A 56,227-nucleotide genomic window follows, 5' to 3' on the forward strand; every position below is an offset into this window, starting at 1 on the left:
CGCCCCCCCCCCAACCCCCCCCCCGCCAGGGCCTGTGGGCTTCGTCAGTCTGTTTATGGATCTATCCTCCGAACTGGTACACAGTTTACTGCCTGTGTTTTTAGTCACCACATTGGGCGCGAGCGCATTGACTGTCGGAGTGATCGAGGGGGTTGCCGAGTCTACCGCCATGCTCGTCAAGATATTTTCAGGCGCCATCAGCGACTTTATAGGCCGGCGCAAAGGCCTCCTGTTGCTTGGGTATGGTTTGGCTGCCTTGACCAAACCGTTTTTTCCTCTGGCTCAATCCGTTGAAGTAGTCTTCACAGCGCGCTTGCTGGATCGTATTTTCCAAGAGCGAGCCGTATCTGAAGCAACCGTCGACAGCAATGCTGGCTCCATTCCCGATAATGACAGTCCCGCGCTGGAACTCTTGGCTAACCTCATCCCAGTTGTGAATCTCGAACGGCATTTTCCCCCTCCTTGGCTTCGGCTTACCTGTGCCTCACGCCGCCTATGCATAAAGAAGTGCAGGTACATAGCACATAGGAGAAAGCATGTGAATCTTCTCCGGACTATGGGTGCTCAGTGCAATTAGCACATGATTTCGAAAACCTGGCGATTTTTTTGTGTCGTTTTGAGAGTGACAGTTAACATCTCGACGCGAGGTTTGGAGTCAAGCACTTCTTGAGATAGGTTGTCGAATCAAGAGGCATCGTCAAGCTATCGCCTAGAAATCTAGACATTAGGTCGGATTTTCGTACTTAGTGTCTAGAATCCTAGGCGTTGGGTGTAGCGCAGTAGAGTCGTCACATTTCATGTTCATCCGACAAGGATAGGAAACAATCAATATTTGCATCGTTACCCGTAACTGCCTCCGGTCGTTTAGTGTCTAGTATGAGCACGGGAATCGATTCTACAGTCCGTGTGCGGTCGATTGCCGCTGAGTGCATGGCGTCAAAAAAACTGAACATCTGCGCTGCAAATTCTCCTATGGCTGGTCGTGAATAGTTTATTTGTAAAGTCCGTTCAGTGTTCCCAAGTTTTTCTGCGGTCAACTGAAAGTCACCGCCGCTAAGACCAATGTATTGGTAACTAACGTTCTTTCGCCATTGACGAGGTGCGATCCATTTAGTACCCGGCTGCATTTTTAGTAGACGGTTTTGGAACATCCTAAGGTTACTTTGACCAATGAACGAAACTGAATTGCCGTTTTTGGGGGCAACTATGAAGACAAGATCACTTTTTCTGCCGTTTAGAACCCATTCGCGCAGTTCAAGAATTTTCTTAAATATAGGGGAAAACTGCGCGCCAAATTCTGGAAAAACAGTTTTACCATTCGCTCTCGCCTTAGTACCGGAAAATCGCTGCCCTTGAGTACTTGGTACGATTTGTGGAGTCAATATGGCTACATTTGGACTGTCATCGAAAATCATCAGGGTCGGCAAATGCGCCAACGCCCGTGCGACGTTGCCCAACCCGGCCTTGAAGCCGTCGATGCGTGCCTGCTCCAATGCGTAACGCTCGCGCCTTTGGGGGGACAGCGCAGGCGGCTGCGGAGCGATCAAGGTCCAGGGCAGCGGTGACCAGACCAGCAGGTACATGGCCATGACTTCGGCAAAGGTCACCAGATGATTGTCGGCACTGCTGCTGGTGAAAATCGGCTTACGCGCGCCGCCGAAAAATCGCTCGCGCAGGGTTTCGTTGCTCTCAAGCGCCGGTAACAAATCCGCACGGTGGTAGTAACTGGCCGGATGCTCGTAGAGTTTGGCGCTGTCGCTGACCACGGCACCTTCCAGGTGCTCGCCGAACAACCCCAGGCGCTCGATCAAGGCATGAATCGCTCGCAACGTCGGCCCGGCCACGTCGTCGGCGTAGACCTGATCGCCGCTCATCATCAGCAACGCCGGACGATCACAGGGCTCGTGTTCTTGCGCCAGCAGGGCATCGACACACAGCAACCCGTCCGCCGCCGGGTGATGAGGTTTGCGACAGGAACCGTGCAGCAATTGATCGATACGTGAGCGCAGAACGAAGTTCGGCATGCGAGCATCGCCGTACAGCAGATGCGGCGCCCAGTCGGCGATGCCGGTCCCGTCAGCGATCAGCAGGTCATACTCGATCAACTCATCGCAGGGCAGGGCGGTATCCAGCGCCACATCGATCAGGTGCACAAACGCATGATCGCCCACCGCAATGACCGTGCATTGCCCGGTATCCAGGCGAATGTCGCCCATGCCCTGCAATCGCAGGGTCAATTCCAGCGGCCGGGAACCCACCAGCCACAGCACCAGGCACGTGGGTTCCAGACGCCGTAACAGCGGGCCGGCCAGCACAGGGGGCAATACTCGATGATCGTCGGGCAATGACAGTGTTACGGACATCCGGGTTCAAGCTCTTGGGGCGCAGAGGTGGGCGATGATAGCGCAGCTTGCTCAAGTAAATAGTTGACGACATGAGTTGGAATCATGCACATGACTGCCATTATCTAACATCGTGCGTTTCCAGCAGATGTTGATCCTGTCAGCAGTAATCGAAGAATTCTTCAACGGAGTCAGCTAGATTCCGAACAGTTTTCTTGGAAATCCTGTTTCATCGGGCAAGCCAAGTGCTGCAAATGAACAGCCAGGCGCCACAGGTTTGGAATCGATGACATCCGCTACTTGGTAAATCCATTGCGAATTCGCGCCGATGGTTTTGACGAGAAACCAAAGCACGGCAATCAGCCCGTAAAGGCGGGTGGTTGCATTCGAATCAAGGGCAAGGTTTTGAAAGTAGGGAGTGTCATGAGCGATGGGTAGCGGGTTCGTTGAGACTTGATTCCAGATCCGGCTGTGGTGCGCGCAGCGGTTACGTAGCGTGTTGATTTCCTGAAGCCATTCTTTGAGGGTTTTTGCGTTAACGAGGCCAAACCGTCGACTGATTCTGTTGCGGTGGGCATCTTTCAGTATCTCGAAATACTTCGATGCGGTTCCAAAATCCCACGCCTCCACGACTACCCAAAAGGGCATGGCTTTATGCTGCTGGCGATGCCATTCGATGCTGTCTTCTCGGCTACGTTCGATTTGCTCGTTCTGACGTTTGAGCCATTCAGACCAAATGTTACGTTGGCGGCCCCGCTTGGTATTGAAAGTCTTCGTCTGTGATGGATTGATGAAGCTGATGTCTTGATAGGCCATGGGGTCGTGGTAACCCACTTCATGCGCAATCACTGAGCGCACATGCACCTCAACGCGTTCAATGGCATCAAGCATGAGCTGTCGCAGTTTTTTATCGAATAAATAGATTTCGAACGCGGAGTCGAACTCAGTACCCGGCACAAATTCATTCCGACGAAGCGGTTTTTTGCTGACCGCGCACATGACTACGTTATTGTTCATATCGCGAAGAAATTCACGGCACGGGTACCAGAATCCACTCAATCGGTAGTAGCCGACTTGGCTGAGCTTGCGTTCGGCACGCGCTACATCGGCGATTTGCATGCCTCGGCTGGCGAGCAGTGCGGACAGGTCGCTATAGGATCGAAATGGCTTCGGCGGGGCTAATTGCTGCAACAGTCCATGTCCCAGAAAAAAGAAGGCCCAAACATAATGCCGGACTGAGCCAGCACCAGAGGTTCGGGCGCGATTGCGGTGATTGTCTGTGATGGGTACAGCCGAGTCAACACGACCGACGCTATGTACACCTGCGTGAATACTCCGATTATGTAACCGCGCTTCTATTCCCCTTTTTCCGACATCAAGACAGCGACCGACTGCCGGATTTCATGACGACAGCCTCTCCATTGGCCATCAACCAGCGAAGCAAATCACTCACCGACACCGTGTGATTGTGCTCGATCCACTCCTGCGCCGCCGGGCCGTAGTGCTCGGTATAGCTGCTGAGCACCAGTTGGCGACAGTCTTCTGACAGTCGCAGGGTAGTTTCCTGGCAGTGCAGATTGGTTGCGTCGTCCCGGCTCACCCATTGCTGCAAAATCAAGCCATCAGAAGCCATCGGTCGGCGTTCCTGTGCATTGAGGGTTGGACTTCTGCGTCGAGCCTTGCTTGCCATCGGCCACGTAAGCGGCGCGGCGCGCGGCGACTACATCGCGCAACGCGCTGTAATAATCCGGCAGTTGTTGCAGGCTGTCGGTCAGCGGCAAGGCTTGCGCGCGACCATCGACAACGCCGCCGACGGTATTGACGGTGGACAGTGTGTCCACGGTATCGCTGTTGTCGCCGAACGGATCGACCATGAAGCTCAGCACGCGACCGGTGGCGTCTCGGCTGTTGGACGTGCCGAGCAATGGCAGCTCGACAGTCGGGCCGTTGCCAATGCCCCACACGCCAAAGGTCTGACCGAAGTCCGCGCTATGACGGGGGACCCCGGCCTTGCCGGAAACGTCGATCAGGCCCGCCACGCCGAGCGTGGTGTTGAGCAGGAAACGCCCCATTGTATTGGCCGAGCGTCCCGGATTGCCCTGCAGCAGGTCATTGATAAAGACCTTGGGTTCGCCGAAGTTCGCCACGAAGTTATGCACACCGTCCTGGAAAAAATCCGGGGTGTAGCGATAACCGCGAGCGACCGGCGCCAGGGCGTAGTCATCGACCACCCGGTTAAAGGCGAAGACGCCACGGTTGAACGGTTCCGCCGGGTCGTACACCGAATAGTCGGTGTCGGCGCAGGTCAGGGTCGTAGCGGACGGGGGCTGGCTGCTGCAACCCGCGAGCCCAACGGCCAGCATGGCAATCGAGGTACGACGGGCCAGCCAGGGGGCACACTTCAAAGGCAACATGGACGCAAGTCTCGGGAGGAATTCGGCGTGATGCTGAGCCCCGCGCCTTGCGCAAAGATGTCTGGTTTATTGCGGCGCTGACGCTTTATTGCAGGATTGAAATAAATGACGCGCTGGCGCGAATGGTTTTAGATAACGGTTCCATTCGCCCCCTAAGTGACCTTCGGTGAACAGCCTTTTAATAGTCGACGACGACCTTGAAGTCCTCGATCTCCTGAAAAAATTCTTCGTGCAGCACGGCTACAGCGTCGAGGTCGCCACCGACGGTGCGTCGCTGTGGGCGGCCATCGAGCGCCACACACCTGACCTGATCATTCTCGACGTGATGTTGCCTGGCGACAGCGGCCTGATCCTCTGTCAGCAACTGCGGATTCGTTACACCATCCCGGTGATCATGCTCACGGCCATGGGTGAACTCAGCGACCGGGTGGTCGGCCTCGAACTGGGCGCCGACGATTACCTGACCAAACCCTTCGACGCCCGCGAGCTGCTGGCCCGGGTGCGCGCCGTGCTGCGCCGCGTGGACGAACGCCGTCCGCTGGCGCAGGAACGGCCACGACCGCTGATCGACTTCGCCGACTGGCACCTGGACGTCACCCGCCGTGAACTGCGCTCGCCGGACAATGTGATGATCCCGCTCTCGGCCGGCGAATTCGACCTGCTGCTGGTCTTCGTCGAACATCCGCAACGCGTCCTTACCCGTGAACAGTTACTGGACCTGGCGCGTGGGCATTGCCATGACGCTTTCGATCGCAGCATCGACGTGCAGGTCAGCCGCCTGCGGCGCAAACTCGAGTCCGACACCAAGCGCCCGGCGATGATTCGCACCGTGCGCAATGGTGGCTACCTGTTCACCCCCAACGTGACCCGGCGATGAGCTGGCTGACGCGGTTTCGCCGCGATACGGTGGGGCGCTGGATTGCGCTGACGATCATCCTGGCGATGCTCATTTCACTGGCGCTCAACGGCCTGTTTATCCAGCTGGCCGGCGTCTGGGCGCGCCCGCCGCTGACCGAAACCGGTCTGCTGGAAAAAGCCGCCGCCATCACCCGCGTCATCGAAGCCGCCCCGGTGCCGTTGCGCAACCAACTGGCGCAAGCCGCCGGCGAGAATGGCTTCATCGTCAGCTGGCACCCCGACCGGCGGGATCTCGACTTGCCGGCGGTGGACGATGCCAAGTCGGAAATCGGCTCATCCATCCTGCAACCCATGCTCAAAGCCCCTGGCCGGCGCATCGAGGCTTATGAACCGGCCGACTGGACCGAGCACAAGGCAGACGCCCATTACGCGCTATTGATCGAGCTGGCCGACGGCTCATGGGTGATGTTCTCCGCGCCCTCGCGCAGCTGGGGGCTCGACGAGGCACCGCGCTACCTGATCGTCATCCTGCTGGTGCTGATCTCCACCGCCCTGGTCGCCCTGATCGCCACCCGCCGCCTCGCCACGCCGCTGCAACGCTTCACCGAAGGCGCCCGCCGCTTCGGCACGGACTTCCGGGCACCGCCCATAGAACCCCTCGGCCCCCAGGAAATCCGCCAGGCCATCCTCGCCTTCAACGCCATGCAGGCCCAGTTGCAACACTTCATCCGTGATCGCACGCAAATGCTCGCCGCCATCTCCCACGACCTGCGCGCGCCCCTGACGCGGATGCGTCTGCGTGGTGAGTTCATCGACGATGCCCAACAGCAGCAACGCCTGTTCCGTGACGTGGATGAAATGCAGGCAATGATCAACTCGGCGCTGGAATTCTTCCGTGACGACGCCCGGCTGGAACCAGCGACCCAGTTTGACCTGGCGGAACTGCTGCACACCTTGCTGGATGATTACCGGGATCAGGGTGTCGAGATGGCTTACAGCGGGCCGCTGCGGCTGGTGTATTTCGGGCGGCCATTGGGACTCAAGCGAGTAATGACCAACTTGCTGGAGAACGCGATCAAGTACGGTACTGAGCCGGCGGTGGAGCTGATGGCCGATGCCGGGCAGGTGCGGATCAGGATGCTGGACCGTGGGCCGGGCATTCCCGAGTCCAGCCTGGAGCAAGTGTTCACGCCGTTCTTCCGTCTGGAAGGTTCGCGCAACAAAAGCACGGGCGGGGTTGGCCTGGGATTGTCAGCGGCGCGGGCGATTGTGCTGGAACACGGAGGCGAATTGACGCTGCGCAATCGGGCCAGGGGCGGGCTGGAAGCGTTGGTGGTGTTGCCGGTGCATTCGAGTACAGGATTCGGTCCACAGTAAGTGATTCATGCACCTTGCGGGCACTGGGCAAGGTCATTGCATCCTGGGACGCGGCATCGTCGAGGGCATGCGTTGTTGGTCGGGGATAATCCTGCCACTGCCTTCGGTGTTTAGTGGTTTTGCCTGGTCCGTCTTCATATTCCAGAACTTGTGCCAAGCTGATGGGGCGCCAATTCGCCGGTCGTTCAGGAAGCCATGACATGAAGCACGCCCATCCGTCGCACATCCGTCGAGAGTTCTACAAATCCGTCGGCTTCTACCTTCGACTGGCCTGGCCGATCTTTTCCGCGATGCTGATAATCATCGTTACGGTTGGCTTGATCATCAGTTATCTGGAGGGCTGGGATCCGTTTGACGGCATCTACTTTGGCTTCGTGACCGGCTTGACCATTGGCTATGGCGAACTCGTGCCGAAACGGCCGCTTTCGCGGATATTGGCGATATTGCTTGGATTTAATGGCGTGTTGCTGACGGCGATCTTTGCGGCGATCAGCGTGCGGGCGATCGAGACGGCTGTGCGGGTGACAGAGGGAGATAAATAAGGCGGGCAAACACTACACACAACCCCTGTAGGAGTGAGCCTGCTCGCGATAGGGGCAGTTCAGCCAACATCAATGCTGAATGAACTGCCCTCATCGCGAGCAGGCTCACTCCTACAGGTTTTTTCAGCCAACAGGTAATAACCTAAGCCTCCCACCCCGCGCCACTGACCGCCGCCTGCGCCAGCGGATGCAAGTCCGCCGGATGCTCCGTCTGCCAGGCCAGCAATTCCTTGCGCATGCCGGGCGTCCAGTACAGCTGCAGATGGTTACGCACACCGAGCACGGCCTGTTGCTGGTCCGGCTCGCTGGCGAAGTACTGGGCGATCTGGTTGGCCATTTTGATCAGATTGGCAGTGCTCATCGGCGCACCTCCGCTTTGGCAGCTTGACGGCGTTCCTTGAGCAAACGGTGCTGTTCTTCAGTGAACTCCTGGAAGCGTTTTTGCCACTCCGAAGGGTGGTAGACGCGGCTGACTTCCACGGCGGTGACCTTGTATTCCGGACAGTTGGTGGCCCAGTCAGAGTTATCCGTGGTGATCACGTTGGCCCCCGATTCCGGGAAGTGGAAGGTGGTGTACACCACACCCGGTGCGACCCGTTCGGTGACCCGCGCGCGCAGTACGGTCTGGCCGGCGCGGCTGCCGATGCCGACCCAATCGCCTTCGTTGATTCCACGGCTCTCGGCGTCGGTCGGGTGGATTTCCAGGCGGTCTTCATCGTGCCAGGCGACGTTGTCGGTACGCCGGGTCTGGGCGCCGACGTTGTACTGGCTGAGGATGCGCCCGGTGGTCAGCAGCAGCGGATAGCGGTTGTTGACCTTCTCCTCGGTGGGGACATAACCGGTGAGCATGAAGCGCCCCTTGCCACGCACGAACTGCTCGATGTGCATGGTCGGCGTGCCGTCCGGTGCGGCGGCGTTGCACGGCCATTGCAGGCTGCCATGGCGATCCAGTTCGGCGTAGCTGACGTTGGTGAAGGTCGGCGTCAGGCTGGCGATTTCATCCATGATTTCCGATGGATGTTTGTAGTTCATCGGGTAGCCCAAGGCATTGGCCAAAGCCACCGTGCCTTCCCAGTCGGCCTTGCCGCCCAGCGGCTCCATGACCTTGCGTACCCGCGAGATACGCCGCTCGGCGTTGGTGAAGGTGCCGTCCTTCTCCAGGAATGAAGCGCCCGGCAGGAACACGTGGGCGAACTTCGCTGTTTCGTTGAGGAAAATGTCCTGCACCACCACGCATTCCATGGCCGACAGCGCTGCCGTGACGTGTTGGGTATTCGGGTCGCTCTGGGCGATGTCCTCGCCCTGGCAGTACAGACCCTTGAAGGTGCCGGCCAGCGCCGACTCGAACATGTTGGGAATGCGCAGGCCCGGATCGGGTTGCAGGGTGACGTTCCACGCCTGTTCGAACTCGGTCCGCACCGCCACGTTGGAGATGTGGCGATAGCCGGGCAACTCATGGGGGAAGGAGCCCATATCACAGGAGCCCTGAACGTTGTTCTGCCCCCGCAACGGGTTCACACCCACGCCTTCGCGGCCGATGTTGCCGGTGGCCATGGCGAGGTTGGCGATACCCATCACCGAAGTGCTGCCCTGGCTGTGTTCGGTGACGCCCAGGCCGTAGTAGATCGCTGCGTTGCCGCCAGTGGCGTACAGGCGCGCGGCGGCACGGATATCGGCAGCGGGTACGCCGCAGATCGGGCCAATGACTTCCGGCGAGTTGTCCGCACGGCTGACGAATTCGCTCCAGCGGGCGAAATCGTTGCCCTCGCAACGGGCGTCGATAAAGGCCTGGTCTTGCAGGTTTTCGGTGATGATGGTGTGGGCCAGTGCATTGAGCATGGCGACGTTGGTGCCCGGGCGCAGGGCCAAGTGATAGTCGGCGCGGGCGTGCACCGAGTCCACCAGATCAATGCGCCGCGGGTCGATTACGATCAGCCGCGCGCCCTCACGCAGACGGCGTTTTAGCTGGGAAGCGAATACCGGGTGGGCGTCGCTGGGGTTGGCGCCCATCACCAGGATCACGTCGGCCTGCATCACCGAGTCGAAACTCTGGGTGCCAGCGGACTCGCCCAGGGTTTGCTTCAGGCCATAACCGGTCGGCGAGTGGCAGACCCGCGCACAGGTGTCGACGTTGTTATTGCCGAAGGCCGCACGCACCAGTTTCTGCACCAGATAGGTTTCTTCGTTGGTGCAGCGGCTGGAGGTGATGCCGCCGATGGAGTCGCGGCCATATTTCTGCTGCAAACGACGGAATTCGCTGGCGGCGTAGGTCACCGCTTCATCCCAGCTGACCTCTTGCCACGGGTCGCTGATGTTTTTGCGGATCATCGGCTTGGTGATGCGATCCGGGTGGGTGGCGTAGCCCCAGGCAAAGCGACCCTTGACGCAGGAATGGCCGTGGTTGGCCTGGCCGTTCTTGTCCGGAACCATGCGCACCAGCTGGTTGCCTTTCATCTCGGCGCGGAACGAGCAACCTACGCCGCAATAGGCGCACGTGGTGATCACGCTGCGTTCCGGCTGACCCATTTCGACCACGTTTTTTTCCATCAGGGTCGCGGTGGGGCAGGCCTGCACGCAGGCGCCGCAGGACACGCATTCCGAATCGAGGAAGTTCTCACCGCCAGCAGCGGCCACCCGGGATTCAAAACCACGCCCGGTAATGGTCAGGGCAAAGGTGCCCTGGGTTTCTTCGCAGGCACGTACGCAGCGGTTGCAAACGATGCACTTGCTCGGGTCGTAGTCGAAGTAGGGGTTGGAGGTGTCCTTCACGTCGGCCAGATGGTTCTCGCCTTCATAGCCGTAACGCACCTCCCGCAGGCCAACCTGACCGGCCACAGTTTGCAGCTCGCAGTTGCCGTTGGCCGAGCAGGTCAGGCAGTCCAGCGGGTGATCGGAGATGTACAACTCCATGACATTGCGGCGCAGGGTCGCGAGCTTCGGCGTCTGGGTGTGCACGGTCATGCCTTCAGTGACCGGCGTAGTGCAGGACGCCGGATAGCCGCGCATGCCGTCGATCTCCACCAGGCACATGCGGCAGGAGCCGAAGGCTTCCAGGCTGTCAGTGGCACAGAGTTTCGGAATGGTGGTGCCCATCAATGCAGCGGCGCGCATCACCGAGGTGCCTTCAGGCACGGTGATGCTGCGGCCGTCGATGTTCAGGGTGACTTGCACATCGCTTTCGCGGGCCGGCGTGCCCAGATCCATATCGGTTTTCGGATCGAATACAGTGATCATTGCTCGGCCTCCGAGGCTTGCAGACCGAAGTCGGCGGGGAAGTACTTGAGAGCACTGGCGACCGGATAGGAGGTCATGCCGCCCAACGCGCACAGCGAACCGTATTGCAGCGTGTCGCACAGGTCCTTGAGGATGATCACCTGCTCATCACGACCGGCCTGATCCGGCGCGGCCAGCAAGCGGTCGATCACCTCCACGCCACGGGTCGAGCCGATGCGGCAGGGCGTGCATTTGCCACAGGATTCCTCGGCGCAGAACTGCATGGCAAAACGGGCCATGTGGGCCATGTCCAATGTGTCATCAGCCACCACCACACCACCGTGACCGAGCATCGCGCCGATGGCGGCGAAGGCCTCGTAATCCAGCGGCGTATCGAATTGCGAAGGTGGCACCCAGGCGCCGAGCGGGCCGCCGACCTGTGCGGCCTTCAGCGGCCGGCCACTGGCGGTGCCACCGCCGTAGTCTTCCACCAGCTCCCGCAAGGTCAGGCCAAAGGCCCGTTCCACCAGACCGCCGTGACGGATATTGCCTGCCAATTGGAAGGGCATGGTGCCCAGCGAACGTCCCATGCCGTAATCGCGATAGAACTGCGCGCCCTTGGCCAGAATCAGCGGCACCGAGGCCAGGGTCAGCACGTTGTGCACCAGCGTCGGCAAGCCGAACAGGCCTTGCAAGGCTGGGATCGGCGGCTTGGCGCGGACGATCCCGCGTTTGCCTTCCAGAGAATCCAGCAGGGCGGTTTCTTCACCGCAGATGTAGGCGCCGGCGCCGACGCGCACTTCCATGTCGAAAGCCTGGCCGCTGCCGCCGACATTGGCGCCCAGATATCCGGCCTCACGGGCGATGTTCAGCGCTGCGCGCAGAGTGGCCACAGCGTCGGGGTATTCGGAGCGAACATAAATGTAGCCGAAGGTGGCGCCGACGGTAATGCCGGCAATGGCCATGCCTTCGATCAGCAGGAAGGGGTCGCCTTCCATCAACATGCGGTCGGCGAAAGTGCCGGAGTCGCCTTCGTCGGCGTTGCACACGATGTACTTTTGCGCCGCTTGGGTGCCCCGCACCGTGCGCCATTTGATCCCGGCGGGGAAGGCCGCACCGCCACGGCCACGCAGGCCTGAATCGAATACTGCGGTTGCGGTTTGCTCGCCGCCAATGGCGATGGCCCTTTTCAGACCCTCGAAACCGCCGTGGGCTTGGTAATCGTCCAGTGACAATGGTCGGGTAATGCCGGCGCGGGCGAACAGCAGGCGTTGTTGGGATTTGAGATAAGGCAGCTCTTCCACCAAGCCCAGGGCCAGGGGATGGCTGGATTCTTTTTGTAGCGCATCGAGCACGGACGGCACATCGTCTGCGGTCAACGGACCGAAGCCGATTCGACCTTGCGGAGTGTCCACTTCCAGCATCGGCTCCAGCCAATACAGACCGCGTGAGCTGGTGCGCTGCAACTCCAGCGGCAGATTAAGTGCCTTCGCCTGAGTGATCAGGGCCACGGCTACCTCATCGGCACCCACGGCACGGGCAATAGAATCACAGGGCAGATAGAGAGTCGGCATCACGCGTCCTCCCGGCAAGCATCAAGCAAGGCATCCAGACGCTCAGCGCTCAACCGCGCATGCACCCGACCATCCAGCTCCAGCGCAGGCGAACAGGCACAGGCACCAAGGCAATAAACGGGGCGCAAACTGATGCTGCCATCGGCACTGCTGCCGTGATCATCCAGTTGCAGTCGCTCACGCAACTGCGCAGCCAATTGCTCGGCACCACGGCTCTGGCACGACTCGGCGCGGCACAAACGCAGAATATGGCGGGCAGGCGGCGCGGTACGGAAGTCATGGTAAAAACTGATCACCCCGCGAACCTCCGCCTGACTCAGGTTCAACGCATGGGCGATCTCGGGGACGGTGACATCGGGGACGTAACCGATGCGCTCCTGAATATCATGAAGAATGGGCAACAGCGCGCCGGGAGTACCCTTATGGCGCTCCAGCAGAGTGTTGACCACAGACAGGTGCAAACTCTCATCAGGCATTCAGCAATCCTCACGGTCATGGACACACCAGGTGGTTGTCGGTTGTCCGAAAGTGTCGGCTGCGGCATTCACACCACGTCACGGTATCGTGGCATTTTCAGGCCGGTGGCCAGGGCACCCTGAATGGGCATCTTGTTGTGCCCGGCGCGGTCTTTGCCGCACCTCTACTGGGCATAAAGGGCAGCTTGCCACGCGGCCATTGATCGAACTGCACCAAAGCGACGTGCTCGGTTCTGCCTACGACTATCCATTAAGTCTAGTTGAGCGGGGCGCGGGGGCCTCGGTCAGTGGCTTAATGCCTCTATGGGCTTGTCGTGGCGGATGTATAGCAAGCATTGCAGGCGGGCAGAAGCATCAGAACCCTGGGTAATTCTACGGAGCAGATGCAGGGGGGCTGACTCTGCAATCTCGATCGAGTATGAAGTCAGGTTCAAGCCGTTCATTTGAAAAACAGGGAAAGACAGATGATTGATTTCAACAACAAAGGATTCTTCAAACTCAAGCAAAACGACGAATACGCCGAACGCGTTTCCGCCCTGTTGATCGACGGCGAACACGTCATCGACTCATACAAATCCATGCGCGACGGCGTGGTGTTTACCAACAAACGCATCATCTCGGTCAACGTCCAAGGCATCACCGGCAGCAAAAAAGACTTCACCTCGTTGCCGTACAAAAACATCGTGGCGTACTCGGTAGAAACCTCAGGGACGTTCGACCTGGATCCGAACTGGAAATTTACTTCTCATCGTTGGGGAGGGTGAAATTCGAATTCACCGGCAAGACGTCGATGGTGGAAATTTCGAAACTGATTTCTCAGCATTTGCTTTGACCTGACGGGCCGCCGCATCACCGACCACCCAATAAAAAGCCCCGAAACCCCGGGGCTAATCCAAATACCAAACAACACACAAAACCCCCTGTGGGAGCGAGCCTGCTCGCGAAAAACGCAAGGCAATCAACATCTGCTGTTGAATGAGCACCGTCATACTGCAAACAGCCTGAGAGGGATAATCCCCGCTCCCACGCTATGCATGGAAGCGGGGAAAACCCTTAACCAAGCTCACCACAGAAAATATCGGGATTCCCATCGGCCGGGCTTGTCCGAATCACCAGCGCGTATCCGCCGGACCGCAGCGAGTCATAAGCCATAGGCACGCTCTTCCAGAGCTGGATGCCCGCCTGCTCGTTGAAGTTGTCAGTCACGATGCGATTGAGTGAATAGGCCGGCTTGGGCTCGTGCCTGGTGCAGCTTCCCGAGTAGATATAGGTATACAAGTGCGCCGGAATGGCAGTGCCATTGGGTACACCGCCGACGAACAACGAGAGCGCCGTCTCACGACTGCTCAAGGGGGTCAGTATGGCCTGAGCGATATGCCCGGCATTGTAAGTAGTTGCATTCAAGGGAACGGCAACGATTTGCTTCGGGGCTGCACCCACCACGCAGATCCATCCTGCCGCTACCAGCAACGCCAGCGAAGTTACGACCTTCATCGTAAAACCTCCCGCCTTGTAAGGGCTCGTTGAAGAGATCCCCCACTGAATTTTAGTCAGCGGTCGGTCCAATAGCCATTGGGTTGTAGCAAACCCACTGTAGGAGCGAGCCCGCTCGCGAAAAACCCAAGACATCCACATATCCCGCTGAATACCCCGGCCACCGCAACCCAGCCCGTTCCCACAAGCGTCATGCCTGACTTCTGAAATCTGAAGCTATTTCAGTGTTTCAATCACTACCTCAGCCTTTACCCCCGCTTGCCTGGAGGCCGGCGTGCAAGTCCGACTCAGCACCTTCACCGCATCATCCACCAACGCCTTACTCATCGACGTCAAATAACGCGCAGCCCAGGCGTGGCGGTCGCTATCTGTGGCGTAGGCAGCAACTTCGGTGAGAAGGGAAAAGGGGACGGATTTATTTTCACGCACTCGAGCCAAGTGATGCTTGTCGGATCACCACAATCCCAATGGGGCGAGCCTGTTCGCCAAAGCCGTCAGGCCGCTTCCCCAATACACCACCACTGCACTGCAACCTCATCATCAGCTTGAGTCACATCATGCCCATGCTCAATGAAATGCTCTGGTATGCGCAATGCAAGCACATCACTGATCCGCTCTGGCTTGAGCGTGTTGGTCTCACCGAGAAAGCCAAGATAGTAGTCCCGGTCATAGAAAATGGTGATCTCGCTCTGGTGAACCCATGGCCACACTAGCAGGCAAGCGACGCGGTAGTAGCCCTGTGAGCGTTCAGCCGCGTTGGACAGGTGGTTGGCGGCTTCGAGCAGCTGCTGAATACAGAAGGCCTGGTTTTCGATTCTGGCGTGAGGGCCTTCGACCAGGGCCTCGTGCACCGGGATCTTCCAGTTTGTATAGCGCTCCATGTGCTCGGTTCGCGGGTGAAATTCGTCGCGAAAAGTGGAGGCCCAGTGTTCCAGAGCGCGGAGGCGGCGGGGAATGCCTCTGAGTGGTTTGTTGCTGAGGGCGATTTGCCGCATTGATACGTCCTTGTGATGCTGAATAGGTCCTTCGTTGCTGTCTGCTGACGCAATGAAAAGTGGGCAGATATACTTCCATATCAGCCAAAACCTTAGCCAGTATCAGTCGGTGTAAAGGGTTACTAAACTTTCCCTAACACGGTCATTCACTGAATATCTTTCAAGTAATCCTTAAGCGCAATGAGCGGAGTATCAAGCTGCTCCAGCGTCTGTGCCGCGCTGAAATTCCCCGACAATCTATTCAGCTCTCGGCCCAGTGGCTTATCAGCCCCACCTATCGCTTCAAGCGCCAGCCCCACGCATTCAGCCACTTTGCCCTTGATAGTCGCGACATCATCTCTGCGCACCAGCAACTCAAACACATCCCGCTGGTAATCCCCCATCACCAAGTCATCCCGCAAAATCGGGCTTGAACCTTCCGACTCATAAGCCAGCTTGAGAGAGAAGAGGGCGACGGTTTCCAGTTGCGATTCCATGGGAAATCCTTGATGAGTGTCTTACTGACCGAGGGTGTGAAGATCAAGAAATTCGCTGGCAAGCCAGCTCCTACAGGTCGGCGGCGTGTCAGTGGCTTTTCTGTGGGCGAAAAAAAAGGCCTTGCTAAGCAAGACCTTTCTTAATTTTGGTGCCCCGAGGGAGACTCGAACTCCCACTCCTTTCGAAAACGGATTTTGAATCCGCCGCGTCTACCAATTCCGCCATCAGGGCAATGGCCGCGGAGTATAAAGATGAGATAACCGTCGGTCAATCAGGTACATGGAGAATTTTTGATATTTCCGCTAGACTTCCCGGCCCTGCTAGACGAACCCCATCATGCGCGTTGCTGACTTTACTTTCGAGCTCCCTGATTCGCTGATCGCCCGCCATCCTTTGGCCGAGCGTCGCGGTAGTCGCCTGTTGACCCTGGATGGGGTCAGCGGCGCCCTGGCACACCGTCAATTCACTGATTTGCTGGAGCATTTGCGCCCTGGCGATTTGATGGTGTTCAACAATACCCGGGTGATTCCGGCGCGGCTGTTTGGCCAGAAGGCTTCCGGCGGCAAGCTGGAAATCCTGGTGGAGCGGGTGCTGGACAGTCATCGCGTGCTGGCCCATGTGCGGTCCAGCAAGTCGCCCAAGCCGGGGTCGAAGATCCTGATTGACGGCGGTGGCGAGGCCGAGATGCTGGCGCGTCATGATGCGTTGTTCGAGCTTGGGTTTGCCGAGGAAGTGCTGCCGCTGCTTGACCGCGTCGGGCACATGCCGTTGCCTCCATATATAGACCGCCCGGATGAAGGCGCGGACCGCGAGCGTTACCAGACTGTCTACGCCGAGCGTTTGGGCGCGGTGGCGGCGCCGACGGCGGGGCTGCATTTCGATCAGGTGCTGATGGAGGCGATTGCCGCCAAGGGCGTCGAGACGGCGTTCGTGACCTTGCACGTCGGTGCGGGTACGTTCCAGCCGGTGCGCGTCGAGAAAATCGAAGATCACCACATGCACAGCGAATGGCTGGAAGTCGGCCAGGATGTGGTGGATGCGGTTGCCGCCTGTCGCGCTCGCGGCGGTCGGGTGGTGGCGGTGGGGACCACCAGCGTGCGTTCCCTGGAAAGCGCTGCCCGCGATGGCGTGCTCAAGCCGTTCAGCGGCGATACCGACATTTTCATCTACCCGGGTCGGCCGTTTCATGTGGTCGATGCCCTGGTCACCAACTTCCATTTGCCCGAATCCACGTTGTTGATGCTGGTCTCGGCCTTCGCCGGTTATCCCGAGACCATGGCCGCCTATAAGGCCGCCGTCGACAACGAATACCGCTTTTTCAGCTACGGTGATGCGATGTTTATCACCCGTAACCCCGCACCACGTGGCCCTGAGGACAAAGAATGAGTCGCCAATGTCGTATGTCGTTTGAGTTACTTGCTACTGACGGCAAGGCTCGTCGTGGTCGTCTGACCTTCCCTCGTGGCACCGTCGAGACCCCGGCCTTCATGCCGGTGGGCACCTACGGCACGGTCAAGGGCATGCTGCCGCGGGATATCGAGGCCACTGGCGCTGAAATCATTCTGGGCAATACCTTCCACCTGTGGCTGCGTCCGGGCACGGAAGTGATCAAGAAGCACGGCGACCTGCACGATTTCATGAAGTGGAAAGGTCCGATCCTGACCGACTCCGGTGGTTTCCAGGTGTTCAGCCTGGGCGCCATGCGCAAGATCAAGGAGGAGGGCGTGACCTTTGCCTCCCCGGTCGATGGCGCCAAAGTGTTCATGGGGCCGGAAGAGTCGATGCAGGTCCAGCGTGACCTGGGCTCGGACATCGTGATGATTTTCGACGAATGCACGCCGTACCCGGCTGACGAAGACGTCGCCCGCGTGTCCATGGAGTTGTCGCTGCGTTGGGCCCAGCGCTCGAAAAACGCCCATGCCGACAACACGGCGGCGCTGTTCGGTATCGTTCAGGGCGGCATGCACCAGGATCTGCGCATGCGCTCCCTGGAAGGCCTGGACAAGATCGGTTTTGACGGCTTGGCCATCGGTGGTCTGTCGGTGGGCGAGCCCAAGCATGAAATGATCAAGGTGCTGGATTATCTGCCGGGCCAGATGCCGGCTGACAAACCTCGTTACCTTATGGGCGTTGGCAAACCGGAAGATCTGGTGGAGGGTGTGCGCCGCGGTGTGGACATGTTCGATTGCGTGATGCCAACCCGTAATGCCCGCAATGGGCATCTGTTCATTGATACTGGCGTGATCAAGATCCGTAACGCGTTCCATCGCCATGATGATTCGCCGCTGGATCCGACCTGCGATTGCTATACCTGCCAGAACTTCTCCCGCGCTTATCTGCATCACCTGGACAAGTGCGGCGAAATGCTCGGGAGCATGCTCAATACCATCCATAACTTGCGCCATTATCAAGTGCTTATGGCTGGTTTGCGCGAGGCTATTCAACAGGGTACATTGGCCGCCTTTGTCGATGCCTTCTACGCCAAACGCGGGCTTCCCGTTCCGCCTTTGGACTGAGTTTTCTGACCCCAAGATTCAACATTTGCAACTGGAGTGCTAAATGAGCTTTTTTATCTCTAATGCCATGGCTGACGCCGCTGCACCGGCAGCTGCTGGCCCTATGGGTGGCGGCTTCGAGTGGATTTTCCTGGTCGGCTTCCTGGTCATCTTCTACCTGATGATCTGGCGTCCACAGGCCAAACGCGCCAAAGAGCAGAAGAACCTGCTGAGCAGCCTGCAAAAAGGCGACGAAGTTGTGACCACCGGCGGCATCGCTGGCAAGATCACCAAAGTGGCTGACGATTTCGTTGTTCTGGAAGTTTCCGACACCGTCGAAATGAAGTTCCAGAAAGGCGCTATCGCCGCCACGCTGCCAAAGGGCACGCTGAAAGCGATCTAAGTTTCAACTTCTACTCAATCGACGGGGCGCGCAAGGCGCCCCGCGTCATAAGCGGGCGGCGTGATGCTGAACAAATACCCTCTGTGGAAATACATTCTGATCCTGGCGGTGCTGGCGATCGGTCTGATTTATTCCGCTCCCAATCTTTATCCTGATGACCCGGCCATTCAGGTCAGCGGTGCAAGCACTGCGCTGCAGGTCAATCAGGCTGATCTGGACCGTGTGAGCGCTGCGCTCAAGGAATCCGGGATCGACGTCAAGGCCGCCACCCTGGCTGCTGGCGGCAAGGGCGGTCTGATTCGCCTGGTCAAGGCTGAAGATCAGTTGCCTGCCAAGGACGTCGTGCGCAAGACCCTGGGTGATGACTACGTCGTTGCCTTGAACCTGGCACAAACCACCCCGCAATGGCTGCGCAGCGTTGCCGCGCACCCGATGAAGCTGGGTCTGGACTTGTCCGGTGGTGTGCACTTCCTGCTTGAAGTGGACATGGAAAAAGCCCTCGATGCGCGCCTGAAAGTCTACGAAGGCGACGTCAAGAGCCTGTTGCGTAAAGAGAAACTGCGCTATCGCAGCCTGCCGCAACTGGGCGGTGCCATTCAGTTGGGCTTCTCCGATGAAGCGTCCCGCGAACAGGCCCGTACGATCATCCGCAAGAACTTCAACGATTTCGACATTGTTCCGGCCGACCTCAATGGCCAACCGGTGCTGCGTCTGGCGATGACCCCGGCCAAGCTGGCGGAAATCCGCGAATACTCCATCAAGCAGAACTTGACCACGGTACGTAACCGCGTCAACGAGCTGGGTGTTGCCGAACCGATTGTCCAGCGTCAGGGTGCCAACCGTATCGTGGTTGAGCTGCCGGGCGTGCAGGACACCGCGGAAGCCAAGCGTATCCTCGGCAAGACGGCCAACCTCGAGTTCCGTCTGGCGGCTGAGCCTGGTGCTTCGAAAGCCACTTCCGAAACCTTCGAGTTCCGTGAAGGCAAGCGTCCGCCGGCACAAATCGAGCGTGGCCTGATCATCACCGGCGACCAGGTGACTGACGCCAAGGCTGGCTTCGGCGAGCACGGCACGCCGGAAGTGAACATTCGTCTGGACGGTCACGGCGGCGAGCTGATGAGCCGTGCGACCCGTTCGAACGTGGGTCGCAGCATGGCGGTGATCTTCATCGAGCAGCGTCCGGTCACCACTTACACCAAGCAAGTGGTCGATGGCGTCGAGAAAGAAGTGGCGGTGCAGTCGTTCAAGGAAGAGAAGAAGATCATCAGCCTGGCGACCATTCAGTCGCCGCTGGGCGCGCAGTTCCGCATTACCGGCCTGAACGGCCAGGGCGAATCGTCCGAACTGGCGCTGCTGTTGCGTGCCGGTGGTCTGGCGGCACCGATGTACTTCGCTGAAGAGCGCACCATCGGCCCAAGCCTGGGTGCCGACAACATCACCAAAGGTATCGATGCATCGCTGTGGGGCATGTTGTTCGTCTCGCTGTTCATCATTGCCATCTACCGCTTCTTCGGCATCATCGCCACCGTCGCGCTGGCGGTGAACATGGTGTTGCTGCTGGCCGTGATGTCGCTGCTGGGCGCCACGCTGACCCTGCCGGGTATCGCCGGTATCGTGTTGACCATGGGTATGGCGGTCGACGCCAACGTACTGATCTTCTCGCGGATTCGTGAAGAGATTGCGGCAGGCATGAGCGTGCAACGGGCAATCAACGAAGGTTTCGGTCGCGCATTCACCGCGATTCTCGACGCCAACCTGACCACCTTGCTGGTGGGCGGGATCCTGTTTGCCATGGGTACAGGTCCGGTCAAGGGCTTCGCAGTGACCATGTCCCTCGGGGTATTGACCTCGATGTTCACGGCCATCATGGTCACCCGCGCGATGGTCAACCTGATCTTCGGCGGTCGTGACTTCAAGAAGTTGTGGATTTAAGGGGCTGCCATGTTACGTACAATCAACTTCATGGGCGTTCGCAACTTCGCGTTCGGCGTCACATTGTTCCTTACCGCACTGGCCATTTTCAGTGTCTTCCACAAGGGTATGAACTGGGGCCTGGACTTCACCGGCGGTACGCTCATCGAGCTGACCTACGAGCGTCCGGCCGACGTGACCAAGGTGCGTGAGCAGCTGGTTTCGGCCGGTTATCACGAAGCCGTGGTGCAGAACTTCGGCGCCACCACCGATCTGCTGGTGCGCATGCCTGGGGAAGACCCGCAACTGGGTCACCAGGTGGCTGGCGCGCTGCAGAAGGTCGGCGGCGACAACCCGGCGACGGTCAAGCGTGTCGAGTTCGTCGGCCCGCAGGTGGGTGAAGAACTGCGCGACCAGGGCGGCCTCGGCATGCTGATGGCGCTGGGCGGCATCCTGATCTACCTGGCGTTCCGCTTTCAGTGGAAGTTCGCGGTCGGTGCGATCGTATCCTTGATCCACGACGTGATCGTGACCATCGGTATCCTGTCGTTCTTCCAGATCACCTTCGACCTGACGGTGCTGGCGGCGGTACTGGCGATCATCGGTTACTCGCTCAACGACACCATCGTGGTATTTGACCGGGTTCGCGAGAACTTCCGTGTGCTGCGCAAGGCCAGCCTGATCGAGAACATCAACATCTCGACCACGCAAACCCTGCTGCGGACGATCGCGACTTCGGTCTCCACCTTGCTGGCGATCGCGGCACTGCTGTTCTTCGGCGGCGACAACCTGCACGGCTTCTCCCTGGCGCTGCTGGTGGGGGTTCTGGCGGGTACTTATTCGTCGATCTACATCGCCAACGTGGTGCTGATCTGGCTGAACCTGAGCTCCGAAGACCTGATTCCTACGGTGAGTGCCGAGAAGGAAGTCGACGACCGTCCTTGAGGGAAGTTTCTCTGAACGGTGTAGTCCAAAAAAGGCGCGAGTTGAACTCGCGCCTTTTTTTGTGCTCCAAGGCTGGGAGAAGCGCGGGTTTATCCCGCATGTGATGGTCAGGAGGTTCATGTGAACAAGTCGATGCTGGTTGGTGCTGTACTGGGTGCTGTCGGTGTGACTGCCGGGGGTGCTTTGGCCACCTACAGCCTGGTTAAGAAAAGCGGCCCTGAGTATGCGCAAGTACTCGCCGTTGAGCCGGTCAAGACGCAAATCAAGACTCCACGTGAAGTGTGCAAGGATGTCGCGGTAACCCGGCAAGCGCCGGTGAAAGATCAACATCAGATCGCCGGTACGGTGGTCGGTGCAGTGGCGGGAGGTTTACTGGGCAACATGGTTGGCGGTGGTAATGGCAAGAAGCTGGCCACTGTCGCGGGTGCGGTTGGCGGCGGTTACGCCGGCAACAAGGTGCAGGAAGGCATGCAGGAGCGTGACACCTACACTACGACCCAAACCCGTTGTAATACGGTGAACGACATCAGTGACAAGGTCGTGGGTTACGACGTGCGGTATTCGCTGGACGGCAAGGAAGGCAAAGTGCGCATGGATCGTGATCCGGGGAATCAGATTCCTGTGGATAAAGAGGGCAAGTTGATCTTGTCGGAGAATCAGCAGGCTCATTGATCCGCTGAAGGCAGATTCAAAAAGAAGCACCCTGCGGGGTGCTTTTTTGTGCCCGGGATCTCTGCGCCACCGCAGATCCTCTGTAGGAGCGAGCCTGCTCGCGATGAACCTCAGAGCACCGCGGGGTGCCAGGCTTCCCGCGTTATCGTTGAGGACCATCGCGAGCAGGCTCGCTCCTACAGGGTTTTTCGGTGTTTTGGGGGACAAATTCCAAGCATAAAAAAAGCACCCCGAAGGGTGCTTTTCTCTGTCGCTGGAAGCTTAACGCTTCAGCGAGGCCGGCAGGTGCGGCTGGATCGCCGTCAGGACTGCCTTGAAGCATTTGGTGTTGCCAGCAACGACGTGGCCTTTTTCAAGGAAGTCGTGACCGCCGGTGAAATCGCTCACCAGGCCGCCTGCTTCCTGAATCAGCAGGGCGCCTGCGGCCATGTCCCACTCGGACAGGCCCGATTCCCAGAACGCATCGAAACGACCGGCGGCCACGTAGGCCAGGTCCAGGCTTGCCGAGCCGGCGCGGCGGATACCGGCGGTCTGGCCAACCAGGGCGCGGAACATGCCCAGGTAGTTGTCGAGGTTGTCCATCTGGTCGTCACGGAACGGGAAGCCGGTACCCAGCAGGGCGCCGTCCAGGCTGGTGCGGCCGCTGACGCGCAGGCGACGACCGTTCAGTTGGGCGCCGCGACCACGGCTGGCGGTGAATTCTTCCTGGCGAACCGGATCCAGAACAACGGCGTGTTCCAGGCGACCACGGTATTTGCAGGCGATGCTGACAGCGAAGTGAGGAATGCCGCGCAGGAAGTTGGTGGTACCGTCCAGTGGATCGATGATCCACAGGTACTCTTCGCCTTCGATGCCGGTGCCGGCGTGCATGCCGGTTTCTTCACCCATGATCGAGTGATTGGGGTAAGCCTTGCGCAGCGCGTCGATGATTTTCTGTTCGGCGGCGCGGTCCACCTCGGATACGTAATCCTTGGCGTCTTTTTCGTCGACCTTGATGGTATCCAGGCGCTCGATGGAGCGGAAGATCAATTCACTGGCGCTGCGGGCGGCGCGCAGCGCGATATTCAGCATGGGCTGCATGGATGTGTCACCTAAGGTTGTTAAAGAAAGCCGGGCATTCTATCAGAAAGTTTCTACAGGAGAAGGACGACGTTCGCTTTCATGGCTTAACGGTAGTTTGAGCTGTAAGATTCTGCTCCCCCTATATATGTTCGAGAGCGCCTCCCTTGCTGCAAAACATTCGTGTCGTCCTGGTCAATACCAGCCATCCGGGCAATATCGGCGGGACCGCGCGCGCCATGAAAAACATGGGGCTGTCGCGGCTGGTGCTGGTCGAGCCACGCTTGTTCCCGCACCACGAGGCCGATGCCCGAGCCTCCGGCGCCGGTGACATCCTTGAAAAAGCGCAAGTCGTCGCCACTTTGGAAGATGCCTTGGTCGGTTGCAATCTGGTGCTCGGCACCAGCGCCCGCGACCGGCGGATTCCCTGGCCGCTGCTCGATCCCCGCGAATGTGGCGCGAAAGTGGTCGAGGAAGCGGCGCAGGGCGCCGAAATCGCCCTGGTGTTCGGTCGCGAAGATTCCGGCCTGACCAATGAAGAGCTGCAGCGATGTCATTATCACGTGCACATTCCCTCAGACCCTGAGTTCAGCTCGCTGAACCTTGGGGCGGCGGTGCAGGTGTTGAGTTATGAAGTGCGCATGTCCTGGCTGGCTGCACAGGGCCAGCCGACGAAGGTCGAGAAAGAAGAAGTGGCATCGGTCAAAAGCGCTGAGCTGGCGACCATGGATGAACTCGAACGATTCTACGAGCACCTGGAGCAAACCCTGGTGGCGATTGAATTTCTCGATCCGGAAAAGCCACGGCACTTGATGGCGCGCCTGCGCCGGTTGTACGGACGCAGCTCGGTCAGCCGGGCGGAAATGAATATATTGCGTGGCATCCTCACGGAAACCCAAAAAGCGGCCCGTGGCGAGCTTCTAAAGCGGAAGGATTAAAGATGTTTGAGCGTTTGCGTGAAGATATCCAGAGCGTATTCCATCGAGACCCGGCGGCGCGTAACGCTTTTGAAGTCCTGACTTGCTACCCGGGCATGCACGCCATCTGGATTCACCGTTTGTCGGCGGCCCTGTGGCGCGCAGACCTGAAATGGCTGGCGCGCCTGGTGTCGAACTTCGGTCGCTGGTTGACCGGGATCGAAATTCATCCGGGCGCCAAGGTCGGTCGCCGCTTCTTTATTGACCATGGCATGGGCATTGTCATCGGCGAAACCGCAGAGATCGGCAATGACGTCACTCTCTATCAGGGTGTGACCCTGGGTGGCACCAGCTGGAACAAGGGCAAGCGTCACCCGACCCTTGAGGATGGCGTAGTAGTTGGGGCGGGCGCGAAGGTGCTGGGCCCGTTCACCGTCGGTGCCGGGGCCAAGGTCGGTTCCAATGCAGTGGTCACCAAGGCGGTTCCGGCGGGTGCGACGGTTGTCGGTATCCCGGGGCGGATCATTGTCAAATCCGACGAAGAGCAGGACGCCAAACGCAAGGCCATGGCCGAGAAAATCGGTTTTGATGCCTATGGTGTCAGCGAAGACATGCCTGACCCGGTGGCGCGCGCCATCAATCAACTGCTCGATCATCTGCAGGCGGTCGATGGTCGCCTGGAGGGCATGTGCGGGGCGTTGAAGGATCTGGGCAGTAATTACTGTGCCAAGGATCTGCCTGAGCTGCGCGAAGAAGATTTCGCCTGCGTAAAGGACAAAGACCAATCCAAGGCCAGTTGATGCCTTTGTCACGTCGTATTCAGGCAATGGCACAGCGCTAAGCGGTGTGCCATTAAGCCGCAGACCCTGATATCATGCGCCCGCTCTTTGCGGGTAAACCCGACTAAAGCACTAGGTCTTATAGTTGACTTAAATACTCGGGAATTGCATACTCGCCTCATTCCGAACTCCGTGGTAATTGTCCATGCGACTGACTACAAAAGGCCGATACGCCGTGACCGCCATGCTCGATCTGGCGTTGCACGCGCAGCACGGGCCCGTGTCCCTGGCCGATATCTCCGAGCGCCAAGGCATCTCCCTGTCCTACCTCGAGCAGCTTTTCGCCAAGCTGCGCCGCAGCAATCTGGTGTCCAGCGTTCGTGGTCCAGGTGGCGGCTACCAGCTGTCTCGCGACATGCAGGGTATCCAGGTCGCCCAGGTGATCGATGCGGTGAACGAATCGGTCGACGCTACCAAATGCCAGGGGCAGGGTGATTGCCATTCGGGCGACACCTGTCTGACCCACCACTTATGGTGCGACCTGAGCCTGCAGATACACGAATTTCTGAGCGGTATCAGCTTGGCTGACCTTGTGACTCGCCGTGAGGTACAAGAAGTAGCCCAGCGTCAGGATCAACGCCGTTGCAACAGCAAGGCGCCACGCCTGGACAAGATTGAAGCGTCCGCCGTCGAATGACAGCCATAGAGCTAACGGCGCGCCAGCCAGCCTGATTTAGGAGATAGTCCATGAAATTGCCGATTTACCTTGATTACTCTGCGACGACCCCGGTTGATCCGCGTGTTGCGCAAAAAATGAGTGAATGCCTGCTGGTCGACGGAAACTTCGGTAACCCGGCGTCCCGTTCCCACGTGTTCGGCTGGAAAGCTGAAGAGTCCGTCGAAAACGCCCGTCGTCAGGTGGCCGACCTGGTCAACGCCGACCCGCGTGAAATCGTCTGGACCTCCGGTGCCACCGAATCTGATAACCTGGCAATCAAGGGTGCGGCACATTTCTACGCCACCAAAGGCAAGCACCTGATCACCACCAAGATCGAGCACAAGGCTGTCCTGGACACCATGCGCCAGCTGGAGCGTGAAGGTTTCGAAGTCACCTACATCGAGCCTCGTACCGATGGCCTGGTCACTCCGGAAATGGTCGAAGCCGAACTGCGCGACGACACCATCCTGGTTTCGGTCATGCACGTGAACAACGAAATCGGTACCGTGAACGACATCGCCGCCATCGGCGAGCTGACGCGTTCCCGGGGCATCCTGTTCCACGTTGACGCCGCTCAGTCCACCGGCAAGGTCGAAATCGACCTGCAGAAGCTGAAAGTCGACCTGATGTCGTTCTCCGCTCACAAAACCTATGGCCCTAAAGGCATCGGCGCCCTGTACGTGAGCCGCAAGCCGCGTGTTCGCATCGAAGCGACCATGCACGGCGGCGGTCACGAGCGCGGCATGCGCTCCGGTACCCTGGCGACCCACCAGATCGTCGGCATGGGTGAAGCCTTCCGCGTGGCCAAGGAAGACATGGCTGCCGAGAACGTGCGCATCAAGGCCCTGAGCGATCGCTTCTACAAGCAGGTCGAGCACCTGGAAGAGCTGTACGTCAACGGCAGCCTGACTGCTCGCGTTCCGCACAACCTGAACCTGAGCTTCAACTACGTTGAAGGCGAGTCGCTGATCATGGCGCTCAAGGATCTGGCGGTGTCGTCCGGTTCGGCCTGCACCTCGGCTTCGCTTGAGCCTTCGTACGTGCTGCGCGCCCTGGGCCGCAACGACGAACTGGCACACAGCTCGATCCGTTTCACCTTCGGCCGTTTCACCACCGAAGAAGAAATCGACTACGCCGCGCAGAAAGTCTGCGAGGCCGTTACCAAGCTGCGCGCTCTGTCGCCGCTGTGGGACATGTACAAAGACGGTGTCGACATTTCGAAAATCGAGTGGGCGGCACACTGATTTCAAGTCGCCGCGAACCGGCCCCGTGGACTCAGGTTCCGGGGCTCAAAGAGCGACTCTCTGATGAGTGAGGATTAAGCATCATGGCTTACAGCGAAAAGGTCATCGACCACTACGAAAACCCGCGCAACGTCGGCAAGATGGACGCGGAAGATCCTGATGTCGGCACCGGCATGGTCGGCGCTCCGGCGTGCGGCGACGTGATGCGCCTGCAGATCAAGGTCAACGACGCCGGCATCATCGAAGATGCCAAGTTCAAGACTTACGGCTGCGGTTCGGCTATCGCTTCCAGCTCCCTCGCTACCGAGTGGATGAAGGGCAAGACCCTGGACGAAGCAGAAACCATCAAGAACACTCAGCTGGCCGAAGAACTGGCCCTGCCGCCAGTGAAAATTCACTGCTCCGTGCTCGCTGAAGACGCCATCAAGGCCGCCGTTCGCGATTACAAGCAGAAGAAAGGCTTGATCTGACTTTCAGGATTTGGCGACGAGTAAGGAGTCACCGATGGCTATCAGCATGACAGAAGCGGCTGCTCGACACGTGCGACGCTCCCTCGACGGGCGCGGCAAAGGTGAGGGGATTCGCCTGGGTGTTCGCACCACGGGCTGCTCCGGCCTTGCCTACGTGCTGGAGTTTGTCGACGAGGTGGTTGCAGAGGATCAGGTGTTCGAAAGTCACGGCGAGAAAGTGATCATCGACCCGAAAAGCCTGGCTTACCTGGACGGCACCGAACTCGATTTCGTCAAGGAAGGGTTGAACGAAGGCTTCAAGTTCAACAACCCCAACGTACGCGGTGAATGTGGCTGCGGCGAAAGCTTCAACATCTGAGGCTGCTCGTGGGTACTCCTTGTCATTTCGCTTTATTTGAGCTGCAACCGAGTTTCAATCTGGATCTCGATCAGCTGGCTTCGCGCTACCGCGAGCTGGCGCGCAGCGTTCATCCGGACCGCTTCGCTGACGCCTCCGAGCGTGAGCAGCGGCTGGCGCTAGAGCAATCCGCGAGCCTCAACGAGGCCTACCAGACGCTCAAGAGTCCCCCCAAGCGCGCGCGTTACCTGCTCGCCTTGAGTGGTGGCGAGCTGCCGCTGGAGGTCACGGTGCATGATCCGGAATTTCTTCTGCAACAGATGGAGTTGCGCGAAGAGCTCGAGGACCTGCAGGACAGCGCCGACTTGTCGGGTGTTGCTGCGTTCAAGCGCCGCCTCAAGTCTGCCCAGGATGAACTGAATCAAAGCTTCGCAGCTTGCTGGAACGATGCCGCGCAACGTGAACGGGCCGAACGCCTGATGCGGCGCATGCAGTTCCTCGACAAGCTCACCTACGAAGTGCGCCAGTTAGAAGAGCGCCTCGACGATTAACCCAGTGCCGCTCCGGTCGCACGCCTGATATACAGATAAGTCCTGATAACGATGGCCCTACTGCAGATCGCCGAACCCGGCCAAAGTCCTCAACCGCACCAGCGTCGTCTGGCTGTGGGGATCGACTTGGGCACTACCAATTCGCTGGTCGCTGCATTGCGCAGTGGACTTTCCGAGCCTCTGGCTGACGCAGAAGGGCGGGTCATCCTGCCGTCTGCCGTGCGCTACCACGCCGATCGCGTCGAGGTCGGCGAATCCGCCAAGCTGGCTGCCGCCACCGATCCTTTGAACACCGTGCTGTCGGTCAAGCGCTTGATGGGTCGTGGTCTGTCCGACGTCAAGCAATTGGGCGACCAGTTGCCCTACCGTTTTGTCGGTGGCGAATCGCACATGCCGTTCATCGACACGATCCAGGGCCCGAAAAGCCCGGTCGAAGTCTCTGCCGATATTCTCAAGGTCCTGCGCCAGCGCGCGGAAGCGACCCTGGGCGGTGAACTGGTTGGTGCGGTCATCACCGTTCCGGCCTATTTCGACGACGCTCAGCGTCAAGCCACCAAGGATGCGGCCAAGCTGGCCGGCCTCAACGTGCTGCGTTTGCTCAATGAGCCGACAGCGGCAGCGGTGGCTTACGGTCTGGATCAGCACGCTGAAGGTCTGGTGGCGATTTATGACCTGGGCGGCGGCACCTTCGATATTTCGATTCTGCGCCTGACCGGCGGTGTCTTCGAAGTGCTGGCCACTGGCGGCGACAGTGCATTGGGCGGCGATGACTTCGATCACGCGATCGCTGGCTGGATCATCGAGAGCGCCGGTTTGTCTGCCGACCTCGATCCGGGTGCGCAACGCAACTTGCTGCAAACCGCGTGCGCGGCCAAGGAAGCCCTGACCAACGCTGCGTCGGTTGAAGTCGCTTATGGCGACTGGAAAGCCGAACTCACCCGCGAAACTTTCAATGCGCTGATCGAGCCGATGGTTGCTCGCAGCCTGAAGGCCTGCCGCCGCGCCGTTCGCGACTCCGGTGTCGAGCTGGAAGAAGTGCATGCCGTAGTGATGGTCGGTGGTTCGACTCGCGTTCCTCGCGTTCGCGAAGCCGTCGCCGAAGCCTTCGGTCGCGAGCCGCTGACCGAAATCGATCCGGATCAAGTGGTGGCCATTGGTGCTGCGATCCAGGCCGATACCCTGGCTGGCAACAAGCGTGACGGAAGCGAACTGCTGTTGCTTGACGTGATTCCGCTGTCTCTGGGTCTGGAGACCATGGGCGGCCTGATGGAGAAGGTGATTCCGCGCAACACCACCATCCCCGTCGCCCGCGCCCAGGACTTCACTACCTATAAAGACGGCCAGTCGGCCATGGCCATTCACGTATTGCAGGGCGAGCGCGAGCTGATCAGCGACTGTCGCTCCCTGGCGCGCTTCGAATTGCGCGGTATCCCGGCGATGGTGGCGGGTGCGGCGAAGATTCGTGTGACCTTCCAGGTCGATGCCGACGGTCTGTTGAGCGTCTCCGCTCGTGAGCTGGGTTCGGGCGTCGAAGCCAGCATCCAGGTCAAGCCATCCTATGGCCTGACCGATGGCGAAATCGCCAAAATGCTCAAGGATTCGTTCCAGCACGCCAATGACGACAAGGTGGCCCGCGTATTGCGCGAGCAGCAGGTCGATGCCCAGCGCCTGATCGAAGCGGTGCAGGCTGCCCTGGAAGCCGACGGCGAGCGCCTGCTCGATGCCGATGAGCGCATGGTCATCGACATGCAGGTGCAGGAACTGGCCGAACTGATGAAAGGTACCGATGGTTACGCCATCGAGCAGCAGACCAAGCGTCTGTCGCAAGTGACCGATGCCTTTGCTGCCCGCCGCCTGGATTCGACGGTGAAAGCCGCGCTGGCGGGGCGCAACCTGAATGAGATTGAGGAATAACGATGCCGCAGGTCATTTTTCTGCCACACGAAAAGTTTTGCCCGGAAGGCATGGTCGTGGAGGCTGAGACCGGTACGTCCATCCTCGAACTGGCTCATGAGCACCATATCGAGATGGAAAGTGCCTGTGGCGGCGTCTGCGCCTGCACCACCTGCCACTGCATCATCCGCGAGGGTTTTGACTCGCTGGAAGAGGCCGATGAGCTGGAAGAAGACTATCTTGACAAGGCTTGGGGGCTGGAAGCTCAGTCGCGCCTGGGCTGTCAGGCAAAGGTCGGGACTGAAGACCTGACCGTCGAAATTCCGAAGTATTCGCTCAACCACGCAGCCGAAGCACCGCACTGATTCAAGGAATTGTCATGAAACTCAAGTGGACTGATGTGCTGGAGATCGCGATCCAGCTGGCAGAAAGCAAGCCCGACGTGGACCCTATGTCGGTCAATTTCGTCGATCTGCGTAAATGGGTGATGGAATTGCCCGAGTTCGACGACAACCCTGAGCATTGTGGCGAAAAGATCCTGGAGGCCATTCAGGCCCACTGGATCGAAGAACGCGACTGAGCCACGCCGCAGGTTAGGCAATACCCGAGAACCCGCGTATAATTCGCGGGTTTAATTTTTCGTAAATTACCGTTTCTGGAGTTACACCATGGCTGTTCAACGTACTTTCTCCATCATCAAGCCTGACGCCGTTGCTAAAAACGTGATCGGCGAGATCACCACTCGTTTCGAAAAAGCAGGCCTGCGCGTTGTAGCTTCGAAACTGAAGCAACTGTCCAAAGCCGAAGCCGAAGGCTTCTACGCTGAGCACAGCGCTCGTGGTTTCTTCAACGACCTGGTTGCTTTCATGATCTCCGGTCCGGTTGTCGTTCAGGTTCTGGAAGGCGAAAACGCTATCGCTCTGAACCGTGAGCTGATGGGCGCTACCAACCCTAAAGAAGCTGCTGCCGGCACCATCCGTGCTGACTTCGCTGATTCCATCGACGCCAACGCCGTACACGGTTCGGACTCCGAAGCCGCTGCTGCTCGCGAAATCTCGTACTTCTTCGCAGCTACTGAAGTAACCACTCGCTAAGCATTGGCTTAAGAGTGAAGGTGAATCCATGACTACATCGACTGTTAAAACCAACCTGCTGGGTCTCACCCAGTCGGAAATGGAAAAATTCTTCGACTCAATCGGGGAGAAGCGTTTCCGTGCCGGTCAGGTAATGAAATGGATTCACCACTTTGGCGTGGATGATTTCGACGCCATGACGAACGTCAGCAAGGCCTTGCGCGAAAAGCTCAAGGCTGTTGCTGAAGTTCGCGGTCCGGAAGTGGTCAGCGAGGACATCTCCAGCGACGGCACCCGCAAGTGGGTGGTGCGCGTGGCGTCCGGCAGCTGCGTCGAGACCGTGTACATTCCCCAGGGCAAACGCGGCACCTTGTGCGTTTCGTCCCAGGCAGGCTGTGCCCTGGACTGCAGTTTCTGCTCCACCGGCAAGCAAGGCTTCAATAGCAACCTCACCGCCGCCGAAGTTATCGGCCAGGTGTGGATTGCCAACAAATCCTTTGGCAGCGTCCCGGCAACCGTCGACCGTGCCATCACCAACGTGGTGATGATGGGCATGGGTGAGCCGCTGCTGAACTTCGACAACGTCATTGCCGCCATGCATCTGATGATGGATGACCTGGGCTACGGCATTTCCAAGCGCCGCGTAACCCTGTCCACTTCGGGCGTGGTGCCGATGATCGATGAGCTGTCCAAGCACATCGACGTTTCCCTGGCGTTGTCCCTGCACGCACCGAATGACGCATTGCGTAACCAATTGGTGCCGATCAACAAGAAGTATCCGCTTAAGATGCTCCTCGAGTCGTGTCAGCGCTACATGTCGTCCCTGGGCGAAAAGCGCGTGCTGACCATCGAGTACACCTTGCTCAAGGACGTGAACGACAAGGTCGAGCACGCCGTTGAAATGATCGAGCTGCTCAAGAATATCCCGTGCAAGATCAACCTGATTCCATTCAACCCGTTCCCGCACTCCGGGTACGAGCGGCCGAGCAATAACGCCATTCGTCGGTTCCAGGATCAGCTTCATCATGCCGGTTTCAACGTCACTGTCCGCACCACCCGTGGTGAAGACATCGACGCAGCCTGTGGTCAACTGGTAGGGCAGGTGCTGGATCGCACCCGTCGCAGCGAGCGTTATATCGCCGTGCGTGAATTGAACGCCGACAGCGATCTGGCGCAGAACGCCGCGAACAAGTAATCAAGAGAGGATCTCTATGTCCCTGCGCTTTGCGCTGCTTTTGCTATTGGCCAGCCTTTGTGCTGGCTGTGTGCTTTCGGGCGATTACAACCCGATGAAGACCAGCAAGGGCCGCGACGAAGCGCGTGAGGCGTATGTGCAACTGGGCATCGGTTATCTGCAGCAGGGCATGACCGAGCGGGCGAAAGTGCCACTGAAAAAAGCGCTGGAGCTGGATGGTGCGGACCCGGACGCCAACGCTGCGCTGGGGTTGGTGTTCCAGGCCGAGATGGAGCCGGAACTGGCTGACCAGCACTTTCGCAAGGCGCTGTCTTCCCGTCCCGCCGATGCACGGATCCTCAACAACTACGGCAGTTTTCTTTTCGAGCAAAAACGTTACAAGGAAGCCTACGAGCGCTTTGAGCAGGCCGCCGCCGATACCCTGTATCCTGAGCGTTCGCGAGTGTTCGAGAACCTGGGCATGACCGCTTCGATGCTCGGCCAGCGCGACCTGGCCCAGCAGCAACTGGAAAAAGCCCTGCGTTTGAATCGCCAACAACCGCGTGCATTGCTGGAAATGGCTGAGTTGTCTTACGAAGACAGGCATTATGTGCCCGCGCGTGACTACTACGATCGTTTTAGCCTGCTCACCGAGCAAAATGCACGTAGTCTATTGCTCGGCGTTCGGCTGGCAAAAGTGTTTGAAGATCGCGACAAGGCCGCCAGTTATGGCCTGCAATTAAAACGACTCTATCCCGGTACACCGGAATATCAGCAATACCTGTCGGAGCAATGATGAAAGCGGCGCATCCCGAAGTTGTAGCAGCGAATCGCGTTAACCCCGGTGAGACCTTGCGCCAGGCCCGCGAAAGCAATGGCTGGTCGCTGGCCGAAGTGGCCCTCAAGCTCAACCTCACCGTCAGTTCCCTGAGCAATCTGGAGGCCGGCGATTTCGACAAGCTGCCTGGGCACACCTTTGCTCGCGGCTATATTCGTGCCTATGCCAAATTGCTCGGCATGGACCAGGCCGTTCTGGTTCAGCAGTTCGACCAATCCACCGGCACCGACTCCCAGGGTAGCAGCGTGCATAGCCTGGGTCGTATCGAAGAGCCGGTCCGGGTTTCCCACACTATCCTGCGCATTGTCAGCCTGTTGCTGCTGGTGGCGGTGATTGGCGGTGGTTTTGTCTGGTGGCAGGATCAAACCTCGCTGCGCACCAAGGACCAGGTCAGCCTGACCCCTGAACACGTGGAAGTCGAAGGCGCCGACGGCACTACCCAGATTCATCCGCTGGACGAGCCGGAAGATCAGGCTGTCGCGGAAGGTCAGGCTGAAAATTCCACTGCTCTGGCATTGCCACAGGCCGAGACTTCGGCTGAAGCACCGGCTGAAACTCAAGTTTCGGCACCTGCGGCTCCAGTGCCAACAGCACCCGTGCACAGCCCTGCTCCGGTTGTCGCGACGCCTGCGACTCCAGCCCCGGCTGTTCCCGCCGTACCGGCACCGACTGTGACTGCACCGATTGCCCCGAGCATTCCCGCGCAAGCCGCTGCCACACCGGCTCCGGCAGCTGCTCCGGTCGCAGGCCACGGACAGGTTCAATTGCAATTCACCGCCGATTGCTGGACACAAGTGACCGACGGCGGTGGCAAGGTGCTATTTAGTGGTCTCAAGCGTAAAGGCGACAGCCTTTCCGTCAGCGGCAAGCCACCGTTTGCCGTACGCCTGGGCTTCGCCCGTGGCGCGCAGGTCAGCTACAACGGCCAGGCGGTCGATGTAGCTCCGTTCACCAGTGGCGAGACTGCTCGCCTGAAGTTGGGTCAATAACTCATGCACGGCGAATCTCCAATCAAACGTCGCGAGTCCCGCAAGATCTGGGTCGGTAACGTGCCTGTTGGCGGCGATGCACCTATCGCTGTACAGAGCATGACCAACAGTGACACCAATGATGTCGCTGCCACCGTGGCGCAGATCAATCGTCTGGAAGCGGCCGGCGTCGATATCGTGCGGGTATCCGTACCGGACATGGATGCCGCCGAGGCCTTCGGCAAGATCAAGCAACTGGTCAAGGTGCCGTTGGTGGCCGATATCCATTTCGACTACCGCATTGCGTTGCGCGTCGCCGAACTGGGTGTCGACTGCCTGCGAATCAACCCGGGCAACATCGGTCGTGAAGATCGCGTACGCGCCGTGGTCGATGCCGCCCGTGATCGCGGGATTCCGATTCGCATCGGCGTCAACGCAGGTTCCCTGGAAAAAGACCTGCAAAAGAAATACGGCGAGCCGACCCCGGCCGCGCTGGTCGAGTCGGCCCTGCGCCACGTCGAGCACCTTGAACGCCTGAACTTCCAGGACTTCAAGGTCAGCGTGAAAGCCTCCGACGTGTTCATGGCCGTCGAAGCCTATCGCCTGCTGGCCAAGGAAATCGTCCAGCCGTTGCACCTGGGCATCACCGAAGCCGGTGGTTTGCGTTCAGGCACGGTGAAATCCGCCGTGGGCCTCGGTATGCTGCTCGCCGAAGGGATTGGCGATACTATCCGCATCTCGTTGGCGGCTGATCCGGTCGAGGAAGTGAAAGTCGGCTACGACATTCTCAAATCCCTGCACCTGCGCTCCCGTGGCATCAACTTCATCGCCTGCCCGAGCTGCTCGCGGCAGAACTTCGATGTGGTCAAGACCATGAACGAGCTGGAAGGGCGCCTTGAAGACCTGCTGGTGCCGCTGGATGTCGCGGTCATCGGTTGCGTGGTCAACGGGCCGGGTGAAGCCAAGGAAGCCCATATCGGCTTGACCGGCGGCACGCCAAACCTGATTTACATCGACGGCAAGCCGTCGCAGAAACTGACGAATGACAATCTGGTGGATGAGCTTGAACGCTTGATCCGCCAGAAAGCGGCCGAAAAGGTCGAAGCTGACGCTGCCGTCATCGCGCGCGGCTGATCGAACGAATTAAGGAAATTTTGTGAGCAAGTCTCTGCAAGCCATTCGTGGCATGAACGACATCCTGCCCGAACAGACCCCGCTGTGGCGTCATTTCGAAGGCAAAGTTTCGCGCCTGCTGGATAACTACGGTTACAAGCAGATTCGTATGCCGATCGTCGAGTTCACCGAGCTGTTCAAGCGCTCTATCGGTGAAGTGACCGACATCGTCGAAAAAGAGATGTACACCTTCGAAGATCGCAACGGTGATTCGCTGACCCTGCGTCCCGAAGGTACCGCGGCGTGTGTGCGTGCTGTGCTGGAACACGGCATCACCGGCGGCGGCCAGGTGCAGAAGCTTTGGTACATCGGTCCGATGTTTCGCCACGAGCGTCCGCAGAAAGGCCGTTACCGCCAGTTCCACCAGATTGGCGTCGAAGTGTTCAACCTCGACGGTCCGGACATCGATGCCGAGCTGATCGTGCTGACCTGGCGCCTGTGGGGCGAGCTGGGAATCCGCGATGCGGTCAAGCTCGAGCTCAACAGCCTGGGCACCAGCGAATCCCGTGGCCGTTATCGTGAAGCCCTGGTCGAGTTCCTGTCCGGGCATCTGGACAAGCTGGACGAAGACAGCCAGCGTCGCCTGAAAACCAACCCGCTGCGGGTACTGGACACCAAGAACGCCGACACTCAGGCGATCCTGGTCGATGCGCCGAAAATGGCCGACTACCTCGACGAAGAGTCCCGTGTGCACTTCGAGGGCCTCAAGGCTCGTCTGGACGCCGCCGGTATTCCTTACGTGATCAACCCGAAGCTGGTTCGCGGGCTGGATTACTACAGCAAGACCGTTTTTGAATGGGTCACCGACAAACTGGGTGCCCAGGGCACCGTGTGTGCCGGTGGTCGCTACGACGGCCTGGTCGAGCAGATGGGTGGCAAGCCGACCACGGGTGTCGGTTTCGCCATGGGCATCGAGCGCCTCGTCCTGTTGCTGGAAACCCTGGAGCAGATCCCGGAAGAGATCTCCCGTCAGGTGGATGTCTACCTCTGCGCCTTCGGTGAAGAAGCCGAGCTGGCCGGTCTGGCCCTGGCCGAGCGTGTGCGTGACCAATTGCCCAACCTGCGCCTGCAAGTGAATGCCGGCGCGGGCAGCTTCAAAAGCCAGTTCAAAAAAGCCGACAAGAGCGGTGCACTGTATGCACTGATCCTCGGTGACGACGAGATGGCCCAGCAAGTGGTAGGTTTCAAACCCCTGCGTGGCCAGGGCGAACAACAAAGTATTGCCTGGGATGCGCTTGCTGCACACCTGGCCACCTGCGTCGTGCAGGGTTGAAGCTGTCATAAACAGCCGAATTAGCGATTAAGGAGTATTGGGGTGTCGAGTACCGAAGAGGAACAGCTGGCGGATTTGAAGGACTGGTGGTCACGCAACGGCAAGCCCCTGGTCACTGGCGGCCTGTTGGCGCTGGTCATCGTGTTCGGCTGGCAAGCCTTTCACAAGTATCAGAGCAATCAGTCGCAAGGCGCCTCGATGCTCTATCAGCAACTGCTGGAAACCACGCTGACGCCTAGTGGCAAGCCTGATGCGGCCCGTGTTTCGGACCTGGCGGCCAAGCTCAACAGCGAGTTCGGCGGTAGCGCCTATGCGCAATACGGCAGCCTGTTCGTGGCGAAAGTCGCCGTCGACAGCGGCAAGCTCGATGACGCAGCCAGCGAGCTGAAAGCCATCGTTGCCAAGCCGGCCAATCCGGCGCTGGGCGAAATCGCCCGTCAGCGCCTGGCACAAGTATTGGCCGCGCAGAACAAGGCCGACGAAGCCCTGAAACTGCTCGAAGGCGATGCCGACAAGGCCTTCCTGGCGACTCGCGAAGAACTCAAGGGCGACCTGCTGGTGCAGCTGGGTCGTACCGATGAAGCGCACGCGGCGTATCAAAAAGCCAAGGCGGCACTGTCGGATGAAGCGGCGGTCGGTGGCCTACAAATCAAGCTGGACGACCTGGCCAAAGGGGATGCGTGACGTGATTCGTTGGAAACATGCAGCATTGCTGGCTCTGGCCATTCTGGCCGCGGGTTGCAGCAGCAACAGCAAGAAAGAACTGCCACCGGCCGAGTTGACCGATTTCAAGGAAGAAGTGGTTCTGAAGAAACAATGGAGTCGTTCGATCGGTGACGGTCAGGGCGAAACCTACAACATGCTGGTACCGGCCATCGATGGCGATACCATCTATGCCGCCGATGTGACCGGTGTGGTGATGGCGCTGAATCGCAGCAACGGCGACGTCAAGTGGAAGAAAGATCTCGAACTGCCTGTTTCCGGTGCCGTTGGCGTTGGTTACGGTCTGCTGACGATTGGTACGCTCAAGGGTGAAATCGTTGCCCTGGACGCCATCAACGGTGAAGAGAAATGGCGCGCTCGCGTGTCCAGCGAAGTCCTCGCACCACCCGCCAACAACGGTGATGTGGTCGTGGTCCAAACCCAGGACGACCGTCTGATCGGCCTGGATGCCGCCACCGGCAACCAGCGCTGGTTGTACGACAGCACGCCTGCCGTACTGACCCTGCGTGGCACCAGTGCGCCGATCGTCACCAACCGCCTCGCAGTGGCTGGCTTGTCGACCGGTAAAGTGGTCGCTCTCGACATTTCCAACGGCGTGCCGGTGTGGGAACAGCGTGTAGCGATCCCGCAAGGTCGTTCGGAGCTGGAGCGCGTCGTCGACATCGACGGCGGCCTGCTGCTGTCCGGCGACAAGATTTATGTCGCGAGCTATCAGGGTCGGGTTGCGGCACTGGACCTGCAAAGCGGTCGTCAGCTGTGGCAGCGTGATGCTTCCAGCTACGCTGGCGTCGCCCAGGGTTTTGGTAGCGTCTATGTGAGCCTGTCTTCGGGCACCGTTGAAGGCGTCGACGAACGTTCCACCACTGCCCTGTGGAGCAACGATTCGCTGGCCCGCCGTCAACTGTCGGCACCGGAAGTGTTCTCCAGCTACGTTGCAGTCGGTGACCTGGAAGGTTACCTGCACCTGCTGAGTCAGGTGGACGGTCGTTTCGTCGGCCGCGAACGCATCGACAGCGACGGCCTGCGTGCCCGTCCGCTGGTGGTGGGTGACACGATTTATGTATATGGCAACAGCGGCAAACTGGAAGCCCTGACCATTAAGTAACGACTATGCTTGGGTTTTAACCCCAAGCGGCTTCACTGGTTGTAGGACTGTAGGAGCGAGCTTGCTCGCGATGGACGCCAACGATGAAGTTGGCGTCCTGAATAAACGCGGTGACTTTGCGTTTTTCGCGAGCAAGCTCGCTCCTACAAGAAAACACACGGTGATTGCCCCGAGCACCAGCCGCTGCCTCGCAGCGGCTTTTGTATTTTCTGAAATAACGAAGTGGAGAGCCGCATGGTTCCCGTAATCGCCCTGGTGGGCCGACCGAACGTCGGCAAGTCCACCTTGTTCAACCGCCTGACCAGGACTCGCGACGCCATTGTCGGCGACTTGTCCGGTCTGACCCGTGATCGCCAGTACGGTGAGGCCAAGTGGCAAGGGCGTTCCTACATTCTGATCGACACCGGCGGTATCTCCGGTGACGAACACGGTATGGACGAAAAAATGGCCGAGCAGTCGCTGCTGGCCATTGAAGAAGCGGATGTTGTTCTGTTCCTGGTAGATGCCAAGGCCGGTTTCACCGCCGCCGACCAGATGATTGCCGAGCACTTGCGCAAACGTAACAAGCGTTCCCATGTAGTCGCCAACAAGGTTGACAACATCGACCCTGAAATGGCCCGCGCCGAATTCGCCCCGTTGGGCATGGGCCACGCGATCCCGATCGCCGGTGCCCACGGTCGCGGCATCACCCAGTTGCTGGAAGCGGCACTGAGTGAGTTCCCGAAAGACGAAGACGAGCTGGAAGAAGGCGAGGAAGAGGACGTTGCCGAAGGCGAAGAAGCCAAGCGCATTCCTGGTCCGAGCGAAAAAGACGGGATCAAGATCGCCATCATCGGCCGGCCGAACGTAGGCAAGTCGACTCTGGTCAACCGCATGCTCGGTGAAGACCGGGTGATCGTGTATGACCAGCCTGGCACCACCCGCGACAGTATCTACATCCCGTTCGAGCGTAACGACGAGAAGTACACGCTGATCGACACCGCCGGTGTGCGCAAGCGCGGCAAGATCCACGAAGAAGTCGAAAAATTCTCCGTGGTCAAAACCCTGCAGGCCATCAAAGACGCCAACGTGGTGATCTTCGTGATGGACGCTCGCGAAGGCGTGGTGGACCACGACCTCAACCTGCTGGGCTTTGCCATTGAGTCGGGTCGTGCGCTGGTCATCGCGATCAACAAGTGGGACGGCATGACGCCGAGCGAGCGTGACTTCGTGAAGGTCGAGCTGCAACGTCGACTGTTCTTCGTTGACTACGCCGACATCCACTTCATCTCGGCACTGCACGGCACGGGCGTGGGCAACCTCTACGCTTCGGTGCAGAACTCGTTCAAGTCCGCGGTCACCCGCTGGCCGACCAACCGCCTGACCCAGATTCTGGAAGATGCGGTCGGTGAGCACGCGCCGCCGATGGTCAACAATCGTCGGATCAAACTGCGTTATGCCCACTTGGGTGGCGCGAATCCGCCGATCATCGTGATTCACGGTAACCAGATCGAGAAGGTGCCGAAGTCTTACGTTCGCTACCTTGAAAACACCTATCGCCGTGTCCTGAAGCTGGTCGGTACGCCGATCCGCATCGAATTCAAGGGTGGCGAGAACCCGTACGAAGGCAACAAGAACTCGCTCACCGACCGTCAGGTCAACAAGAAGCGTCGCTTGATGTCGCACCACAAGAAGGCCGACAAGAAGCGTCGCGACAAACGCTGATTCACGCCTTGCCTGCTTTCTGTGGGAGCAAGGCTTGCCCGCGATGAACGATAACGCGGTGTGTCAGAACAACCGCGGTGCGGCAATCGCGGGCGAGCCTTGCTCCCCCAGGGGCAGGGTGAAAAAAGGGTGCCTCTGGCGCCCTTTTTTTATGGGCGCCGGATGGGCTATCCTCGGGCTCTCCCGCGCCGCCGTAGAGCCGGGTGTAGAGCAGGGAACCACCGATGATCACCAGTAAGCTGCCGAATGTCGGCATCACTATCTTCACTCAGATGTCTCAGCTCGCGGCTCAGACCGGCGCGCTCAATCTGTCCCAGGGCTTTCCTGATTTCGCTGCCCCGCAGGCCCTGTGCGATGCGGTCGGCCGACATATCGCCAATGGCCATAACCAGTACTCGCCAATGACAGGGCTGCCGGTGTTGCGTCAGCAGATCGCGGCGAAGATCGCCCGCAGTTATGGCGCGCAGGTGGATGTGGATACTGAAGTGACGGTTACCCCCGGCGCGACCGAGGCGATTTTCTGTGCCATTCAGGCGGTTATCCACAGCGGTGATGAAGTCATTGTGTTTGACCCGGCGTACGACAGCTACGAGCCCTCGGTAGAGCTGGCCGGTGGTCGTTGCGTGCACGTGCAACTGGGCCTGAACGATTTCAGTATCGACTTCGAGAAGCTTGCCCAGGCACTGAGCCCGCGCACGCGAATGATCATTCTCAACACCCCGCACAACCCTAGTGGTGCGCTGATCAGTCGTGCCGAACTCGATCAGTTGGCAGCGTTGATCCGCGATCGCGATATCTATGTGATCAGCGACGAAGTCTACGAGCACCTGGTGTATGACGGCGTGCCCCACGTCAGCGTGCTGGCTCATGAAGAGCTGTATCAGCGTGCATTCGTCGTCAGTTCGTTCGGCAAGACCTACCACGTCACAGGCTGGAAAACTGGCTATGTGGTCGCACCACCGGCCCTTACGGCGGAATTGCGCAAGGTGCACCAGTACGTGAATTTTTGTGGCGTGACGCCGCTCCAATATGCCTTGGCCGATTTTATGGCAGAGCACCCTGAGCACGTCGAAGAGTTGCCGGGCTTCTATCAGGCCAAGCGCGATTTGTTCTGCGATCTGCTGGCGCCGTCGCGCTTCAGCTTCACCCGAGTGACAGGCACGTACTTCCAGTTGGTGGATTACTCGCAGATCCGCCCGGACCTCAATGACGTGGAGATGGCGCTGTGGATGACCCGCGAACACGGCGTCGCGAGCATTCCGATCTCTGTGTTCTATCAGAAGCCGCCTGAAGGCCAGCGCCTGATACGGCTGTGTTTTGCCAAGCGTGAGGAGACCCTGCGTGAAGCGGCGGAAAAACTATGCGTGATTTGAGTGCGTTGCCGAAGCTGACCGTTGCGTTGGTCCAGACTTCCCTGGCCTGGCATGACCGCCAGGCCAACCTGGAGCATTTCGAGCCGTTGCTGGAACAGGCCCGTGGCGCCGATCTGATCATTTTGCCGGAAATGTTCACCACCGGTTTCTCCATGGAGTCGGAAACGCTGGCCGAGGCGGAAAACGGCCCCACCAGCAAATGGCTGCGGGCTCAGGCCTTGAGTCTCGATGCGGTGATCACCGGTAGCGTTATCGTTCAGGCTGCGGATGGCAGCCATCGCAATCGCCTGTTGTGGGCGCGGCCGGACAGCGAAGTGCTGCACTACGATAAGCGGCATTTGTTTCGCATGGCTGGCGAGCACCACCACTACACCCCCGGCGAGCGTCAGGTGCAGTTCGAACTCAAGGGCTGGCGGGTGCGACCGCTGATTTGCTACGACCTGCGCTTCCCGGTGTGGAGCCGCGACGCACAGGACACGGACCTTCTGCTGTACACCGCCAACTGGCCCGGTGCGCGGCGCCAGCACTGGAATCGTTTGTTGCCGGCCCGGGCGATCGAGAACCTGTGTTATGTGGCGGCGGTGAACCGTATTGGCACTGACGGCAAAGGCTTTGCGTATACCGGTGACAGCCAGGTACTGGATTTCCAGGGCGAGACATTGCTCAGTGCAGGGGAGGCGGACGGGGTGTTCAAGGTGGTGCTGGATGCGGCGGAACTGGGGGCGTATCGCACACGGTTTCCGGCGAATCTGGATGCCGATACCTTCGAACTCACCTGAGATTTTTGCTGCCTGAACCGGCCCCATCGCGGGCAAGCCCGCTCCCACAGTGATCTGTATGTACTCAAGTTTTTTGTACACCAGAGAACCTGTGGGAGCGGGCTTGCCCGCGATGGGGCCGTGACAGGCATCACATAATTTACAGGCAAACAAAAAGGCCCCGAGGTTCGCACCCCGGGGCCTTTTGCATGACAGCGAAGGCTTACGCCGCTTTCGCTTCCGGCTGGCTCAGCGAGCGGTTCAGCGCGCTGAACAGGGCCTTGAAGCTGGCGGTGGTGATGTTTTCATCGATGCCCACGCCGTGCACCGCACGCTCGCCATTCACCCGCAGTTCAATGTAGGCCGCTGCCTTGGCATTGGTGCCCGCGCCGATGGCGTGTTCGTTGTAGTCCATGATTTCCACCGGAATCGGCAGACCGGCCACCAGGGCTTCCAGGGCGCCGTTGCCCTTGCCGCGCCAGTGCAGGTTGGTTTCGCCCTGGCCTTTGCTGGCGACTTCCACTTCGACGGCGCTGTGACCGTTTTCTTCCTGCAGGCGATGGCTGACCAGCGCGTACGGGGTGTTGGCTTGCAGGTATTCGCTGATCAACAGCGAGTGAATCTGCTTGGCGGTCATTTCCAGGCCCAGGCGATCGGTTTCACGCTGCACGACCTGGCTGAACTCGATCTGCATGCGACGCGGCAGGCTGATGCCGTATTCCTGTTCCAGCAAGTAGGCGATACCACCCTTGCCCGACTGGCTGTTGACGCGGATGACCGCCTCGTAGCTGCGGCCGATGTCGGCCGGGTCGATCGGCAAGTACGGCACTTCCCACAGGGCATCGGATTTCTGCTGGGCGAAGCCTTTGCGGATCGCATCCTGGTGCGAGCCGGAGAATGCGGTGTGTACCAGGTCGCCGACGTACGGGTGACGCGGGTGAACCTGGATCTGGTTGCACTCCTCGACGACCTTGCGTACGCCGTCGATATCGGAGAAGTCCAGTTCAGGGTCAAGACCTTGGGTGTACATGTTCAGGGCCACGGTCACCAGATCGACGTTACCGGTGCGCTCGCCGTTGCCGAACAGGCAGCCTTCGACACGGTCGGCGCCGGCCATCAGGCCCAGTTCGGTGGCGGCAACGCCGGTGCCACGGTCGTTGTGGGTGTGCAGGCTGATGATCACGCTGTCACGACGGTTGATGTGACGGCCGAACCATTCGATCTGGTCGGCATAGATGTTCGGGGTTGCGCACTCGACGGTAGCCGGCAGGTTGAGGATCATCTTGTGCTCGGGCGTCGGGTTCCAGACTTCGATCACCGCGTCGCAGACTTCCTTGGCGAACTCAAGTTCGGTAGCGCTGAAGGTTTCCGGCGAGTACTCGAAGGTCCACTCGGTTTCCGGCTGCATGGCAGCGTATTTGACGAACAGCTTGGCCGCGCTCACGGCGATTTCCTTGATCCCGTCCTTGTCCTGGTTGAAGACAATGCGGCGGAAGGAAGGGGAGGTCGCGTTGTACAGGTGAACGATGGCCTTCTTCGCCCCGCGCAGGGATTCGAAAGTGCGCGCGATCAGGTCTTCACGGCCCTGGGTCAGCACCTGGATGGTGGTGTCGTCCGGAATGTGGCCACCTTCGATCAGGGTGCGCACGAAGTCGAAGTCGGTTTGCGAAGCGGCCGGGAAGGAGGCTTCGATTTCTTTCACGCCGACCTGCACCAGGGTTTTCCAGAAGCGCAGCTTCTTGACGGCGTCCATTGGCTCGATCAGCGACTGGTTACCATCACGCAGGTCGGAACTGCACCAGATCGGGGCGGCGGTGATGGTTTTCGACGGCCAGGTACGGTCCGGGATGTCGATGGTCGGGAAGGCGCGGTATTTCGAAGACGGGTCTTTGAGCATGCTCATCGGGAAATCCTTATTGTGTGGGCCGAAAAAAGGCGGCCTGCCGGTGGATCGAATGTACTGGGTAAAGCGTAGGACGAGGCGCCGCGATTCAGCCCGGCAGTCGTGCGCTGACAAGGCACAGGCTGCGGTGCTGGCGGAGCTGAATGAGGGTGTGAGAGGTTTTCATGCCTTCAACCCTAACCGCGGGGGGGAAGGATGGCAAGCAGTCGAAAAAAATTGAGAGGAATACTCGTCACGGCGCATTTATCGAGATTTTATTGCTTTGGATTTGTTTGATGTTCAAGTTGTTTGCGCAAGGTTTGAGCGATGCGCAATCGGCAGTTTTGGCACCTTGTGCCCGCAGCGGGGCTATTCTTCTTTAAAGCCTCGACTGGCAAGCGGGAGTCGGCGATGAACGAGTCCGATTGGAAACAGTATTGCGTATTGCGCCCGGTGGCCCATGAACGGATGTGCACCCGGATCATGGCGGACGTCGAAAAGATTGTGCTGGACAAGAGTATTGCGCCCTACGAACGGATCGATGCCAGCGAGGAATTGCTCAAGGGCGGGCAAAAAGAGCTGTATTGGGCATTTGGTGTTTTCAGGTTTTCGCGTCATGAAGCCCGCTCGCACTTGCTCGGGTTGTGCGCGCGGGAGTTGATCACGGCAGAGGAGTTGAGCTGGTTTTCAGTGGAGACGCAGGAATGGGTCAGGCACTGTCTGGCGGACCGGGAGGTCCATGGGATTGAGGATCTGGAGGCGGAGTAATTGTGTCAGTGATGCCGCCTTCGCGGGCAAGCCCGCTCCTACAGAGAAGCGCGTTGTATCTGTAGGAGCGGGCTTGCCTGCGAAGGGGCCATCAGCCTCGCTGAAATTTAAGGCTGAAACGCCCCGATAAAAATCGCCGGATCCACCCGCGCATCATTCAGGCTGACATTCCAGTGCATGTGCGGCCCGGTCGCCCGCCCCGTCGCGCCGACTTTGCCCACCACGCCGCCGCGAGCCAGTTGCTGCCCAACCTTCACGTCAATCTTCGACATGTGGCAGAACATGCTGATGAAACCCTGTCCATGGTCGACAAACACAGTGTTGCCGTTGAAGAAGTAGTTGCCGATCAGGATCACCTTGCCTGCGGCCGGGGTCTTGATCGGTGTGCCGGCGGGCACGGCGAAATCCAGACCCGAGTGGGGATTGCGTTCTTCACCATTGAAGAAGCGGCGCACGCCGAACTTGCTCGACAGCGGGCCGTTGACCGGCTTGTCCAGCAGCAGGTTACTCGGCGTATTCGGGCTGAACGTGCGGTAGGCAGCGATCTGCTCGGCCAGTTCGCGCTCGATGCGCTTGAGGTTTTCCGGGTCCGGGTTGACCTGTTGGGTGTTTTTCAGGGTGATGTGCTGTTCCGGGTATTTCTTGTTACCGACGGTGAAACCCAGGTTACGGCCGCTGCTGTTGATGGACTGGGCGCCGGGCTTGACCGTCAGTGGCACGCCGACAATGGCCAGCCAGTTGTTCTGTTCCTTGACCACCAGCACCGGTTTGCCCTGATAACTGGCTTTCGGCGTTTGTGCGGAAGTGCCCAGGTCCACCACGGCGACGCCGCCAGGCACCGGTTTGTTCAACAGGCGCGTGATGTAGCTGTCGGCGTGGGCATTGAAAGTCAGGCACAACAACAGACACGAAGCAAAAAAACGCGGCATGGATCAATCCAGTAAAGAAAGGGTGACGGGTGTCAGGTGATTGTCTTCGACCCGCACTTGCAGTTCGCCTTCACCCAGTTTGGCCTTCAGGCGCTGGCCAGTATGGGTTTGCCCGGCGCTGCGGATCGCGTTGCCGCGCTCGTCGAGCAAAATGCTGTAGCCGCGGCCGAGGGTCGCCAGGGGGCTGACCACATGCAGTGTCTGCATCTGGCTTTGCAGCTGCAGGCGACGGCTTTTCAAACCCTCGCGCATGGCACGGGGCAAACGTTCGGCGAGGCTGTCGAGCCGTTGACGCAGCATCGCCAGTTGCCGGCCGGGATGCTGCGCGGCCAGGCGGGTTTCCAGGCGGATCAGCCGTTCGCGGCGGGTGTTGAGGTTGCGTTCGAAGGCCCGGCGCATACGCATGTCCAGATCGTCCAGCCGCTGCGCTTGCTGACGCAGGCGTTCGCCAGGATGGCGCAGTCGGCGGGAGATGCCCTCCAGGCGCAGCCGATCACGCATCAGGCGGTCGCGCATGCGCATCACCAACCGGCGGTGCAGGCTCTCGACCCGGCGCAGCAGATCGCTGGAGTCCGGTGCCAGCAGTTCAGCGGCCGCCGAAGGCGTGGGTGCGCGAACATCGGCCACGAAATCACTAATCGACACATCGGTTTCATGGCCGACGGCGCTGACAATCGGTGTCACGCAGGCATCCACGGCGCGGGCCACGGCTTCTTCGTTGAAGCACCAGAGGTCTTCCAGAGAGCCGCCGCCACGGGCCAGGATCAGCGCATCGAAGCCCCGGGCGTCCGCCAGCTTCAGTGCGCGGACAATCTGCGCGGTGGCCTCGCGGCCCTGTACGGCGGTGGGGATCAGCGTCAGTTGCACCTGCGGCGCGCGGCGGCGGAACACGCTGATGATGTCGCGGATGACTGCGCCGGTGGGCGAGCTGATGATGCCGATGCGTTGCGGATGCGCCGGCAGCGGCACCTTGCGTTCGGCACTGAACAGGCCTTCGGCACTGAGTTTTTCCTTCAGAGCATCGAAAGCCAGGCGCAATGCACCGTCGCCGGCGGGTTCCACGGTGTCGAGGATCAGCTGATAATCGCCGCGTCCCTCGAACAATGAGACTTTGCCTCGCACCTTGACTGCCAGACCGTCCTTCAATGCCTGGCGTACCCGAGCGGCGTTCTGCCGGAAGAGCGCGCAACGTACTTGGGCGCCGCTGTCCTTGAGGGTGAAATACACGTGGCCGGACGCCGGGCGGGCGAGGTTGGAGATTTCGCCTTCGACCCAGATGTTGCTGAACACGTCTTCGAGCAACACCCGTGCGCGGCCGTTGAGCTGGCTGACGGTCAGGACTTCGCGGTCCAGGCCGAGTCTTGCAAAGGGATCTTTAATCATGGGGCGCAGTTTAAAGGCATTCGGTGAACAATCTCCATGAGTCCGCATAAATCCCTTGTAGGAGCGAGCCTGCTCGCGAATGCATAGTGTCAGTCAACGAATTTATTGAATGGAAAATCGAATTCGCGAGCAGGCTCGCTCCCACAGGGGTTAGAGTCGTCAGTGATATTCAAGGAAGAAGGGGAAGTGTGTGTTTGATTTGTTGAGCCAGTGGCCATTTGGCGCAGTGGATTGGCTGGTGATCGGGACAGGCATCGCCCTGGCCTACATCGTGTTCGGCATCGCCGGGTTCGGCACGGCATTGGTGGCGGGGCCGATTCTGATCCTGTTCATGCCATTGTCGAAAATCGTGCCGCTGCTGGTGCTGCTGGATTTCGTCGCGGCGTTTGGCAATCTGTTGCCTTCGCGACGAAATGTGGCCAGGCCGGAGTTGCTGCGATTACTGCCATGCATGGGCGTGGGCTGCACCCTGGGGGTGATTTTCCTGCTGAACCTGAAATCCGACCTGTTGCTGCTGTTGATGGGACTGTTCATCAGTGCCTATGCGGTCTACAGCCTGTGGGTAAAGACCCGTCCGGAGCAATTGTCCGCTGTTTGGGCGCTGCCGATGGGCACCGTGGGCGGGATGTTTGGCGCATTGTTTGGCAGTGGCGGCTTTTTGTATGCGATCTATCTGAACAGTCGGCTACCCAAGGACGAAGCGCGGGCGACCCAAAGCGCGCTGATCAGTTGCAGCACGGTGGTGCGTTTGAGTCTGTTTGCGGTCGCGGGGGTGTATGCCGAACTGCCCTTGCTGGTGCTGGCGCTGTGCCTGTTGCCGGCCATGGCGCTGGGGCTGTGGATTGGCCGGCGGTTGACCATGCGCTTGTCGCGCGAAGCCTTTGTGCGGCTGGTGACGTGGCTGGTGCTGGTGAGCGGGATTGCGCTGATCGGGCGTTATCTCAACACCTGACCATGGCCTGGCCGGTTTTTCTGTGGGAGCAAGGCTTGCCCGCGATGGCGTCCGCGAGATCGCCATCGCGGGCAAGCCTTGCTCCCACAGAAGAGTCGCACGCTGTAACAGTTCAATCGTTGTACTGACTCAACAACCGCTCCAGCCGCGCGCTGAGGCGGCGTTTGATTTCGGTTTCGATGTGCGGCGCGAAGTCGTCGATCACGTCTTGCATGATCAATTGCGCGGCGGCACGCAGTTCGCTGTCGAGGTACAGCAAGGCGTCGGCGTTCTTGCTGGCGCTGGGCGCCGGTTCGGCGGCAGGCTCGGGAGGTGTCGGCTCGACGGTCGGCGCGGGTTCGCTGACAGTGTCGAACAGCATGGGAATCTGTTCCTGGTCACCTTCTTCGACCGTGTCGGTCAGCAGCGGTGGTTGCAGGTTGTCATCGCCGAGCAATTGGCGGATCGACTCAAGGTCGTCCAGCAGGTGCGCGGACTTTTGCAGCGGTTTTGGAGTGTCCATCGGAAGGCTCAGAGTCGCTGTAAACGGTGATCTTGCAGAGGATAGCCCTGTTCGCGGTAGAAACGGAAACTCTCCCGCGCGGCCTGGCGGATCACCGGATCTTCGACCACCACTTCCGCCACGCGGGCAAAGCGTTGGGCAAAGGCCGGGACCTTCAGGTCGAGGTTGACCAGCAAATCCTGGTGCTGGCCGCAATCATCGCCAAAACCCAACACGATCAGGCTGTCCGGTTCGCTTTCAGCGGGGCCGTGGGGCACGAAGCTTTCGCCCTTGAAGGCCCACAGGCGCGCGTCGAGATCATCGCGCTGAGTGGCGTCGCTGCAATGCAGATAGACACGGTGGCCCATGCGCCAGGCTTTTTCGGTGAGCTTGCAGGCGAAATCCAGCCGTGCCGAAGGATCGGCGCTGGGCAGGATATAGAAGTCGACTTTGGTCATTGCGGTTCCTGAGCTTCAGGCGGCGTCACCCGAGAGTGACGCTGCCCGAAGTCATCGGTTTCAGGCTTTGGCGCGGTCCAGCAGGTATTGGGTCAGCAGGGGAACCGGACGGCCAGTGGCGCCCTTGTCCTTGCCGCCGCTGGTCCATGCGGTGCCGGCGATGTCCAGATGCGCCCAGTTCAGGTTCTTGGTGAAGCGCGACAGGAAGCAGGCAGCAGTGATGGTGCCGGCTTTCGGACCGCCGATGTTGGCGATGTCGGCGAACGGGCTGTCCAGCTGTTCCTGGTATTCATCGAACAGCGGCAGTTGCCAGGCGCGGTCGTCAGCGGCCTTGCCGGCGCTCAGCAGTTGACCGATCAGTTCGTCGTTGTTGCCCAGCAGGCCCGAGGTGTGGGAGCCCAGGGCAACCACGCAGGCACCGGTCAGGGTGGCGATGTCGATCACCGCTTGTGGCTTGAAGCGCTCGGAGTAGGTCAGGGCGTCGCACAGCACCAGACGGCCTTCGGCGTCGGTGTTGAGGATTTCCACGGTCTGGCCGCTCATGGTGGTGACGATGTCACCAGGGCGCGAAGCGTTGCCGCTCGGCATGTTCTCGGCGCAGGCCAGGATGCACACCAGGTTGATCGGCAGTTTCAGTTCGAGCACGGCACGCAGCGTACCGAACACGCTGGCGGCGCCGCCCATGTCGTATTTCATTTCATCCATGCCGGCGCCAGGCTTGAGGCTGATACCGCCGGTGTCGAAGGTGATGCCCTTGCCGACCAGTGCATACGGCTTCTCGGACTTCTTGCCGCCGTTGTATTGCATGACGATCAGGCGCGGCGGCTGGGCGCTGCCCTGGCCGACGGCGTAGAACGAGCCCATGCCCAGTGCCTTGATCTTCTTCTCGTCGAGGACTTCGACTTTCAGGTCCTTGAATTCTTTGCCGAGGTCTTTGGCTTGCTCGCCAAGGAACGTCGGGTGGCAGATGTTCGGCGGCAGGTTACCCAGGTTACGGGTAAAGGCCATGCCGTTGGCGATCGCGGTGGCGTGGGTCACGGCGCGTTGCACTTCAGCCTGGGCGGCCTTGATGGTCAGCAGGGTGATTTTCTTCAGGGCGCGGGGTTCGGCTTTCTGGCTTTTGAACTGGTCGAATTGGTACTCGCCGTCGACCAGGGTTTCGGCCAGCAGGCGGGTCTTGCCGTAGCTGTCACGGCCCTTGACCACGATTTCGTCCAGGGCCAGGACTGCGTCGCTGCCACCCAGGCCTTTCAGGGTATTGAGCAGGCCGGCGACGATTTTGCGGAACGGGCGATCGCCCAGTTCTTCATCCTTGCCCACGCCCACCAGCAGCACGCGCTCGGCTTTCAGGTTCGGCAGGCTGTGCAGTAGCAGGCTCTGGCCAACTTTACCGGCCAGATCGCCGCGCTTGAGAACGGCGCTGATTGCTCCGCCGCTGAGCTCATCGAGTTGCTTGGCGGCAGCGCCGAGCTTGCGGCCTTCGGCGACGGAGACCACCAGTGTGGCGGTCTTCAACGTTTCCGGGTTAACGCTTTTTACAACCAGTTCCATGTCCGGGTCCCTGAATTGATGGTCAACTCGCAAGCGCTCGACAGTGGGTGCGCGTCGCTTGCGTGCATTTAAATAGAAAGGCGCCGATACCGATCGGCGACGAAGGCCGCAGTTTGAACCTCGCCAGAGGCGCCTGACAACCCTCGACAACATTAATGTAGGCGCGAGCCTGCTCGCGATGGACGTCCGGGCAACGCTGGCTTTCAGACAGCCCGCGTCATCGTTGATGCCTATCGCGAGCAGGCTCGCTCCTACATGGGGGAGATGCATTGCGCAGTGACAGGCGCACCCAATCACAGGATAATGCGCCATCTTTTTTCAGCGGCTCTGCTAGCGAGCCGGTCTGATATGTTTGCTTGTTTGGCCGCCCTAGCCTGACAACCCTGGAGTGTCTGGTTTGATTGTCTTCCGTTATCTTTCCCGCGAAGTCTTGTTGACCTTGAGCGCCGTCAGTGCCGTGCTGCTGGTCATCATCATGAGCGGTCGTTTCATCAAATACCTCGCGCAAGCGGCCTCGGGCCTGCTGGATCCGGGCTCACTGTTCCTGATCATGGGCTTTCGCCTGCCCGGGTTTCTCCAGCTGATCCTGCCGCTGGGGCTGTTTCTCGGAATCCTGCTGTCCTATGGTCGCCTGTACCTCGAAAGCGAGATGACCGTGCTCTCGGCCACGGGCATGAGTCAGGAGCGTCTGTTTTTCATGACGCTGTTTCCGGCCACCCTGGTCGCCCTCCTAGTGGCCTGGCTGAGTCTGAGCCTGGCACCACAGGGTGCCAATCAATTCCAGTTATTGCTGAACAAACAGGATGCCTTGACCGAATTCGATACCCTTGAGCCAGGTCGTTTCCAGGCCCTGCGCGACGGTACCCGGGTGACTTACACCGAGCGCATGTCGGACGATCGCATCAATCTGGGTGGCGTGTTCATCTCTCAGAAAAACATCGGTGCCAATAACAAGGATCGCGGGATTTCCGTGCTGGTGGCCGAAAAGGGGCGCCAGGAAATCCGCCCGGATGGCAACCGCTATCTGATCCTCGATAATGGCTATCGCTATGACGGTAATCCGGGGCAGGCCGATTACCGGGCGATCAAGTACGACGAGTACGGTGTATTGCTGCCAAAGCCGGACGTCAGCGACGAAGTTACCGACCGCGATGCGATGACAACCCGCGCCTTGATCGGCAGTGATGACATTCGTCTGCGTGCCGAACTGCAATGGCGTATATCGCTGCCGTTGCTGGTGTTTGTCGTGACCTTGATGGCGGTGCCACTGTCGCGGGTTAACCCGCGACAGGGCCGGTTCCTCAAATTGCTGCCGGCGATTCTTCTTTACATGGCTTACCTGACCATCCTGATTGCTGCTCGCGGCGCCCTCGATAAAGGCAAGATCCCGGCGGTGATGGGCTTGTGGTGGGTGCACGGGATATTCCTGGCCATTGGTCTGGGCCTGCTTTATTGGGAACCCTTGCGTTTGAAGAGGGCGAGTCGCCGCAGCGCGCTGGAGGTGGCCCGTGGTTAAGCTGGATCGCTACATCGGTAGCAGCGTACTCATATCGATTCTGGCCGTGCTGGGGATCATTCTCGGTCTGGCGACCCTGTTCGCATTCATCGACGAGATGGGTGAAGTCAGCGATACCTACACCCTGCTCGATGTCCTGAGCTATGTGACGCTGACCGCGCCACGCCGTCTCTACGACATGCTGCCGATGGCGGCACTGATCGGGTGCCTGATCGGTCTGGGCTCGCTGGCCAGTAACAGTGAGTTGACCATCATGCGCGCCGCTGGCGTGTCCATCGGTCGAATCGTCTGGGCGGTCATGAAGCCAATGCTGGTGTTGATGCTTGCCGGCGTACTGATTGGCGAGTACGTCGCCCCGCCAACCGAAAACATGGCTCAGGCCAATCGCTCGCTGGCCCAGGGCAGCGGCGATGCGCAAAGCGCCAAGCACGGCCTGTGGCACCGTCAGGGTGATGAGTTCATCCACATCAACTCGGTGCAGCCAAACGGTATTTTGTACGGTGTGACCCGTTATCGCTTCGACAATGAGCGGCATATGCTCTCGGCGAGTTTTGCCAAGCGTGCGGACTTCGACCAGGATCACTGGCAATTGACGGACGTCACCACGACGTTGTTCCACGACAAGAGCACTGAAGTGGTTACTGCCCCGGTCGAGCGCTGGGGCGTGGCGTTGAGCCCGCAATTGCTGAGCACCGTTGTGCTGGCACCGGAGTCGCTGTCGGTCAGTGGCCTGTGGGGTTACATCCACTACCTGGCAGATCAGGGGCTGAGCAATGGCCGGTACTGGCTGGCATTCTGGGTAAAGGTTCTGCAACCTGTAGTGACGGCAGCCCTGGTGCTGATGGCCATTTCCTTCATTTTCGGCCCATTGCGTTCGGTGACCCTCGGCCAGCGGGTATTTACCGGTGTGCTGGTGGGGTTCACTTTCCGTATTGTTCAGGATCTGCTGGGGCCTTCGAGCCTGGTATTTGGCTTTTCGCCATTGTTTTCGGTACTGGTGCCAACCGGTGTTTGTGCCTTGGCAGGGCTCTGGTTACTGCGTCGAGCAGGTTGATGACGGGTTTTTCCCGACCTTGCTCGTGATGAAAAAACGCCTCTGTCGCAAGACCGGGGCGTTTTTGTACGCGCCGTCTGACCTGTGAACGTGACGCTTGCGCCGCGGATCAGGTACAATTCCCGGCTATTTTTCGGCGGGCTATGCCTGCAGCCTTTTTGAGTGTTGATCCGTGAGTGATTTGAGTCATATCCGCAATTTCTCCATCATCGCCCACATTGACCATGGCAAGTCGACGCTGGCCGATCGCTTCATCCAGATGTGCGGCGGCCTGGCCGAGCGTGAAATGGAAGCCCAGGTACTGGACTCCATGGACCTTGAGCGTGAGCGCGGAATCACCATCAAGGCGCATAGCGTCACCCTGTATTACAAAGCCAAAGATGGTATCAACTACCAGTTGAACTTCATTGACACCCCCGGCCACGTTGACTTCACCTACGAAGTCAGCCGCTCGCTCGCAGCCTGTGAAGGTGCGCTGCTGGTGGTCGATGCCGGTCAGGGTGTAGAGGCGCAGTCGGTTGCCAACTGCTACACGGCGATCGAACAGGGCCTGGAAGTGATGCCGGTGCTGAACAAGATCGACCTGCCACAGGCCGATCCGGAGCGCGTCAAGGAAGAAATCGAAAAAATCATCGGCATCGATGCCACCGACGCGGTCACCTGCTCTGCCAAGACCGGTCTGGGCGTCGATGAAGTGCTCGAGCGCCTGGTGACCACTATTCCGGCGCCGACCGGCAACATCGAAGACCCGCTGCAAGCGCTGATCATCGACTCCTGGTTCGACAATTACCTGGGCGTCGTGTCCCTGGTTCGCGTGCGCCATGGCCGCGTGAAGAAGGGCGACAAGATCCTGGTCAAGTCCACCGGCAAGATCCACCTGGTGGACAGCGTCGGTGTCTTCAACCCGAAACACACCCCGACCGCCGACCTGAAGGCCGGTGAAGTGGGCTTCATCATCGCCAGCATCAAGGACATTCACGGGGCGCCAGTGGGCGACACCCTGACCTTGAGCTCGACGCCGGACGTCGACGTGCTGCCGGGGTTCAAACGCATCCAGCCGCAGGTCTACGCCGGCCTGTTCCCGGTCAGCTCCGACGACTTCGAAGACTTCCGCGAGGCGCTGCAAAAACTCACCCTCAACGATTCGTCGCTGCAATACACGCCGGAAAGCTCCGACGCACTGGGCTTCGGCTTCCGTTGCGGCTTCCTCGGCATGCTGCACATGGAAATCATCCAGGAGCGCCTCGAGCGCGAGTACAACCTGGACCTGATCACCACGGCGCCGACGGTAATCTTCGAACTGCTGCTCAAGACCGGCGAGACGATCTACGTCGATAACCCGTCCAAGCTGCCGGACCTGTCCGCCATCGAAGACATGCGCGAGCCGATCGTGCGCGCCAATATCCTTGTGCCGCAAGAGCACCTGGGTAACGTCATTACCCTGTGCATCGAAAAGCGCGGTGTGCAAGTAGACATGCTGTTCCTCGGCTCCCAGGTACAAGTGACTTACGACCTGCCGATGAACGAAGTGGTGCTGGACTTCTTCGACCGTCTGAAATCCACCAGTCGCGGCTATGCTTCTCTGGACTACCATTTCGATCGTTACCAATCGGCCAGCCTGGTGAAACTGGACGTGCTGATCAACGGTGACAAGGTCGACGCCCTGGCGCTGATCGTGCACCGTGACAATTCGCACTACAAAGGTCGCCAGTTGACCGAGAAGATGAAGGATCTGATTCCGCGGCAGATGTTCGACGTGGCAATCCAGGCCGCCATTGGCGGGCAGATTGTGGCGCGGACAACCGTCAAGGCGCTCAGAAAGAACGTATTGGCCAAATGCTACGGTGGTGACGTCAGCCGTAAGAAAAAGCTGCTGGAAAAGCAAAAGGCCGGTAAAAAACGCATGAAGCAGGTCGGTAACGTGGAAATTCCACAAGAAGCCTTCCTTGCGGTGCTCAGGTTGGATAGCTAGGTCCTATGTCACTAAATTTCCCGCTGTTGCTGGTCATCGCCGTGTTCGTTTGCGGCCTGTTGGCGTTGCTCGATGTGCTGTTCCTGGCGCCGCGTCGGCGGTCTGCCATTGCCTCCTATCAGGGCAGCGTCAGTCAGCCTGATAGTGTGGTGGTCGAGAAGCTGAACAAGGAGCCGTTGCTGGTCGAGTACGGCAAATCGTTCTTCCCGGTGTTGTTCATCGTGCTGGTGCTGCGTTCGTTCCTGGTGGAACCGTTCCAGATTCCGTCCGGTTCGATGAAGCCAACCCTGGATGTCGGCGACTTCATCCTGGTGAGCAAGTTTTCCTACGGGATCCGCTTGCCGGTGATCGACAAGAAAGTCATCGAAGTCGGTGAGCCACAACGCGGCGATGTGATGGTGTTCCGCTATCCGAGCGATCCGAACGTCAACTACATCAAGCGTGTCGTAGGCTTGCCGGGTGATCAGGTTCGCTACACCGCCGACAAGCGTCTGTTCGTCAATGGTCAGTCGATTGCCGAGCAATTGGTGGGCTCCGAACCAGGCACCTTGGGCAGCGCAGAGTTGTACAAGGAAAAACTTGGCGCCGCCGAGCATCTGATCCGCAAGGAAATGAGCCGCTACCGCGCAACGCCGGACCGTACATGGACCGTGCCTGCCGGGCACTTCTTCATGATGGGCGACAACCGCGACAACTCCAACGACAGTCGCTACTGGGATGATCCGAACATTCCCAAGGATCTGCTGGGCATGGTTCCCGACAAGAATATCGTCGGCAAGGCCTTTGCAGTCTGGATGAGCTGGCCGGAACCCAAACTCAGTCACCTGCCGAATTTCTCGCGGGTTGGCCTGATCCAGTAATCAAACACGGCGCTGTTGAACACAGCGCCGAATGCATTTCTGGAGTCGGCACAATCGGCGACAGAAGCATGAAGCCAATGATATTCAGGACGTTATTTTTGAA

Annotated in this window: 55 protein-coding genes, 1 tRNA gene and 3 pseudogenes; 39 read left to right on the forward strand and 20 right to left on the reverse strand. The window is 59.3% G+C overall.

Annotation, left to right across the window (positions count from 1 at the left end):
* Positions 1–34: 34 nt before the first annotated feature.
* A pseudogene (locus GPL81_RS31390) lies at positions 35–328 on the forward strand (MFS transporter); the annotation flags it as partial.
* Between the two features lie 460 nt (positions 329–788).
* Here the strand turns inward: GPL81_RS31390 and GPL81_RS31395 are convergent.
* The 4 genes from GPL81_RS31395 to GPL81_RS10450 all read right to left on the reverse strand — a co-directional run bounded on the left by GPL81_RS31395 (position 789) and on the right by GPL81_RS10450 (position 4,756).
* A complete protein-coding gene (locus GPL81_RS31395) occupies positions 789–2,363 on the reverse strand; it encodes a hypothetical protein (protein WP_246218916.1) in 1,575 nt (524 codons plus the stop codon).
* Positions 2,364–2,537: 174 nt separating this feature from the next.
* Positions 2,538–3,533: an Abi family protein gene (locus tag GPL81_RS10440; RefSeq protein ID WP_246218917.1), complete on the reverse strand. Its 996-nt coding sequence runs from the start codon at positions 3,531–3,533 to the stop codon at positions 2,538–2,540.
* A 184-nt stretch (positions 3,534–3,717) separates the two neighbouring features.
* Positions 3,718–3,975: a hypothetical protein gene (locus GPL81_RS10445; RefSeq protein WP_160106672.1), complete on the reverse strand. Its 258-nt coding sequence runs from the start codon at positions 3,973–3,975 to the stop codon at positions 3,718–3,720.
* The gene (locus GPL81_RS10450) at positions 3,965–4,756 is read right to left on the reverse strand and encodes an MlaA family lipoprotein (protein ID WP_160106673.1); all 792 of its coding nucleotides are present in this window, start codon (positions 4,754–4,756) and stop codon (positions 3,965–3,967) included. Before GPL81_RS10450 ends, GPL81_RS10445 begins: the two co-directional genes overlap by 11 nt.
* 166 nt (positions 4,757–4,922) lie before the next feature.
* On the opposite strand from GPL81_RS10450, the gene GPL81_RS10455 reads away from it, so the two are divergent.
* From GPL81_RS10455 to GPL81_RS10465, 3 genes are all read left to right on the forward strand, one after another.
* Positions 4,923–5,633, forward strand: coding sequence for a response regulator (locus tag GPL81_RS10455; protein WP_160106674.1), 711 nt, complete (start codon positions 4,923–4,925; stop codon positions 5,631–5,633).
* Complete coding sequence (locus tag GPL81_RS10460) at positions 5,630–6,991, forward strand: ATP-binding protein (RefSeq protein WP_160106675.1); 1,362 nt, start codon at positions 5,630–5,632, stop codon at positions 6,989–6,991. Before GPL81_RS10455 ends, GPL81_RS10460 begins: the two co-directional genes overlap by 4 nt.
* Positions 6,992–7,191: 200 nt before the next feature.
* Complete coding sequence (locus tag GPL81_RS10465; RefSeq protein WP_160106676.1) at positions 7,192–7,533, forward strand: potassium channel family protein; 342 nt, start codon at positions 7,192–7,194, stop codon at positions 7,531–7,533.
* 142 nt (positions 7,534–7,675) lie between these two features.
* Here GPL81_RS10465 and GPL81_RS10470 read toward each other — a convergent pair whose 3' ends face one another.
* From GPL81_RS10470 to GPL81_RS10485, 4 genes are read right to left on the reverse strand one after another with little or no spacing between them, the layout of a single operon-like run.
* On the reverse strand, positions 7,676–7,894 hold the full coding sequence (locus tag GPL81_RS10470; RefSeq protein WP_096513333.1) for a formate dehydrogenase subunit delta: 219 nt from the start codon (positions 7,892–7,894) through the stop codon (positions 7,676–7,678).
* Positions 7,891–10,767 (reverse strand): formate dehydrogenase subunit alpha, encoded by a 2,877-nt coding sequence (gene fdhF, locus GPL81_RS10475; RefSeq protein ID WP_160106677.1) that lies wholly within the window; start codon positions 10,765–10,767, stop codon positions 7,891–7,893. Before fdhF ends, GPL81_RS10470 begins: the two co-directional genes overlap by 4 nt.
* The gene (locus GPL81_RS10480; protein WP_160106678.1) at positions 10,764–12,320 is read right to left on the reverse strand and encodes a formate dehydrogenase beta subunit; all 1,557 of its coding nucleotides are present in this window, start codon (positions 12,318–12,320) and stop codon (positions 10,764–10,766) included. The genes fdhF and GPL81_RS10480 overlap by 4 nt, the downstream gene beginning before the upstream one ends.
* Entirely contained in the window at positions 12,320–12,796 is a 477-nt protein-coding gene (locus tag GPL81_RS10485; protein WP_160106679.1) for a formate dehydrogenase subunit gamma, read from the reverse strand. The genes GPL81_RS10480 and GPL81_RS10485 overlap by 1 nt, the downstream gene beginning before the upstream one ends.
* Before the next feature lie 464 nt (positions 12,797–13,260).
* Between GPL81_RS10485 and GPL81_RS10490 the strand changes: the two are divergent.
* Positions 13,261–13,628, forward strand: a pseudogene (locus GPL81_RS10490) (PH domain-containing protein).
* Between the two features lie 221 nt (positions 13,629–13,849).
* Here the strand turns inward: GPL81_RS10490 and GPL81_RS10495 are convergent.
* The 5 genes and pseudogenes from GPL81_RS10495 to GPL81_RS10515 all read right to left on the reverse strand — a co-directional run bounded on the left by GPL81_RS10495 (position 13,850) and on the right by GPL81_RS10515 (position 15,993).
* The gene (locus tag GPL81_RS10495) at positions 13,850–14,290 is read right to left on the reverse strand and encodes a hypothetical protein (RefSeq protein ID WP_160106680.1); all 441 of its coding nucleotides are present in this window, start codon (positions 14,288–14,290) and stop codon (positions 13,850–13,852) included.
* 216 nt (positions 14,291–14,506) lie between these two features.
* A pseudogene (locus GPL81_RS10500) lies at positions 14,507–14,686 on the reverse strand (DUF3077 domain-containing protein); the annotation flags it as partial.
* Positions 14,687–14,784: 98 nt separating this feature from the next.
* On the reverse strand, positions 14,785–15,285 hold the full coding sequence (locus GPL81_RS10505) for a DUF3916 domain-containing protein (RefSeq protein WP_160106682.1): 501 nt from the start codon (positions 15,283–15,285) through the stop codon (positions 14,785–14,787).
* A gap of 146 nt (positions 15,286–15,431) precedes the next feature.
* Complete coding sequence (locus GPL81_RS10510) at positions 15,432–15,761, reverse strand: hypothetical protein (protein ID WP_160106683.1); 330 nt, start codon at positions 15,759–15,761, stop codon at positions 15,432–15,434.
* A gap of 147 nt (positions 15,762–15,908) precedes the next feature.
* Positions 15,909–15,993: transfer RNA gene (locus tag GPL81_RS10515), tRNA-Leu, on the reverse strand.
* Between the two features lie 105 nt (positions 15,994–16,098).
* Between GPL81_RS10515 and queA the strand changes: the two genes are divergently transcribed.
* From queA to GPL81_RS10545, 6 genes are all read left to right on the forward strand, one after another.
* A complete protein-coding gene (gene queA, locus GPL81_RS10520; protein ID WP_008020244.1) occupies positions 16,099–17,148 on the forward strand; it encodes a tRNA preQ1(34) S-adenosylmethionine ribosyltransferase-isomerase QueA in 1,050 nt (349 codons plus the stop codon).
* 14 nt (positions 17,149–17,162) lie between these two features.
* Positions 17,163–18,278, forward strand: coding sequence for a tRNA guanosine(34) transglycosylase Tgt (gene tgt / locus GPL81_RS10525; protein ID WP_162130437.1), 1,116 nt, complete (start codon positions 17,163–17,165; stop codon positions 18,276–18,278).
* 43 nt (positions 18,279–18,321) lie between these two features.
* On the forward strand, positions 18,322–18,660 hold the full coding sequence (gene yajC, locus GPL81_RS10530; RefSeq protein WP_007916913.1) for a preprotein translocase subunit YajC: 339 nt from the start codon (positions 18,322–18,324) through the stop codon (positions 18,658–18,660).
* Between the two features lie 63 nt (positions 18,661–18,723).
* Positions 18,724–20,592, forward strand: a complete 1,869-nt coding sequence (secD, locus tag GPL81_RS10535; RefSeq protein ID WP_096513324.1) for a protein translocase subunit SecD — start codon at positions 18,724–18,726, stop codon at positions 20,590–20,592.
* 9 nt (positions 20,593–20,601) lie between these two features.
* Positions 20,602–21,516 (forward strand): protein translocase subunit SecF, encoded by a 915-nt coding sequence (secF, locus tag GPL81_RS10540; RefSeq protein ID WP_096513323.1) that lies wholly within the window; start codon positions 20,602–20,604, stop codon positions 21,514–21,516.
* A 120-nt stretch (positions 21,517–21,636) separates the two neighbouring features.
* A complete protein-coding gene (locus GPL81_RS10545; protein ID WP_096513322.1) occupies positions 21,637–22,188 on the forward strand; it encodes a glycine zipper 2TM domain-containing protein in 552 nt (183 codons plus the stop codon).
* 261 nt (positions 22,189–22,449) lie between these two features.
* Here GPL81_RS10545 and suhB read toward each other — a convergent pair whose 3' ends face one another.
* The gene (suhB, locus tag GPL81_RS10550) at positions 22,450–23,268 is read right to left on the reverse strand and encodes a type III secretion system regulator SuhB (RefSeq protein ID WP_007982736.1); all 819 of its coding nucleotides are present in this window, start codon (positions 23,266–23,268) and stop codon (positions 22,450–22,452) included.
* Positions 23,269–23,414: 146 nt separating this feature from the next.
* Between suhB and trmJ the strand changes: the two genes are divergently transcribed.
* From trmJ to GPL81_RS10655, 21 genes are all read left to right on the forward strand, one after another.
* Positions 23,415–24,185 carry a tRNA (cytosine(32)/uridine(32)-2'-O)-methyltransferase TrmJ gene (gene trmJ, locus GPL81_RS10555; protein WP_160106684.1) on the forward strand — a complete coding sequence of 257 codons (771 nt, stop codon included), beginning with the start codon at positions 23,415–23,417 and terminating at the stop codon, positions 24,183–24,185.
* Positions 24,186–24,187: 2 nt separating this feature from the next.
* On the forward strand, positions 24,188–24,964 hold the full coding sequence (cysE, locus tag GPL81_RS10560; protein WP_160106685.1) for a serine O-acetyltransferase: 777 nt from the start codon (positions 24,188–24,190) through the stop codon (positions 24,962–24,964).
* A 184-nt stretch (positions 24,965–25,148) separates the two neighbouring features.
* Positions 25,149–25,640: a Fe-S cluster assembly transcriptional regulator IscR gene (gene iscR, locus GPL81_RS10565; RefSeq protein ID WP_003227911.1), complete on the forward strand. Its 492-nt coding sequence runs from the start codon at positions 25,149–25,151 to the stop codon at positions 25,638–25,640.
* Between the two features lie 50 nt (positions 25,641–25,690).
* Positions 25,691–26,905 carry an IscS subfamily cysteine desulfurase gene (locus GPL81_RS10570; protein WP_160106686.1) on the forward strand — a complete coding sequence of 405 codons (1,215 nt, stop codon included), beginning with the start codon at positions 25,691–25,693 and terminating at the stop codon, positions 26,903–26,905.
* Between the two features lie 83 nt (positions 26,906–26,988).
* Positions 26,989–27,375: a Fe-S cluster assembly scaffold IscU gene (iscU, locus tag GPL81_RS10575; RefSeq protein WP_007974006.1), complete on the forward strand. Its 387-nt coding sequence runs from the start codon at positions 26,989–26,991 to the stop codon at positions 27,373–27,375.
* A 34-nt stretch (positions 27,376–27,409) separates the two neighbouring features.
* Positions 27,410–27,733 carry an iron-sulfur cluster assembly protein IscA gene (iscA, locus tag GPL81_RS10580; RefSeq protein ID WP_003227904.1) on the forward strand — a complete coding sequence of 108 codons (324 nt, stop codon included), beginning with the start codon at positions 27,410–27,412 and terminating at the stop codon, positions 27,731–27,733.
* Positions 27,734–27,741: 8 nt separating this feature from the next.
* A complete protein-coding gene (gene hscB, locus GPL81_RS10585) occupies positions 27,742–28,263 on the forward strand; it encodes a co-chaperone HscB (RefSeq protein ID WP_160106891.1) in 522 nt (173 codons plus the stop codon).
* A gap of 51 nt (positions 28,264–28,314) precedes the next feature.
* The gene (hscA, locus tag GPL81_RS10590; protein WP_160106687.1) at positions 28,315–30,177 is read left to right on the forward strand and encodes a Fe-S protein assembly chaperone HscA; all 1,863 of its coding nucleotides are present in this window, start codon (positions 28,315–28,317) and stop codon (positions 30,175–30,177) included.
* A gap of 2 nt (positions 30,178–30,179) precedes the next feature.
* Positions 30,180–30,521: an ISC system 2Fe-2S type ferredoxin gene (gene fdx / locus GPL81_RS10595; protein ID WP_085715824.1), complete on the forward strand. Its 342-nt coding sequence runs from the start codon at positions 30,180–30,182 to the stop codon at positions 30,519–30,521.
* Positions 30,522–30,535: 14 nt separating this feature from the next.
* Positions 30,536–30,736, forward strand: a complete 201-nt coding sequence (gene iscX, locus GPL81_RS10600) for a Fe-S cluster assembly protein IscX (protein ID WP_111281124.1) — start codon at positions 30,536–30,538, stop codon at positions 30,734–30,736.
* A gap of 88 nt (positions 30,737–30,824) precedes the next feature.
* Complete coding sequence (gene ndk / locus GPL81_RS10605) at positions 30,825–31,250, forward strand: nucleoside-diphosphate kinase (protein WP_007903599.1); 426 nt, start codon at positions 30,825–30,827, stop codon at positions 31,248–31,250.
* Between the two features lie 28 nt (positions 31,251–31,278).
* On the forward strand, positions 31,279–32,424 hold the full coding sequence (rlmN, locus tag GPL81_RS10610) for a dual-specificity RNA methyltransferase RlmN (protein ID WP_160106688.1): 1,146 nt from the start codon (positions 31,279–31,281) through the stop codon (positions 32,422–32,424).
* A 16-nt stretch (positions 32,425–32,440) separates the two neighbouring features.
* Positions 32,441–33,199 (forward strand): type IV pilus biogenesis/stability protein PilW, encoded by a 759-nt coding sequence (pilW, locus tag GPL81_RS10615; protein ID WP_160106689.1) that lies wholly within the window; start codon positions 32,441–32,443, stop codon positions 33,197–33,199.
* Positions 33,199–34,230, forward strand: coding sequence for a RodZ domain-containing protein (locus GPL81_RS10620; protein WP_160106690.1), 1,032 nt, complete (start codon positions 33,199–33,201; stop codon positions 34,228–34,230). Before pilW ends, GPL81_RS10620 begins: the two co-directional genes overlap by 1 nt.
* A gap of 3 nt (positions 34,231–34,233) precedes the next feature.
* Complete coding sequence (gene ispG, locus GPL81_RS10625; protein WP_003185136.1) at positions 34,234–35,343, forward strand: flavodoxin-dependent (E)-4-hydroxy-3-methylbut-2-enyl-diphosphate synthase; 1,110 nt, start codon at positions 34,234–34,236, stop codon at positions 35,341–35,343.
* 22 nt (positions 35,344–35,365) lie between these two features.
* Complete coding sequence (gene hisS, locus GPL81_RS10630; protein WP_096513312.1) at positions 35,366–36,655, forward strand: histidine--tRNA ligase; 1,290 nt, start codon at positions 35,366–35,368, stop codon at positions 36,653–36,655.
* Positions 36,656–36,697: 42 nt separating this feature from the next.
* Positions 36,698–37,339, forward strand: a complete 642-nt coding sequence (locus GPL81_RS10635) for a tetratricopeptide repeat protein (RefSeq protein ID WP_096513311.1) — start codon at positions 36,698–36,700, stop codon at positions 37,337–37,339.
* Complete coding sequence (gene bamB / locus GPL81_RS10640) at positions 37,332–38,483, forward strand: outer membrane protein assembly factor BamB (protein WP_096513310.1); 1,152 nt, start codon at positions 37,332–37,334, stop codon at positions 38,481–38,483. Before GPL81_RS10635 ends, bamB begins: the two co-directional genes overlap by 8 nt.
* A gap of 234 nt (positions 38,484–38,717) precedes the next feature.
* Positions 38,718–40,187, forward strand: a complete 1,470-nt coding sequence (gene der / locus GPL81_RS10645) for a ribosome biogenesis GTPase Der (protein WP_095193769.1) — start codon at positions 38,718–38,720, stop codon at positions 40,185–40,187.
* 224 nt (positions 40,188–40,411) lie between these two features.
* On the forward strand, positions 40,412–41,560 hold the full coding sequence (locus GPL81_RS10650; protein WP_160106691.1) for a pyridoxal phosphate-dependent aminotransferase: 1,149 nt from the start codon (positions 40,412–40,414) through the stop codon (positions 41,558–41,560).
* Complete coding sequence (locus GPL81_RS10655) at positions 41,548–42,339, forward strand: amidohydrolase (RefSeq protein WP_160106692.1); 792 nt, start codon at positions 41,548–41,550, stop codon at positions 42,337–42,339. Before GPL81_RS10650 ends, GPL81_RS10655 begins: the two co-directional genes overlap by 13 nt.
* A 202-nt stretch (positions 42,340–42,541) precedes the next feature.
* Here the strand turns inward: GPL81_RS10655 and leuA are convergent, their stop codons facing one another.
* Positions 42,542–44,221, reverse strand: a complete 1,680-nt coding sequence (gene leuA, locus GPL81_RS10660; RefSeq protein ID WP_160106693.1) for a 2-isopropylmalate synthase — start codon at positions 44,219–44,221, stop codon at positions 42,542–42,544.
* A 164-nt stretch (positions 44,222–44,385) separates the two neighbouring features.
* Here leuA and GPL81_RS10665 point away from each other — a divergent pair, with 164 nt between their 5' ends.
* Both GPL81_RS10665 and GPL81_RS10670 read left to right on the forward strand, forming a co-directional pair.
* Complete coding sequence (locus GPL81_RS10665) at positions 44,386–44,583, forward strand: hypothetical protein (protein WP_160106694.1); 198 nt, start codon at positions 44,386–44,388, stop codon at positions 44,581–44,583.
* Positions 44,584–44,611: 28 nt separating this feature from the next.
* Positions 44,612–44,968 (forward strand): hypothetical protein, encoded by a 357-nt coding sequence (locus GPL81_RS10670; protein ID WP_160106695.1) that lies wholly within the window; start codon positions 44,612–44,614, stop codon positions 44,966–44,968.
* A 107-nt stretch (positions 44,969–45,075) separates the two neighbouring features.
* On the opposite strand, the gene GPL81_RS10675 is transcribed toward GPL81_RS10670, so the two are convergent.
* Positions 45,076–45,897, reverse strand: a complete 822-nt coding sequence (locus GPL81_RS10675; RefSeq protein WP_096513302.1) for a peptidoglycan DD-metalloendopeptidase family protein — start codon at positions 45,895–45,897, stop codon at positions 45,076–45,078.
* Positions 45,898–45,900: 3 nt separating this feature from the next.
* Positions 45,901–47,280 carry an exodeoxyribonuclease VII large subunit gene (xseA, locus tag GPL81_RS10680; protein WP_160106696.1) on the reverse strand — a complete coding sequence of 460 codons (1,380 nt, stop codon included), beginning with the start codon at positions 47,278–47,280 and terminating at the stop codon, positions 45,901–45,903.
* A gap of 190 nt (positions 47,281–47,470) precedes the next feature.
* Here xseA and GPL81_RS10685 point away from each other — a divergent pair, with 190 nt between their 5' ends.
* Positions 47,471–48,232 (forward strand): sulfite exporter TauE/SafE family protein, encoded by a 762-nt coding sequence (locus GPL81_RS10685; RefSeq protein WP_160106697.1) that lies wholly within the window; start codon positions 47,471–47,473, stop codon positions 48,230–48,232.
* 112 nt (positions 48,233–48,344) lie between these two features.
* Here GPL81_RS10685 and GPL81_RS10690 read toward each other — a convergent pair whose 3' ends face one another.
* Genes GPL81_RS10690 through GPL81_RS10700 form a run of 3 tightly spaced genes read right to left on the reverse strand, consistent with a single transcriptional unit; the run spans position 48,345 to position 50,722 of the window.
* The gene (locus tag GPL81_RS10690) at positions 48,345–48,734 is read right to left on the reverse strand and encodes a DNA polymerase III subunit chi (RefSeq protein WP_096513299.1); all 390 of its coding nucleotides are present in this window, start codon (positions 48,732–48,734) and stop codon (positions 48,345–48,347) included.
* Between the two features lie 8 nt (positions 48,735–48,742).
* Entirely contained in the window at positions 48,743–49,171 is a 429-nt protein-coding gene (locus tag GPL81_RS10695) for a DNA polymerase III subunit chi (protein ID WP_096513298.1), read from the reverse strand.
* 60 nt (positions 49,172–49,231) lie between these two features.
* Positions 49,232–50,722 (reverse strand): leucyl aminopeptidase, encoded by a 1,491-nt coding sequence (locus GPL81_RS10700; RefSeq protein WP_160106698.1) that lies wholly within the window; start codon positions 50,720–50,722, stop codon positions 49,232–49,234.
* Positions 50,723–51,119: 397 nt separating this feature from the next.
* Here GPL81_RS10700 and lptF point away from each other — a divergent pair, with 397 nt between their 5' ends.
* The 4 genes from lptF (at position 51,120) to lepB (ending at position 56,124) form a co-directional block, all read left to right on the forward strand.
* The gene (gene lptF / locus GPL81_RS10705; protein WP_160106699.1) at positions 51,120–52,238 is read left to right on the forward strand and encodes an LPS export ABC transporter permease LptF; all 1,119 of its coding nucleotides are present in this window, start codon (positions 51,120–51,122) and stop codon (positions 52,236–52,238) included.
* Positions 52,231–53,292 (forward strand): LPS export ABC transporter permease LptG, encoded by a 1,062-nt coding sequence (gene lptG / locus GPL81_RS10710; protein WP_160106700.1) that lies wholly within the window; start codon positions 52,231–52,233, stop codon positions 53,290–53,292. The genes lptF and lptG overlap by 8 nt, the downstream gene beginning before the upstream one ends.
* A gap of 172 nt (positions 53,293–53,464) precedes the next feature.
* A complete protein-coding gene (gene lepA, locus GPL81_RS10715; RefSeq protein WP_008020289.1) occupies positions 53,465–55,264 on the forward strand; it encodes a translation elongation factor 4 in 1,800 nt (599 codons plus the stop codon).
* Positions 55,265–55,269: 5 nt separating this feature from the next.
* Complete coding sequence (gene lepB / locus GPL81_RS10720) at positions 55,270–56,124, forward strand: signal peptidase I (RefSeq protein ID WP_160106701.1); 855 nt, start codon at positions 55,270–55,272, stop codon at positions 56,122–56,124.
* Positions 56,125–56,227: the final 103 nt, after the last annotated feature.

The organism is Pseudomonas izuensis (assembly GCF_009861505.1).
GTDB classification, from domain to species: Bacteria; Pseudomonadota; Gammaproteobacteria; order Pseudomonadales; family Pseudomonadaceae; genus Aquipseudomonas; species Aquipseudomonas izuensis.

Bases quoted from the DNA above. Each gene is read 5' to 3' on its own strand.
- GPL81_RS10485 (WP_160106679.1), bottom strand. From the start codon at position 12,796: ATGCCTGATGAGAGTTTGCACCTGTCTGTGGTCAACACTCTGCTGGAG.
- GPL81_RS10470 (WP_096513333.1), bottom strand. From the start codon at position 7,894: ATGAGCACTGCCAATCTGATCAAAATGGCCAACCAGATCGCCCAGTAC.
- ndk (WP_007903599.1), top strand. From the start codon at position 30,825: ATGGCTGTTCAACGTACTTTCTCCATCATCAAGCCTGACGCCGTTGCT.
- iscR (WP_003227911.1), top strand. From the start codon at position 25,149: ATGCGACTGACTACAAAAGGCCGATACGCCGTGACCGCCATGCTCGAT.
- iscX (WP_111281124.1), top strand. From the start codon at position 30,536: ATGAAACTCAAGTGGACTGATGTGCTGGAGATCGCGATCCAGCTGGCA.
- GPL81_RS31395 (WP_246218916.1), bottom strand. From the start codon at position 2,363: ATGTCCGTAACACTGTCATTGCCCGACGATCATCGAGTATTGCCCCCT.
- GPL81_RS10700 (WP_160106698.1), bottom strand. From the start codon at position 50,722: ATGGAACTGGTTGTAAAAAGCGTTAACCCGGAAACGTTGAAGACCGCC.
- yajC (WP_007916913.1), top strand. From the start codon at position 18,322: ATGAGCTTTTTTATCTCTAATGCCATGGCTGACGCCGCTGCACCGGCA.
- GPL81_RS10620 (WP_160106690.1), top strand. From the start codon at position 33,199: ATGAAAGCGGCGCATCCCGAAGTTGTAGCAGCGAATCGCGTTAACCCC.
- suhB (WP_007982736.1), bottom strand. From the start codon at position 23,268: ATGCAGCCCATGCTGAATATCGCGCTGCGCGCCGCCCGCAGCGCCAGT.
- fdhF (WP_160106677.1), bottom strand. From the start codon at position 10,767: ATGATCACTGTATTCGATCCGAAAACCGATATGGATCTGGGCACGCCG.
- GPL81_RS10445 (WP_160106672.1), bottom strand. From the start codon at position 3,975: ATGGCTTCTGATGGCTTGATTTTGCAGCAATGGGTGAGCCGGGACGAC.
- tgt (WP_162130437.1), top strand. From the start codon at position 17,163: ATGTCGTTTGAGTTACTTGCTACTGACGGCAAGGCTCGTCGTGGTCGT.
- GPL81_RS10655 (WP_160106692.1), top strand. From the start codon at position 41,548: ATGCGTGATTTGAGTGCGTTGCCGAAGCTGACCGTTGCGTTGGTCCAG.
- secD (WP_096513324.1), top strand. From the start codon at position 18,724: ATGCTGAACAAATACCCTCTGTGGAAATACATTCTGATCCTGGCGGTG.
- GPL81_RS10510 (WP_160106683.1), bottom strand. From the start codon at position 15,761: ATGGAATCGCAACTGGAAACCGTCGCCCTCTTCTCTCTCAAGCTGGCT.
- GPL81_RS10670 (WP_160106695.1), top strand. From the start codon at position 44,612: ATGAACGAGTCCGATTGGAAACAGTATTGCGTATTGCGCCCGGTGGCC.
- GPL81_RS10675 (WP_096513302.1), bottom strand. From the start codon at position 45,897: ATGCCGCGTTTTTTTGCTTCGTGTCTGTTGTTGTGCCTGACTTTCAAT.
- der (WP_095193769.1), top strand. From the start codon at position 38,718: ATGGTTCCCGTAATCGCCCTGGTGGGCCGACCGAACGTCGGCAAGTCC.
- GPL81_RS10460 (WP_160106675.1), top strand. From the start codon at position 5,630: ATGAGCTGGCTGACGCGGTTTCGCCGCGATACGGTGGGGCGCTGGATT.
- GPL81_RS10450 (WP_160106673.1), bottom strand. From the start codon at position 4,756: ATGTTGCCTTTGAAGTGTGCCCCCTGGCTGGCCCGTCGTACCTCGATT.
- GPL81_RS10690 (WP_096513299.1), bottom strand. From the start codon at position 48,734: ATGGACACTCCAAAACCGCTGCAAAAGTCCGCGCACCTGCTGGACGAC.
- GPL81_RS10665 (WP_160106694.1), top strand. From the start codon at position 44,386: ATGCCTTCAACCCTAACCGCGGGGGGGAAGGATGGCAAGCAGTCGAAA.
- GPL81_RS10480 (WP_160106678.1), bottom strand. From the start codon at position 12,320: ATGCCGACTCTCTATCTGCCCTGTGATTCTATTGCCCGTGCCGTGGGT.
- secF (WP_096513323.1), top strand. From the start codon at position 20,602: ATGTTACGTACAATCAACTTCATGGGCGTTCGCAACTTCGCGTTCGGC.
- GPL81_RS10650 (WP_160106691.1), top strand. From the start codon at position 40,412: ATGATCACCAGTAAGCTGCCGAATGTCGGCATCACTATCTTCACTCAG.
- bamB (WP_096513310.1), top strand. From the start codon at position 37,332: ATGCGTGACGTGATTCGTTGGAAACATGCAGCATTGCTGGCTCTGGCC.
- cysE (WP_160106685.1), top strand. From the start codon at position 24,188: ATGTTTGAGCGTTTGCGTGAAGATATCCAGAGCGTATTCCATCGAGAC.
- lepB (WP_160106701.1), top strand. From the start codon at position 55,270: ATGTCACTAAATTTCCCGCTGTTGCTGGTCATCGCCGTGTTCGTTTGC.
- pilW (WP_160106689.1), top strand. From the start codon at position 32,441: ATGTCCCTGCGCTTTGCGCTGCTTTTGCTATTGGCCAGCCTTTGTGCT.
- leuA (WP_160106693.1), bottom strand. From the start codon at position 44,221: ATGAGCATGCTCAAAGACCCGTCTTCGAAATACCGCGCCTTCCCGACC.
- hscA (WP_160106687.1), top strand. From the start codon at position 28,315: ATGGCCCTACTGCAGATCGCCGAACCCGGCCAAAGTCCTCAACCGCAC.
- iscA (WP_003227904.1), top strand. From the start codon at position 27,410: ATGGCTATCAGCATGACAGAAGCGGCTGCTCGACACGTGCGACGCTCC.
- iscU (WP_007974006.1), top strand. From the start codon at position 26,989: ATGGCTTACAGCGAAAAGGTCATCGACCACTACGAAAACCCGCGCAAC.
- GPL81_RS10570 (WP_160106686.1), top strand. From the start codon at position 25,691: ATGAAATTGCCGATTTACCTTGATTACTCTGCGACGACCCCGGTTGAT.
- GPL81_RS10505 (WP_160106682.1), bottom strand. From the start codon at position 15,285: ATGCGGCAAATCGCCCTCAGCAACAAACCACTCAGAGGCATTCCCCGC.
- GPL81_RS10495 (WP_160106680.1), bottom strand. From the start codon at position 14,290: ATGAAGGTCGTAACTTCGCTGGCGTTGCTGGTAGCGGCAGGATGGATC.
- fdx (WP_085715824.1), top strand. From the start codon at position 30,180: ATGCCGCAGGTCATTTTTCTGCCACACGAAAAGTTTTGCCCGGAAGGC.
- rlmN (WP_160106688.1), top strand. From the start codon at position 31,279: ATGACTACATCGACTGTTAAAACCAACCTGCTGGGTCTCACCCAGTCG.
- GPL81_RS10465 (WP_160106676.1), top strand. From the start codon at position 7,192: ATGAAGCACGCCCATCCGTCGCACATCCGTCGAGAGTTCTACAAATCC.
- xseA (WP_160106696.1), bottom strand. From the start codon at position 47,280: ATGATTAAAGATCCCTTTGCAAGACTCGGCCTGGACCGCGAAGTCCTG.
- ispG (WP_003185136.1), top strand. From the start codon at position 34,234: ATGCACGGCGAATCTCCAATCAAACGTCGCGAGTCCCGCAAGATCTGG.
- queA (WP_008020244.1), top strand. From the start codon at position 16,099: ATGCGCGTTGCTGACTTTACTTTCGAGCTCCCTGATTCGCTGATCGCC.
- GPL81_RS10695 (WP_096513298.1), bottom strand. From the start codon at position 49,171: ATGACCAAAGTCGACTTCTATATCCTGCCCAGCGCCGATCCTTCGGCA.